The sequence below is a fragment of the Metallosphaera sedula DSM 5348 genome (assembly GCF_000016605.1).
In the GTDB taxonomy this organism is placed as follows: domain Archaea; phylum Thermoproteota; class Thermoprotei_A; order Sulfolobales; family Sulfolobaceae; genus Metallosphaera; species Metallosphaera sedula.
On sequence record NC_009440.1, the window covers coordinates 676,956 to 732,718 of the forward strand.

The window sequence follows — 55,763 nt, forward strand, 5'->3', positions numbered from 1 at the left end:
CTTTCTGTAATATCTTAACCACAGGCTACTCAGGGTAATCAATGGAAGTACCAGCAACAGGAGGAATTCAGCTAACATCATCAACAAAAGTGTATCATTTACTAATATCATTAACCTAGACGCGTAGTTGTACAAAACTACACTCTCCTAGAAAAATTGATAGATAACACATCTTTAAATGGGCCTGATAGCTTTCATTACTATTCATGATTAATGTCGGAAAGTTTAAATAGTATAAATGTCTGAGTCTCATGGTTATCATGGCTGAATACGAGGTTATAGTAATAGGAGGAGGACCTGTAGGCCTTTTCGGGACCTTCTACAGCGGGCTCAGGGATATGAAAGTTTTACTTATAGATTCACAGGACGAGCTAGGAGGACAATTGGTCACCCTATATCCGGAGAAGATGGTTTACGACGTAGGCGGTTTTGCCGGGATACAGGCGTACGATCTGGCCCAGAGACTCATTGAACAGGCAAAAATGTTCGGTCCTGATATAAGAACACGTGAATGGGCAGATACCCTAGAAAAGACGCAGGACGGCATGTGGGTTGTTAAAACGGATAAGGGAGGAGAGTATAAGACTAAGACAGTGATGATTGCAGCAGGAATAGGGAAAATTACGCCTAGCAGATTAGGTGCTAAGGGAGAAGTAGAGTACGAGAACAAGGGAGTTTACTACACTGTCAGGAGGAAGAGCGAGTTCCAAGGTAAGAGGGTTCTCATTGTGGGAGGTGGTGACTCTGCGGTAGATTGGGCGCTAACTCTGGCACCCATAGCCAAGGAGGTCACGTTAATCCACAGAAGGGATCAGTTCAGGGCCCATGAGCGTAGCGTAAAGGAAATGTTTGAGGTGGCCAAGGTCTATACCTGGCACGAGCTCAAAGAAGTCAAGGGAGATGGCAATAGGGTCACTCAGGCGATAATATTTGACAATAGGACCAAGGAGGAGAAAACTCTCAACGTCGACGCAGTAATCATCAGTATAGGACATAAGGGAGATCTTGGGAACATGTTGAAGTGGGGCCTTAACATGAAGGGGAGGGACATAGTAGTTAATGGTAAAATGGAGACCAATTTGCCCGGAGTTTACGCGGTTGGAGATATAGCCTCAGTTGAGGGCATGCCAAAGTTGGCCCTAATAGCAGTTGGGTTCGGACAGGCAGCAATTGCGTCAAGCGTGGCGAAGAAGTACGTGGATCCTAACGCCTCAGTGTTCGCAGGCCACAGCTCCGAAATGGATAAGTTCAAGAAGTGATTTTCCCTCTAGATGAAATGCGTTAAAGTACCCAGGAGGCTCATGGGGAAAGTTAGGGTCAAGAGGGCCCCTGGGTACGAGGTACTATACGAAGGTGATTTTGCACTCATTCCTGTGTCAGAAGTAAGCGAAGGACTGGAAGTAGTTGAGTGCAATCCTCCTCTTAGGAGGGAAACCCCTAGACTTAACGAGATTGTCCCTGGAATTTCCTCCTTTTACATCGTGGGCGATATAATGGTAATTTCCCCCAAGAGGGAACTAACCCAGAAGGAGATAGAGAAGATAATGGTAACCTACAACAGAGTGAAAGCAATTTACCTGAGAAGGAAGGTCACGGGAGAACTAAGGGTGAATGAACTGGTTCACCTTGCGGGAGAGAAAAGGACGACCACCACCTTCAATGAGGGAGGATTGAAATACTTCGTGGATCTGGCAAAGGTTTATGTAAATCCTTCCTTGGCTACGGAGAGGCTTAAGATTGTGGACAGCATCCCCCAAGGTAGTAGGGTGTTGGACGCCTTCACTGGATATGGAGCTCTCGCGCTTCAGCTGGCGAGAAAACTAGGCTATGTCGTTGCAGGTGACCTTAACCTAGATGGGCTCATGATGGCGTCAAAGTCCGCAAAGTTGAACTCCAGTAAGCTAGTTCTAGATCTAGTTCACTTTGACGCCCACAACCTTCCTTTCAGGGATAAGGCCTTTGACCTTGCCATAGGTGATAATCCAACAATGATTGATGAGTTTGTGAACGAGCTTTGCAGGGTGTCAAGATCCGTGATCCTGTACAAGCTGGGAAGAATTCAGGAAGGATGGGAAAAGGTTAACGACTATTCTAAGGATCTCGTCATCATGAAGCGGGTCCTGAGATGCGACGAGTAGCACCTTTATTTCCCCCTGTCTCAGCCTGGGTATCAAGTCCCTTCGAAGGTCCCTCGCTGACTTGTTGGCCTTAATCAGAATGGTACCGTCGGAGATAAAGTCGGACTTCCTAACTATCATCTTTATATCCGAGCTGAAGGGTAAATCCCTAGACCCTCTCCCCATAACCATGTCCATGAAGCCATCCTTCATGATAACAAGGTAGCCATATCCCTCGTTTCTAAGAATATCCTTCACCTCGTTGGATAGATGAAGAGCTCCCTTATCTGAGTTAATACAGATAATACAATCCCCTCTCTTGGTAAGAAAGTTCTCTCTGGTTATCTCCAGGGTTGTCCTATGCTTGGCTAGAACATTTTCATGTCCGAAACAGGTAATCACGTCAGTGGCTATCATGTCTCCTCAGTATGAAGGTTCTTCCCCTTACCTCTACCAGTTCGCTCTCGGTTTCCCTTGCCACAATTTCAGGGATCTCCCCTCTATCGAGCGATTTATCAAGTAACTTCACCTTTACGGTACCATGATCCTTAAGGTGTCTCCTTATTTCCTCCTTGACTCCCTCCGTGAGTCCCCTTTTTCCTATCCTTATTTCTGCCCCTTCGGCGATTACGTCCTTCAAGTTTCTCCTTGTTTCTGGTGTCATATCTCCTTATCCAACCACACACTAGGCACGTTCTAATTAAAATCTTTGATCTTACTCTTCTTCTTTCCGTGACTCCAGGGATCAGCGGGGTTAAGCACTTCCTGCAGTATTTTCTCTTGAATTTCAGAGGTAATTTTACCCTGGCCTTCGATGTATACTGAACTGCGAGTTTCACATATTCCCTGGACAGGTCTAGGTTTCCCTCAAACGCTTCGCTGACAGCCATATCAATAAGTTTCATCGCCCTCTCTAGAACCGCTCCCCTTTTCAATGGGTTACACTATTTCGCAAACTATTTTTTATCTTTCCGTTATCCGGTGACATGGATATTATTCTCTTGGAGTCCTCACTCGAACTTGTACCGCCTGAGATTAGGGATCATCCCAGTGTTGTTAAGAACGCTGAGAGACAGGGAAAGGATCCATCTCACGTTCTCCTTGATGTTTCGCTTCACTATCACGCCATGCGGAATTTGCCCCACAAGGAGAAGAGAGGAAGGCCAGACATAGTTCATACAGCACTACTAGTTACGCTGACTGACCCTGACTTTAGGGGTAACCTTTACATTCATACCCTCGATTCCAAGGTGATCAGGGTGTCCAGGGAGATGAGACCTCCAAAGAACTACTCTCGTTTCGTCGGATTGATGGAACAGCTCCTAGTTTATGGCAAAGTTCCACTGAAGGATGAACCACTCATGGAAATCACCTCCCTTTCCCTTAGTGACCTCGTCCGTGATAGGGGTTTGATTCTCCTGGACGAACGAGGGACAAGGGTAGCGAGAACCGCACTTTGTGACCGTAACGAGTTCATAGGGATTGGAGCTTTTCCCCATGGAGATTTTAGCATAGAAACCAAGACGTTATCCAAGGGAAGCTTCTCCATTAGCCAGAACGTGTTGGAAACTCAGAACGTTCTCTGCAGATTAATTTCAGCCTGCATTCATGATTGAGATATCCTTGCCTTCGCATAAATTATTCCGCCGGGCGAAGGAGTAAGCTCGAGGATAGTGAAACCATAACTCTCCACTATCTTCTTGAAAACCATAGATGCGCAGAAGGTGGATTCAAGGCTGAAACCTGTTCCTGCTAACCTAAGTTCAAAGTCGTCATTCTCGAGCTTTCTTATTTTCAAGTCCTTTATGGGCAGTGCCGATTTGACACTCTCGTAGACGCTCATCAACTCCTCTAGGGTTGACGCCCTCGACTTCAGATACGATGCAACCTGTAATCCTGCCCCCTCACAGATGGACTGAAATCCTTTCTGATCCTTCTCATACGCCAGCCTAGCCAAGTTTTCAATATACCATGAGGTAACGGGGACGATATCTAGGTCTTTAAAGATCTTATATAGCTCAACTATGTCCTGCAGTTTCGTGGAGTCCTCTCCCATCTTTATCGTTTCCAGCATTGCCTTTAGTGCAAGGTTGGTTAGGGAGTAAATGGTATACCCTCTACTCTTTGCCTCCTTCTCTATCTCCTTGATCAGCTCACTATCCGCCGCTATATTTACTCTGCCCAACTATGTTCACAAATATGTACATAATGATACTTTATAAAATCTTTGTAATGTATTTTACTAATGCTATCTAGTTTAGACCTCTCTAGTGAGGTGTGAAGGCTATTATATCGAATATAATAAATAATATCAGAGCTATAATGAATCCTCCCAAATACCAGTTACCATCCTTAAAGAGTGCCTTTATCAAATCTAAAATCCCATTTATTTCATTCTTACTTTTTTCAGTCATATGACATACTTTGATGGACTCATTAAAAACTTTTCCTCATTATTTCTATAATAACACTATTAACCCTGTGAAACCTTAGCGGATTCTTAGGCTCTACAATCACGTGATGCTTACAACTCTCTATACCCGATCCACATGGTTGTCGGTAATATCATTAGCGAGGAGGGATAGTACGCTCTTGAGGGCGAATTTGTGAGGCATTTCAACACTTTTTTATATCATTGTCGCACTATTACTCACGATCAGGGATGAGTCTTTGACAAGTACCTCATAAGTAGGCAGGAACTCAAGGTTCTCCTTAGGGAACTTAAGAAGTGGAGTGCACCTGCGACGGTTTTGCTCTCCCTATACATCCCGCCAGGTAGACCTGTAGCTGATGTAGTTAACATGTTGAGGCAAGAGGCATCAATCTCACAAAACATCAAGTTAAAGAGGACAAGGGATGCCGTGGAATCTGCGATAACAACCGCAATAGATAGGCTCGTGAGCATTAACAAGATCCCCGAAAATGGTTTAGTGCTTTTCTGCGGGGAGAACTTCGACACAGGGGGGTTCAAGTGCTACATGTTCTCTCCTCCAGAGAAGGTCACAGTCTACTTCTACCGAACAGACAAGCAGTTCCACACGGAGTTCCTCGAGGATATGGTAGAAGTATCGGAGGTATACGGCCTACTGATCGTGGAGAGGGATCAGGGAACCATAGGAGTCTTAAGGGGTTCAAGGATTGAGGTTCTAGAGGAGATGGAAGGTTATGTTCCAGGAAAACATATGATGGGTGGACAAAGCCAAAGAAGAATTGACAGGATTATTGAGGAGCTCTATCATGATTTCTTGAAGAGCTTTGGCGAAAAGGTAAACAACTATCTCCTGCCCTATCTCGAAAGCGGTAAATTAAAGGGAATTCTCCTGGGAGGTCCAGGATACGCGAAGAAGGACTTCTACGACTCTGACTACATTGACTACAGATTGAAGAAACTGATCTTGCTCCCCTTGATCGATATCGGATACCAAGGAGAGGCAGGGCTTAGGGAAATGGTAATGAAGTCTAAGGACGTTCTTAAGAACCAGAAATACATAGAGGTGGAGGACCTAATAGAGGAATTGAAGTATCATCTAGCCAAGGATGATGGGCTAGTGGTTTATGGGAAGGAGGAAATAAACAAGGCCTTGCAGATGGGTGCCATAGACAAGTTAATTATATTTGATGACGGGACCGAGGAGAACGAGAAAATGGTTCAGGAAGCCGAGAAGTACGGAACTAAGGTTTACCTAGTAGGAGATGAGATACCTGAGGCTGAGTGGGTAAGGAAAACCTTCAGTGGCATGGTGGGGAAGCTTAGGTTTAGGATCTGAATTGCTGATGGGTCAATCATCTCTTCGTAACTCGGGAAAAACTCAACAAGTATGAAAGTTAATTTTGCTTAATCTATCATTTTTCTTCTCTTCATCTCGGATAGTATTCTTTGTAATGGTATGGGTGGCGTGATGCCGTAGTTCTCCTTAAACCCGGACTCTATAACTTTACCGTCCACTGAACGCCTCTCATCTATTAGTTTCTTAACCAGGTTGATCTCATCCTCCCAGTAATTCCACGGATACATAAACCATGCCCAATCTGTAACAAGCTGAGCATAGAAATCAGGTTTGAACTTGGATGAGGTCTCGATGTGTTGAAGTGTAGCAGTTTTCATTTCTCTTGGCGAGAAGTTCTCGCTAACGTATTTACTTGTTAGGATAAGACTATCGCCTGTGTCCGTTATGTCGTCCACTATGAGTACCTTCTTGTCACTCAGATCAACCTTGTAGGGATACTTAATTCTGGCCTCAGGCGTGTGGGAAGCAGTCACGACCCAGTGCTCCACCTTAAGCGATAGTACATCGACCACGCCCAATGAATCTGCTAGCAGTCGAGCAGGGACTAGACCTCCCCTGGCCACGGCAATGATGACATCAGGAGAAAATTCGCCCTTAATCTTTTCACTAAGTATTTCGGAAAGCTTAACTATCTCCTCCCAAGTTACCACTTTTACTGGGATTTTAGGCAAGGTTTCAGGAACCCCCTACCCTTTTTGCTCAACTCCTTAATCAAGTTTACTACGCGGAACGGTAAGGTCTTTCATGCTGTGACTCATAGGTGTTGTATAACTTCACTCCACTCAACACAAATGCAACATCCTATAAAAGAGGTTTAAAATACTCAAAAGACGTTGTAGTTAGGAGAACGTTTACGTGTTGCCTTAAATCGTGAAGCACTTCCATTATCTCCTTCAAATATTCCTCAGGAATCGAAAACTCCATGAGGAACGTTGTTCCCTGTTCTAGGCCTAACCATGCGGTGTAACGAATAAAAGGGATAGTTTGCAAGTTTTCCTTTATATCTTTGTAGGGCGTTTTAACTAAGAGTACAAAGTCCCTCCTTCCATAGTCCACTATGAAGCCCTGTATCGTTCCTAGATTTAAAGACACCATCATCATGTCATTCAAGGTTTTGTAGCTTCTAAATCGAGAGAAGGGAAGAGGCTCTGCCTCTCCTTCATACTGAAACTCATAGACTAAGGGCTCCCATGTGGCATCAACAGTCATGTCCCATTGATCTTTCTCGTGGTTGTAAGCATAGGGGTTTCCAGAAAAGTTCTCGATCTTGGTGACTGGTACTCCCTCTCCACTGAGGGAAAGATAGGATTTCCCCTTCAGGCTCAGTCTAATGTGTCTGTCTATCTCTTGGTCAAAGGAAATTCTCATGAATCTGTTTGCTAAAACTGGAGTGAAATACAACTCCTTAACTGACTCCAGGTAGCTCAGGATAACCTCCTTTCTCTCCTTCAGTAGACTTTCAAGTAAATCAAGATTGGGGCCAAATCTCCTCATTGCCTTCACTAGTTCTGGAAACTTAAGCATCTCTGAATTTTACTCAGAAAGAGATTAAAACCTTATCATTGACTTAAACCTAGGCAGGGACATTTTGGTTTACAGATCATTGGATGACCGAATACGCCTTCGTGACTCGTTAAATACGAAAACGTTATTATTTGATTTCCAAGGATTAATCAGTAAGTGCGGGGGTGCCCGAGCTAGGCCAAAGGGGGTGGACTGAGGCTCCACTGGAGTAGTCCTGCGCGGGTTCAAATCCCGCCCCCCGCATTCCTTAAAATAGATTTATGGCTAACCTGGAGGGCTCATGTATGAAATTGGGCGTAGGTGACAAGGAGTACGAAGCCTTCCTTGACATCACGTTTCATAACTGTCTAAAGGTTTTCTAAATGAGACTTACCATGGGAAAAACAAAGAATGTTGAAAAGGTGTAAATTCTCAAGATCCCCAGGTAGATAAAACGTATAAAAATCATTTACTTTGTTGCGTACTTCCTTGTCCAGACTGGGGTTGAGAAGGGGTTTGTTTTGGATACAGATATACCTTGTTTCCGAAAACTACGTTATTGGGAATGATCGCAATTGTATTGTCGTTCTTTGTTATATAAGTGAAAAGAGTTGTGATCTCCTCCACAACTCCTTCATCTCCTGTTACGCTGATATGATCCTTTATTTTGAAGGGCCTCGACAAAAGGAGGAACAGTCCTGCTACCGCTTGTCCCAAAACCTGTTGGGATGCAAAGCCCACAACTATTCCTATGAATCCGCCCAGCGCTACACCGCTGGCTCCACCAGCGACCGCCCCAGCTATTGCAGCCACAAGCGCACCAATTCCCACAAGTCTGAAAACGCTTCGCATAGATGCCGAGGTGGAATGGTCGTACTTTAGTCTCAAATTCCAGTAAACAACTGATATAAATCCCTGGATAATTAAGTATCCAAAAGCTAGCGATAACAAAATGTTAACGTAGGGCTGATAGCTGGAAATAGACTGGTTTGAGACAGTAATGTAGGGCAACTGAAGTTTTATAGACTCCAGGAATGGAAAAAGAATGTTGTTTACTATAGCTTCCACAATCACAAAAAGTATGATATAGAGAACCAGTTTCCCCGTGCTCTCGGCGATCTTCTTCCTTATTTCATTCACGGATGTAATGTTTTCCTCTTTCATTGTACAACCCTCCAAATCTATTACTTAATCTGAGAGAAAATAACAGAGGACTCTTATAAATCTACATTATAAATCTACATATGATCGTGATGTTAAGAATCCATGGACTCAGCGGTCTTGACAACGTGATGAATTATCCTTAAATAAAATACACAAATACTAATAATCATTCCTCTTGTTCTTCGTTGCTCATCAGTTGGAAACCCCGAGAATTTATAATTACTGAAAATGAAGTTTACTCGAAATGAGAAATCCTGTCCTTGGAGGTCTTCTCCTTGCTTTAGGGGTAATGCAGTTCTGGATTTTGATGTTAATCGCGGAGGAGTTGTACCCTGGATATAACCTAAACAATAATTACATTAGTGATCTAGGTGTTGGGAAAACCGCATTAATCTTCAATTCTTCAATTATTTTGCTAGGAATAATGGTTATAGCTAGCGGAATTCTCATGTCAAGGAGATCGTTCACCCCTCTCCTAGTGGTAGGAGGACTAGGAATGATGGGGGTAGGTCTATTCCCCGAAACCACAGGAACACCACATCTAGTGTCCGCTTTAATAGCCTTCCTCTTCTCAGGTTTAGCCTCTTTCCCAGCCTTCCGTCTTACCAAAACCCCTGTGAGATATTCCTACCCTGTGTTGGGTCTCATTTCCCTGGCCAGCCTATTCCTCTTTATCTCGCATAACTATCTAGGTTTAGGACCAGGTGGAATGGAGAGAATGATTGTACTCCCTGATATAATATGGTCTATTTCATTTGGTTCTTCGGTGGTGAAGAATGAGGCTTAGGCAACCCCCGAGGATAAAGGTCCTTGAGGCATTGGGAGCTATAGCTGATCAGAGGGTTAGGAAGGTAGACAATCACTACGAAGTTATCTCATCTGAAGGGGACAGAAAATATACCGTTTCCGTCGAGGGGAACAACGTTTCAAGTGATGACAATGGGACAAGGTTCAGGAACTACGTGGGTTACCCCATCATCGCAGTATTAATGTTAGAGGGAAGACTTCCCTATGACGAGGAACTGGCAAAGGCGTTAGCGGGTATACCGTGGAGGAAGCTCAATGAGGAGATGAAGGATTACTCTAAGGTAGAAGAGATAGTGTTGAAGAGGGCAGAGGAGAAAGGAGTAAAAAGGGAGAGAATAGAAGATTTCGTGAACAGGGTGATGGAGAACGTTAGAAGACTTGGACTCAACAAAGTTACCTGAACCCCTACAGAGGATAGATGAAGATGTCATTAGAGAGATTGAATTCTCAATATAACGCCTTCATTACCCTGCATGAGATGAGGGGCAGGGACGGACCACTCACCGGCTTAACCTTTGGAGTAAAGGACGTGATTGAGACCTCAGGAGTTAGGACCACGGCAGGTTCAAGGATACTCTTGGACAACGTTCCCAAGAGGAATGCCCTCATCGTGGATAGGATCCTGAGTATGGGTGGGACAATCCTGGGAAAGACCAATACCCACGAGTTTGCTGTCGGGGCCACCAACACCTCATCCGTGGCCGGTCCGGCTAGGAATCCCAGGGACAGGGATAGGATAAGTGGCGGTTCAAGCGGAGGTTCCGCGGTAGCGGTTGCACTTAACATGGTGGATGTGGGAGTAGGGACTGACACGGGTGGTTCAGTTAGGATTCCTGCCTCTCTCTGCGGAGTTATAGGTTTCAAGCCGTCATATGGTCTTTTCCCCATGAGTGGTGTCATTCCCTTCAGTTGGTCCCTGGACACCCTGGGCTTCCTGACAAGGGACCATGAGACCCTGTGGAGGGTTCTAGTGGCCCTGACCCCAGCGGAAGGAAAGAAGGCTTATGTTCGTTCTCCTAGAACCAGACCTAGGGTGGGAGTTTTCCTCTTCGACGACTCCACCAAAGATCTCCTAGAGAAAGCGATGGAATATTTCCCCCAGGCTAGACCTGTCAACCTTCCAAACATGATAAGGTACGGAAGGTGGGCTAGGAGGGTAATAGCTACCAGTGAAGGGGCGTCATATCACCTGACTTGGCTCAGGAGCAAGGAGGAGATGTACTTCCCTGATGTGAGGGATATCCTGAAATCTGGTCTGAGCATTAGTGCAGTGGACTACGTGAACGCATTAAGACTAAGGAAACTTATTCTAGAGGAATACATGAGCGTCTTCAAGGACGTGGACGTCATACTCTCCCCGACAACGAGGATTCCTGCTCCCAAGATATCAGAGGTACAGGGAAGGGAGAAGGAATTTAGGGAGGACTTAGTGGCCAATACGGAGCTATTTAACTTGGTCGGTGCCCCTTCCATCAGCATTCCCTTTTTTGAGAGAGATGGGTTACCCCTTGGTCTCATGATAAGTGGTGAGCCATACAAAGATGGTGTTGTTTTAGAGGTAGCGAGGCAGATTTTACCCAATTGACTTCCTGATGACTGCCATTTCCCTCGCATATTGTTTGACTTCGTTATATTTCTTCTCCTTGAGTGATAGCATAAGAAGTTGTGATAGTAGAGCGTGCTTCTTGGTCTCATAACTTCTAGGTCCTATCTTTACCCCCATGCTCTCCAGGTATTTGATGTCCTCCTCTAGCTTCTTTGAGATTTCCGCGTCTAGATACCCGTACGACACAAGGGTTGAGAGCCCTTCAGGGTTAATGAACTCTGAGGCCTTCTGCAGGTCATTCTTTAGGAACTTGTAGTTCTCCTCCAGTATATTCCACTGCATCTCGTTTAGTTTGCCGAGTGAAGAGATGCCAATGACCTCTGGGGGGAGGCCAACGCTGTACAGGGAGCCCACAAAGGTGATCGCTCTTGGCAACATCACCTTTCCTGTACTCCTTGCGTATCCAAACAGACTAATGTGGAGTTTCCTTGCCCTTCTCCTAGGCAGATGAAGGGCTACCGTGTTGATCAGGTTGGCCAAGCTCTCTATCACGGGTTGATAGGATAGTGTGTAGGTTTCTATGATGTCCCTGGTAACCTTCTTTTCCTCCTCACCTAGGATCCTTGGTTCCTTGACCTCCTCCCTGTTTATGTGGGAAATTGCCCCCTTCACCTGTTCCTCGCTGTAGTCATACTTGAAGGCAGACTGAATGGTAAACGTGTAAACCCCCTCGTACTCTTCCATTACTCTCTGATAGTTCTCGGGGCTTAGGTGGCCTCTAAAGGGTAAAGAACCTACTCCTATGATGGGAAAGATTGGAATTCCCAACTCCTCAGCAAGCTTCCCAGCCTCGCTTAAGGCGTACTTTGCCAGAAGTACCGCTGTCAGCATGCCGTAATTCATGGCAGGATCCGATCTGGCAATGAACAGCCTCATGTATGACGGCTTAATTGCACGATAGTACCCCTCAATAATGTTCCTTGTGTTAAGGAGTGAGTCCTTATCCTCTATGAGAGGTATAACCTCTATCCTCTTGGGATAGATCTCCCCCACTAGATCCCTCACGTAAACTCCGTCCTGAAGTTCGATGTTTTCTTCCATGGCCACTGCACGTTCGTAATACCTGGCCACAGATATGATGTCACTTGCGTTAGTGGTGAAGGGAAGAATAACCTCAAACACCGGGACTACTTTCCTGCCGTAAAATCTCTCGGCAACGTCAAAGGTAATGGGTATGCTCTCCATGGTCTCTGCGAAAACCTTCCTCTCTGCCCCCTCTATTTTGGGGTTAGGTAACCTATACGTGAGGAAAATGTCCTCACCCAGGATGTTGTTTTTAAAGTACTCGTCAAATGAGGAAAACAACTTCCTAACCACGTGGGTGTCTACATCCTTGCCCTCAGCGTCCCACATGACCTCGTGCACGTTGAGCCTGGAGAACGCGTAATATGCCTCTATTACTTCTGCCTCTCCCTCAATAACATCGCCTTTAGCCCATTCTGGGACGGTTGCGTTATCTGGATGCTGGGTAGACATGGTTCTAGGTATGGGTCGCATTTCTTGAGAAATACTTACCAACGCTTTTAAGGTTTTACAGTGAAGACTGAATACATGGTGGATGTAGGTCAGCCCGCACCCGATTTTGAGGCTGAGGGTTCAACGGGAAAGGTTAGTCTATCCAGTCTAAGAGGAAAGAAGGTAGTACTCTACTTCTATCCCAAGTCATTTACGCCTGGATGTACAAGGGAGATACAAAGGTTCGTGGAACTCTACGACGAGTTTATAAAGGCTGGAGCTGAGGTCATAGGAGTCAGTGTCGACTCTGTGAGTACTCAGAAAAGGTTTAGCGAGAAGTATGGTGCAAAGTTCCCAGTCGTTTCCGATCACGAGAAAAAGATTTCATCGTCCTATGGTGTCCTCAACGAAAAGGGCACGAGCGCACAAAGGGTCACCTTTGTGATAGACGCCCAAGGCGTGATTAGGGCGGTTCTCAGGAATTTGAAAAAAGCGGAGGATCACGCTGATAGGGCACTTGAAGAAGTAAAGAAAATATGAGTTCTTGACAAGTTAGAACGCGGCGCCCACACTGACTCTTTTTGTGATTTCCAAGACAGGGGTCCTGCTAAACTGTGGACTCTTCCCTCAAGTTTTTTTGGGCATTCAACTAGAAATAACCCTTCTGTACGGCCTCTCCTTAAAGGCTGTAATCGGGTCATTTAGTACCTTGGGAATTCTAGATACTACGTCAGACGCTGTCAGGTGTGCCCCTAGTTCCCTATAGGCTAGGGTGCCAGAGAGACTATTCACAAGCGCTCCTAATCCAGCTGAAATGTAGGGTGAATACCCCTGTGCCATAAAGGTCGCAATGATCCCCGTAAGTGTGTCCCCTGTTCCTCCTGCAGTCATTCCAGGATTTCCAGCCTTGTTAAGCCTAAAGGAATACCCATCACTTATGATGTCTAGATAACCCTTCAGGAGCACAACGCAGTTACAGGTTCTAGCCTTCTCCACGACCTGGTTAATCCTTTCTCTTTCGTTCTCCTTCTGTTCCTCGCCAAAGAAGATCTTAAATTCCCCTGGATGAGGGGTAATGACCACGTTCTTTGAAAGCTTTGAACCCTTCATTATCTTCAGGCCATCAGCGTCTAGCACGAGGGGTTTCCCAAGTCTCATTACCATTTCCACGAATGTTGGGGTTGCCTTGACAGTCTCCTCCTCTAGGCCCAGGCCAGGCCCGAAAACCACAGCGTTGGCCTTCTCCACCCACGGTCCTAGCTCCTTGATGTTACTCTCGTTAAAGTTCCTCCCAGAGAGCTTAACCGCAATTAGATCCGGAGAGTAGCTGGAGATAGCCTCCGCCGTTCTCTCGGGAGAGGCCACGTATACCAGGTCTGCCCCAGTCCTCAAGCTAGCTAACGCCGATAGGGCTGGCGCACCCGAAAAGGTTGAGCTTCCCCCCACAATTAGAACCCTCCCTCCTACACCTTTTCTGCTTCTCATGTCTCTTTGCTTAAGCGTCAGAAGATCTCCCGGTCCCATGTAAATTGATGCCTCTGGAGGAATGCCTATCTTCTTAACCACGTACTTAAAGTTGTACTTCAAAAGTCCTGGTTTCACGTCGTGGAATGTAACCACGAGATCTGGCGAGACAAACTCTCCTAGGGCCTCTCCAGTATCTGGATCTATCCCCGAGGGAACATCTATTGCCACCTTGAAGCCCTTGGACGCATTGAAAAGCGAGATGGCATGATTAAATGGATATCTCACCTTTCCCCTCACTCCCGTCCCCAGCATGGCATCTACGAGCACATCCGCCTTTAGTGGGGAATCTAGGTCGTCTATCCTTAATACCCTCACAGAGAAGTCCATTTCTTCCAGAGCCCCATAGTTCACTAGAGCGTCCCTGTGCTTGATTTCGCCCATGGTAATCACTGTCACGTTGGCTCCCCTATCGGCCAGATGTCTCGCCGTAACCAGCCCATCACCACCCTTCCCACCGTGGCCCACAAACACAATGACGCTCAGGGAACTTGTCCCCATCTCCCTCTCTATCTCGTCTGCGACCGATCTGCCAGCGTTTTCCATGAGTTGTAGTGTGGAAACGCCAAACGCCTCGGAGTTAATCTCCAGGACTCTCATCTGAGAAGAGGTGATCATGTGAGCATGACTCCCTTAAGGATAATATTTTTTCAGGTTCGAGTTACTTCATCATGAATCAAAATTGGAGTCACTCATCATCTAAGTTTAAATAGTTCAACATCAAATTAAGTCAGCTTGTTAAAATCTTTATCTTTCCTGTGGATTTTTAACCTTATTACTGATTTTATGGGATATGTATTATAATGGTCAATAATCAAAGTTTATTAGCTTGTGCGAATCCGTGTATATAGTGATCCATATGACTCTGGGAAAGGAAACCGAAATGGGTCTAAAGGAACTTTTCAAGGCAAATGCTGAGGATTATATGCTCCTCAGCTTCCTAGCTGACAAGTTGGAGGCTGCAGGCAAGAAGGAGGAGGCTAAGGTTCTCAGGGAAAAGGCGAGGGTAGAGTTTGGACACGCTAGAGGGATATTCGAGAAGCTCTACATGCATGCCGGCAATTCCATGCTCAACGAGTTCACCAGGGAAGAGGCAGAGGAACACGTCAGCGAGTACAACAACGTAGCCATGAAGGCTAAGGCAGAGGGCCACATGGACGTAGAGGCCATGCTGTGCGCCTACGCTGAGCAAGAGAAGGACATCGCAGAGGCAACAAAGAGAGTCTCGGCCATGCTCAACGAGTTCACCAGGGAAGAGGCAGAGGAACACGTCAGCGAGTACAACAACGTAGCCATGAAGGCTAAGGCAGAGGGCCACATGGACGTAGAGGCCATGCTGTGCGCCTACGCTGAGCAAGAGAAGGACATCGCAGAGGCAACAAAGAGAGTCTCGGCCATGCTCAACGAGTTCACCAGGGAAGAGGCAGAGGAACACGTCAGCGAGTACAACAACGTAGCCATGAAGGCTAAGGCAGAGGGCCACATGGACGTAGAGGCCATGCTGTGCGCCTACGCTGAGCAAGAGAAGGACATCGCAGAGGCAACAAAGAGAGTCTCCAAGGCACTTTAAATCTATTTTATTTTTCCTTCTGTATTACCCTTTAGTTGCCGAAATCGTTTTTATCCTTCCGAGTTCTTTATCTAGTAATGGTTATTGGCTACGTTATAGGTGAGGCCACTCCTCAGGAAGCCCTAATGCTTGCTGAAAAGCCCGTGAGAGCGGGTAGATATGTGGTCTTGGAGTACGACGGGGTGAAGGTCCTAGGTCTGGTCACCTCTGTGACCAGGGGAAGCCCCCTCCTCGATCTAACCCTAAACGATATCAAGATTGTTCAGAAATTGAAGAACTTGGATACATCTATTCCTCAGTTCGTTAAGGCGAAGATAAAGCTCCTTCACGACATGATGTCAGGTACCATACCAGACCTTCCGCCAGGTCCTGGAACTCCAGTCCGTTTCGCCGAGGAAGATGAGCTCAGGGATATCTTCTCCGATGGTGATGTAATGATAGGTTCTGTTATAGGAATGAATATTCCCGTGAAGATAAGAGTTAACTCCCTTTCGAGGCACTTGGCTATCCTCGCTGCCACAGGTAGCGGAAAGTCGAATACTGTCGCGGTTCTTTCCCAGTCCCTTGCGTCCATTGGTGGCTCAGTTGTCATTTTTGATTACCATGGTGAGTATTACGGCTCCGATATAAAGCCTCTAAATAATATTGAGCCTAAGCTAAATCCTTTACATCTAAAACCCAAGGAGTTTGCAACACTTTTAGAAATTAGACCCAATGCCACTATACAGTATAGATTTTTAAGGAATGCTTTCGTGTCCTACATTGACGGGTTGAGGGAGAGACTGAAGGAAGGGAATGTGGACTACAACATGCTTAACTCGGAGTTTGTAAGTGAGCTCGAGAGAGAGATAGACGAACAACTTAAGGACGAGAAGCAAAGGTCTCAAAGAGAAGCCGCGGACGAGGTGAAGAACAAGCTTGAGGAGTTCGTTGATAGGTACGGGGACGTGATTGACCTGACAGTTCCTGACATCACCACTAGGATAAGGCCCTCTTCAGTTAACGTGGTGGACATAAGTCACATGGATGAGGACGCGATGGATGCCGTTGTGTCCCACTACTTGAGAAGACTCCTCGATTCAAGGAAGGAGTTTAGACATAAGGGGACGGGTCTAGGTTTTCCAGTTGTTGCGGTAATAGAAGAGGCACATGTTTTCCTGTCAAAGAACCAGGACACCCTCACGAAATATCACGCCTCAAAGATCGCCAGGGAGGGCAGGAAGTTCGGGGTCAGTATGGTTATAGTGAGCCAGAGACCTAAGGGGCTAGATGAGACCATTCTAAGTCAAATGACTAACAAGATCATTCTGAGGATGGTAGAGCCCACGGATAAGAAGTACGTGCTTGAGGCCAGCGACAACCTTACAGAGGATCTCGTTGAACAGTTATCCTCGCTAGGTGTTGGGGAGGCCATAATGATAGGCAACTTGGTTAAGTTGCCTGCATTTGTAAGGATTTCAAGGTTCACAGGTAGGCTAGGTGGATCGGACCCCGACATTAGGGGTGAGTGGAGCCACTTCCTTAACGCTAGGAATGTTGACGCCGAGTTTGGGTGAGATCTTTGATTCTCCATATCTCCGACACTCACTTGGGTAGTAGAAGATATAACAGGGACTCAAGGGAGCAGGACGTTTATGACGTCTTCTCCCAGTTAATTGACCTCGCAATAAGGGAGCACGTGAGAGCTATTGTTCATTCTGGAGACCTCTTCGATGTGTACAAGCCCGGGAATAAATCCCTCAAGTTCTTTGTGGATAAGGTGAAACTCCTAAGGGATAAGGGCATAGATTTCATTAACATACCGGGAGACCACGATACGCCTAAGGTGAGAGACGAAATATACACCCAAAGATTGCTGGGCGAGTCCCTAGGCTTGATCGAGATGTTAATGGGGGATCAGGATCCAAGGTTCGTGGAAATAGATGACGGTGGGATAAGGATAAGAGTGTATGGAATTAGGAGCATGAGCACCGTCTTCAGGGACAACCTTCTGAATCTCCTTGGCTCGCTTAAGCCGGAGGGAGAGAGAAATGTCCTCATGCTCCATCAGGGCTTCAGGGAAATGTTGCCCTATGACAATGCCTGGCAACTGGAGATAGGTTCCCTTCCCAAGGGTTTTCAATACTACGCTTGTGGCCACCTCCATTCGAGAGACGTAAGGGTGCTACCTTGGGGTGGGATACTTGCGGTAGCCGGTTCCCCTGAGATAATAAGGGAGGAGGAAATTGAGGGCTGGAGGAAAAACGGTAAGGGAGGATATCTGGTAGACCTGAGCAAAAGGGAAGCTGAAATACATCCACTTAACGTTGATGTGAGGCCCCAGGAGGTAGTTAGGATAGACACTGCGAGCGTGGACCAGGACATAGATAACATAAGGAAAAAACTGAGTGGGGGTAGGAAGCCAATCCTTCACGTTATTTTGGAGGGTGACTCCTCCAAGAGGAGTTACGCCATGAAGAGGTTGAGCCAACTCTCTGAGATTGCAGAATTTTACAGGATTTACAAGGACGAGACAACAGATTCGCAGTTAAGGGAAGTGAAGGCCAGTAACAATGGCACAATCTCGGAGCTAATAGCGGAGTACCTGAGAAAACAGGGTTACAATGACGAGGAAGTTAAGCTCATCCTTGAGGTCATAGGCAAGTATGATTCAGATGAGGCTGATGAAATCCTCAAGAAGTTCGCGGAGATGGAAAGATGAGACTTGACAGGGTCTACTTGAAAGATTTCCTCAGCCACGAAAAAACCACCGTTTCCTTTAAGGGAGACATTAACGTCATAGTGGGACAGAACGGTGCCGGAAAAAGCTCAATCATTGAGGCAATTACCTTTGCCCTCTTTAGGGAAGGGAAGGGTAAACAGGAGGAGATGATAAAGAAGGGAAAGACTAATGCTGAGTTGGAGCTCGTTCTCAGGGACAACAACCTTGAGGTAAGGGTTCTCAGGAAAATACCTCCTGGTGATCAGCTCTATGTCAACGGTAAGCTTACGGCCAGGGGCACCAAGGAGGTGACAAAGAAGATCGAGGAACTGGGTCTCAACAGCAAGGTGGTCACCTCGACCATGATAGTTAGACAGGGCGAGATAGAGACGATCTTTGACACGTTGACGGATGTGCTCAAGAGGGTAATGATGATAGACAACCTGGAGAAACTCACCGAATCTGGAGGAAAGATCAAGCAACTCATGGACAAATATGACCAGGAGGTCAGATCCCACGAGATTTACCTTGAGAATCTCAGGAGGCTTCAGGAGGAAAAGTCAAGCCTCGAAAGGGAAATCTCCTCCCTGACCGAGAGGATGGAAAAGACGAGGGAGGAACTGCAGAAACTGGAGAGCGAGGAAGCCAAACTAAAGGACAAGATAAAGGATCTAGAGGAGAAACAGAGGGAATATGACGTCCTACTCTCAGAGAAGAGGCTGGCAGAGGACGAATTGCAAAGGGTAATGGCGGAGCTCAGGAATTTAGAGGGACTTGAGCGTAGGATCTCCAATCTCGAGGAGAAGGAGAAGGAGTTAGAGAAAATAGTTTCTCTGAGTGATACCATCCTTGACCTTGAGGGCAAGAGGGCCAGGTTAACGGATAGGAAGAATGAGTTTGAAAGGGTAAAGAGACAGTTCGAGAAAAAGAGCAAGGAGTTTGAGCAGAAGAGAAAGCTAGAGCCTAGACACGAAGAGTATCAGAGGGTTGTATCAAGGCTTAAGGAACTAGAGGAATACCATGAGAGATTCACCAGTCTGTACTCAACTCTCAGGAACTTAATGGAACGTAAAAATAAAATCGAACAGGAGGTGAGGATGCTTCCAAGGATTGCGGTGGAGGAGATTCAGACGAGGCTTGACTCGGTCTCTAAGGAGCTAGACGAAGCGGCCTCACTTCAAAAGGAAAGAAAGGTGGAGTATGATCAGATAAGGAAAAGCCTAGACGCTCTCCTTTCAGCTACAGAGGGGAAGTGTCCAGTATGCGGTGGCCCATTGGACGAACCCCATAGACAGGAGCTTACTCAGAAATACAGGCAACGTCTGACGGAGTTGAGCAAGGAGCTCAAGGACCTGGAGGGTAAGTTGGAAAGTCTCAAAAGGGACAAGTCACGTCTGGAGGATGAACATAAGAGGGCCATAAGGGTGGACGCGGAGAGAAGGGGTAAGGAGAATGATCTGGAGGGCCTATCTAGCGATATAGCACGGCTGGAATCAGAGCTCAAGCAATTGAAGGAACTCGAGGAGGAATTCAGGGCCATGCAAAGGAGGAAGGACGAACTTGAGAACGACGAAAGGAGTTACCTCCAGGTACAGGGGGTCAGCGAGGCTGAAGTGATGGAGCTAGAGGATCAGATGGCTACCTATTCCCACGACATTTCCACACTGGAGGAGGAGATTGATCAGCTAGAGGGGAGAGTGGGAAACCTCACGAAGCAGGACGTGGAAAGCGCTAAGGGTCAGCTGGAAAAAGTGCGCAGGGAACTATCTGAGCTACAGAGGAAAAGGGGGGAGAAGACGAACCTTGAATCCAGAATGGTGGAACTGAAGAGGAGCGTTGACGAGCTTTCCAGGAGGATTCAGCTCCTTGGGTTCAGGAGACAAGATCTAGAACAGATGAGGCGAGACCTCGAGGTGTTAAGTAAACAGCTCAGGGAAGTTCACGGAGATCTTGGAAACCTCGAGGGTAAACTTAACCAGGTTAAGGGGAGGCATCAGGAGGTTGAGAACGAGATTGCTCAACTCCAGGAGAAGGTCAAGGAGGTGGAGAAGAGTAGGAGGGCTAAGGAGCGCCTTGAGAAGTTAAGAAAGGTACTTTCCGAGGGAATGCTTCAGTCATACCTAATTTCTACGCTCAAGGGAAGGATAGAGAATAATCTCAACGACATAGTTTCCATGTTTGATATCTCATATACGAGGATACTCGTAAACATGACCCAGACCAAGACCCTCAGTGGAAAGGTTGAGCTCACGGCCCTGAATCAGTCCGGCCAGCAACTCTCCATAGGGATGTTGAGCGGAGGCGAGAAGATCGCAGTTGCCCTAGCCCTTAGACTAGCCATAGCTAGAGCCCTTACGGGGGAGATAGGTTTCATGATATTGGACGAGCCCACGGTTCATCTAGATTCCATGAGAAGGGCCGAACTGCTCTCGGTGATAAGGGAGTCCATGAACGTTGTACCCCAGATTATAGTTGTAACCCACGACGATGAGGTGTTAAGGATAGCGGATTACGTAATAAGGGTGGAGAAAGTGGGGGAGAGTAGCAGGGTGAAGGAGGAGATCGCACAGTGATAGAGCTCGTCTATCAGGAACTGATAACTAAACGTTCAGAACTCGTGAGTAAGCTGAATATTGTTCAAGGAGATCTCGATAAAAAACTGGAATCTTTAGTTAAAAACAACTGGGAAGAGTTCACCCCCTCCTCTACGATAAAGAAGAGAATAGTTGCAGTAGATGGTGGAGAATTTGTAAAAGAGCTGAGAACTGGGATAGTGTTTGTGTTAAATGCCGAGGCATTGATAACGGAGGGAGTTCAAATACTGGACACAGATCAGGAGGTCAAGGCTGGGGTCTTTAGACCCGGGAATAGGGCGAAGGAGAGGGTTGGTGAGCTCATGGCGATAATGGAGCTGAAGCTGGCACTTCAAAATGGGAGTAGGGGAGATTGGATCTTGATGGACGGTAGCCTAAAGAAGAAGCTCGGAGAGGTGAGGGCACAGGATAGCAACTTTGATTTCAGGGAAGGCGAGATCACTTCCTTGAGTCAGGAGGACGAGGACATAATGTTACTTCACATGATATATGAAAAACAGGTTTACCTTTCTGAATTGCTCAAGAGGTACGGTTCCAGAACAGTGTGGATCTCAAAGGTAAGCAGGACTAGGGATCTCTTTCACCATGAGCTATCAGATATCACCCTTCTGGAGACCTTCACTAGTTCTCCTGGTTTCTCCACCGTCAGGTGTAGGTCCCTGTTAAGGGAGGAGATCCAGGAAAGCGATCTGAGAAGGCCTCTAGATGGAATTGAGATGTGCAGTTTCTACGCTAGGCTCGATTACAATGAGAATGTACTGAGGATAGATGTGATTGGAAGGCCCACTACCGAGTTTATCAAGGGCCTACTTAACGATCTGTACTCGGTTTCGGTGAAGGGTTATCCTTATCCCCTGGTCAGGGTCCATTATGACGTTAAGGTTTCAGGGAATGATAGGAGGAGGATCATTGAGATGTTAAACCTTAGGAAGAGAAGGAGCGTTGGATGGTGGCCCGGCCAATTTTATTGAGCCTGGCCCTAGGGATTGCTAGGCAGGTCCTCTCCCTTAACGTTAAAAAGAGGCTAGTTAAAATATGTGCAGGTAGGATCACTCCTGTGAGGGTGCCTATCAAGGCAACCGTGAGCAGGAGGCCGACACTCCACGTTTACCGTTTTTATCGAGGACCTTAGAACTAGAGACTGGACTCTAAATATTTCTCCAATCGCGTTTTTACTGCTATTCCTTTATGCCTTCAACGCACATGAAAGCGCCTTCACCATCATCGGTGGGAAGCTCTGGAACCTCCTTGTCGGTAGGTCCATATCTTAGTACCGAGACTGTACGTCTTACCTTGAAATACTTACCCACCAAGTTCAAGAAGTCACGTCCTGAGATGAATCGGGCCTTGGAATAATATTTATGGCCCCTTTTTCCCAGATTGGAGTAGAACTCGCCCCAACTGGAATCAGCCCTTACAATGCAACCCACGAACCTATTCCTCGAAACCCTCCTGGCCTCAGCCATGAACTCATCTAATCTTTCAATGAAACAGATAGTAACTGAAGAGAAAACGCATGGAAATGCATTATCCCTGAATGGAAGATAGTGGGCATCTCCTTGTACCCTATCGCCCTCCACTGACTGAAGCATGAATTCAGAGATATCCAGTGACACTGTGTCCCCTTGAATCACCTCATGAAATATGGACGGCCCTGAACCTATGTCTAAGCAATTCTGGAGTTTCAGTTCCTCCACGGCTCTCCGTTCGTTCTCGTATATGATGTGATGCGTGTGATACCAACCCACGTAACCCTTGGGATCATCAAATATGGTCAAGGCTATCTTGATATCTAATAAGTGCCTTTATTATATTAATCTTGGACTCAATTTCGTCAAGGGTACTCAAAAGCTCCTGCCTCCTTCTTCTCAGAACTAGGGAGGAATAGAGCATCTCTCCAATCTTGCTCTCAAGGTTCGAGATTTCGCGTTCAATTCCATTTTTGATAGAGATGTACTCCCTTAACAGTTGCAGAAGTGAGGTATTGACTGAGCCCTCGATGTTGGATCCATAGTAGGGACAAAGATAACACAGAATTGGGTGGGGCGAAACGTTATCGCCCACACTCCAGACTTGTAATACCCAGTCCTTTGTTTTAACCAGCTTACAGTATTTACCGTCAAACTGATTACATCTGTTTCTTTTTATTTCGCCATCTCGTACTGTCCTTTCATAGTTGGGTATTTTCGAGGAAAGGTAAATGTCTATTATGAGTCCTCTGAAATTATCCATGACTATATAAACATTAACCCGGAACTAAATTAATCTTCACTAATTCCTAAAAGGCCGGTTAAGTGGTTCGTGACGTCCCTGAAAACCAGTGGATTCTCTACATCCACCATTAGCAGATTAGGCGTTAGGCGATCAAGTACCGCATATTCAGCCAGAGAGTTAGATCCTCGAGTCTACCAGTAGTTTGGCAAGAATGAGCTGACCAGCTCAGACAGGATTTTAAGCTAGAGACAAACCATCATATATTATGGGAATAGTACGTGAATTCGCGGTTCTGAGGCCTTTCGATACGCTCCTCTATGCCTCAAAGCTCATGGTATTAGAGCATGTCCCAAAGTCAATAGTTATAGACGAAAGAGGAGTCCCTGTGGGCACCATAACCCAAAAGGACATAGTGAAGTTCGTATATCAAATGGGCGAGGATAGGCCCATGGAAAACGTTATGTTGTCAGAGGTAATGCGGAAAGATGTTATCTGTGTCAGTCCTAACATAGACCCCTTTGATGCTGCTCAAATAATGATTGATAAGAAACAGCCCCTCCTCGCAGTTTGCGATGATCATGAAAAGGCCCTGGGAATTATTATAAAGAGTGACCTTAGCAACTTCTACGCCTCTCAGGTTAGGGGCCTACAAAAGGTTAAGGATTACATGAGCTCACCTGTGGTGACCATAGACCCCCTAGCAAAGTTGTCGGAGGCAGTAGAGAAGATGGTGGAGAGCAATCTTAGCAGACTGGTGGTCTTTACCCCAGGCAAGGTATTGGGAGTGGTAACTACCACAGATCTTCTCTACATGGCTGCGGCGTTAAAATATAGGGATCTTAAGATAGAGGTGAGGGATGTTATGAGCCCTAACGTAATAGTAGTTAACGGTAATGAGGACATGGCCAACGCAGCTAAGTTAATGGCCTCAAGGAAAATAAAGGGTATTCCTGTCATGGATAAGGACGGTAAATTGGGAGGTATAGTTACCACTACTGACGTTGTTAGAGCCATGATGGATCAGAGCGTTAAAAAGTACTTATACGAGGTGAAAATGTATACGTCATCCTTCTGACTCTTGGGAGAGCATAGGCGTTTACGTCCTTCCCGTGTTAATGGTACAATACCTCTTTTAGATACTTTTCTGTATTTTCGCTCAATTGTATTTAGCTTGAAATAATTTTGCATCGTCAAGTGAATGTTATGTGTGCATGGAATAGCCGGAAGTTAAACCACTAACTATAAAACTTCGTTCATAGCTACGCTTACGACCGCTTTAGTCCTCTTCCTCTCCTGGATAAGCTTAATTTTAATTACTCCGACTTAGTAATGACTATATAATGGAAATCGATATAGCTGAAATGCTGAGGAAAAGGGGTTTAAAGGTAACCCCCCAAAGGATAGCTGTCATAAAGACAATGATAAGGGGTGGGCATTTTAGTGGGGAACAGATTTTCAGCGAACTGAAAAAGACTGAACCCAGTATTAGCCTTTCCACCGTCTATAATGCCCTTGAGACTTTGGAGAAAGCTGGAATCATAAGATCCTTTGAGGCTGGAGGGAAAACATGGTACGAAATGCGAATGGAACCTCACGTTAACGTGTTCTGCGAGGATCTGGGCGACATAGTGGACGTGGATTTAGATCTAGGATCACTCGAGAAGAACCTTGAAGAAAAGGGCATTCAACCGAAAAATTTGAGCGTGATAGTCTATGCTGAGTGCTCTAAAATGAAGAAAGTATAGAGATTAGTTCGTTGTAAAACTTTTTCGAGTCCGCCTTCAGTACCACACTAGCGTTTTCTCGGCCTTTGGTGTACCAGTCTACAAGCATCGCTCCTCTGGAGATAGAGCACAGTTCCACGTCCACCTTGAACTTCCTCTCCTCAAGGATGGCCGAACTATCGTACGCTAGATATGTGGTCAAGGAGTCAGGATGAACGCTACCCTTGTTTCCCTGCTTCATGGAAAACTCCAGGAGCGTTTTATTCACGTTTACGAAAAACTCTGAGAGCTTGGTATTCATGGACTTAATTCTGCTCCAATGACTAGTGTCGAGGGTTCCATACTCCTCAGTTGTCTCCCACGGCACTATTGTGATATCAAACCCTGCATCTAACACTATCTTAGCTGCCTCTGGATCTACCCAGAAGTTGAACTCTGCAATCGGCGTTGTGTTTCCCCTGGTGAATGCTCCACCCATTATCCAGACCTTTTTTATCCATTTCACTATCGAGGGTTCCCTCAAGTAGGCCAAGGCCAGGTTCGTCAAGGGGGATATCGCAAGCATCTCTAGCTCCCCTTGATTTTCTCTGGACAATCTGACAATTGCGTCAACTGCCTTCTCCTTCTCTGGCCTCTTCTTAGGCTCAGGAATTTTCCAACCTCCCATGCCATTTTCCCCGTGGACCTCTTCAACGGTTCTCCACTTGTTTAGTATTGGTCTATCCTGCCCTAAGTAAACCGGGACATCCTCCTTGCCAATATACTCCAGCGTGTATAACGCATTCCTAACCTGATGATCGTACTTAACGTTCCCAGCTACTATTGTTACCCCAAGGAGATCAAATAGTCGCGATGCTAATAAAATGGCGATAGTGTCATCTGATGCCGTGTCCGAATCAACTATTACCTTACGTGCCATGACATAAATAACGTCACCAGGTTAAAATAGATGTACATCAAGTCATGATCCTTGAGGAATCCAATTTTAACCTTCAGAATTCTTCAATGTCATATTAAACTGGATGAAAACTTTGAGATAATTTTTTTAAAGTATGAAAACAGCTTTCGTATGATGAGAGTTAGAATTAGCAATATAGGTGGGATAACTAGCCCTCTCGATATAGACCTGAGCAAAGGAGTCAACGTTTACACGGCTCCTAACGCTTACGGGAAGACCTCACTATCTAGGGCCTTAGTCTCGATGTTAACCACAGAGGTCAAGCCAGAGGATCTTCTTAACGTCTTCGCAGACTCAGGTTATATTGAGGTTAGGTACAACGACAAGGAATATTATAGGAGAATTAAGAGGGTAAAAAACAAGCTCGCTGAAAACGCCAAACTGATTATGGATGATAAGAGGGCTCTTCTTCTGTCTTACTTCTCCCCAGAGAACAAATTGCTTAATCAGATCCTTGGGGGACAGGAGCAGATTGAATGGTTCATCTCTTCCACATCTGAGATAGAGAAGGTGAAGCAACTTAAGATGAACGTGGATGAGAGGCTGAAGATCCTTAAGGAGGAACATGAGGAGCTAAAGAGCAAGTACAAGGACGCCGTTACAATCCAGGCTGAGATAAGGAGCATTGAAAATGAGATAGAGACCCTAAAGAAGGAGACCGAGAGCGATAGGCTCATTAACAGCACAACGCAATCTATCTCAGTCACGAGGCAGAATAAGTTAGCTGAACTAAACTCGAAGATAGAGCAGAAAAAGAAGGAGCTTCTAGATCTTCAAACTAAACATACTAGGCTAGAGTTGGATATCCAACAAAAGGAGAGCATGATAACCCCTGAGATAAAGAAGATCTTTGAAGATCAGTTGAACGAGATAAACCAAGAGCTACAGAGAAAATCTGCCCTAAGAAACGAGACTGAAATAGGTATAAGGGTTCTCGAAAGGGTGATGGACGAAATCAAGGACGCTGAGAAGAACCACCTCGACACATGTTATGTCTGCGGTAGCCACGTGGATCCCGAGATATGGAGGACCAGGATTGACGTAATTTCAGAACAGTTGAGGATGAGACAAAATTCCTTCGAAAGCGTAAAGAAAGAAATAGACGAGTTAACCAGGAAGAAGGATGAAATAACGAGGAAGTTGGCAGAGTTTGAGAACATAAGGAATGAGGTTGTGAAGCTCAAGACAAAGAAACAGGAGCTACTCAATAGGATGGAGATGGTGAAGGAGCAGATTGGAGAATTGGAGAGGCAAAAGAGGGAAATGGAGGATAGATTTAACAAGAACTCAGAAGTTATCAGAGTTACAGGTCCAGAGAATGCAGTCACCAAGAGAATAAACGAGCTAATGAACAAGAAGAGTCAGCTAGAGTATGAACTAGCAAACCTCGGAATTCCAGCCTCTACTCTAAACAAGATCAAGGAAAAGGAGAAGGAGATAGAGGAACTAGAGGCGCAATCGCAAGAACTACAACGTGAATATATCAGGAGGTTGTCAGTGGCGAAGGAGGAGTTTACGAAGATTGCTAACTCTTTAATGAGGGAACTAGAGTTCAACCTAGAGGCAGAGATTACGCCAGACTTCCAGTTAGTCGTGAAGAGGAATGGGACTCTGATGGATCTTAGAAAGCTCTCGTCATCAGAGAGAACATCCTTAGCCCTTATCCTAGTGGTCACGGCGATAAAGTCGTACTTTAAGACGCCGTTCTTCATAGTAGACGAATCCTTCATGACCTTCGATCAGAGACGTTTCCAGAAACTGGTGAACTACCTGTCAGGTCTCACGGACTACATCATCATTACCAGAAGCGATGAAAACGTCTCTCTGGTCAAGGAGGAGAAGGCTGAGACTGAGGTTCCTCCATCTCAGTGAAGCAAAGCCATTTATCGTCCTAGATCTTCTAAGAGCTTTAAGTTTCTCTATGTCTATTTTAATTCTTATTCTCTGGTGTGTGAAGTATTTGATTACTTAACGCTAGTTCCACGATCAGTTCTGATTAAGAGAATAACGTTAATTTTCGGATACTCCACGCACTACTTACTCTCTGCTTAAATGGAAAGAAAACTTTTCCAAGGTAGTTCAAGGGAATACGAAAGGGCTAAGTAATATAAAAAGGTTTATGGGCTCCAGGGTATCTCTAACTTCTTCATTAACATTTTGTTAAGATCGGTTCTGACAGCGTCGTTAACCTGCTCTGGGACGTTGGCTATCGGGGTAAACCATCCAACCGAAGTTGACATTCCAAGTTCCTCAGCCCTATCCTTTAACCACATGGCCACAGCTAGGGCTGCCATGGTAGGTTTAAAAATTACTATTGAAGGTCCTATCGATGAGCTCGATATCTTTACTGCATGTCTCGAGATGGTCTTCCATCTAGTTTTTGTTATTATTCTAACCAGTTCCTTTGCTCGGTCTTTTTCTCCTATAGCATAAAATATTATCATATGTAGAAAACAGCTAAAACCGTCTTAAAAAATTAGCTAGACCCTGTACCGCAATTACAGTATCCGTATTCGTCAATTTCCAGACCACAGACCGGGCATACAACTCCGGTCCCTTTAACCTCAGTCCATTCCTTTCCGTATTGTAAAAAATGGGAATCCGCTAACGCCCTAGCTAAATCTCTTATGGAGACTATCCCCATTATCTTTCCATCTTTCCCTATGATGGGAAGATGCCTGAAACCGTTTTCAAGCATGATGTTTAAGGCCTCCTCTACCGTTGTGTCTTCAGTGACTCCCTTAACTGACTCGGTCATGTAGTCCTTAACCTTAGCGTCGAGACGTTTATCAGCCAACGCTCTTACCATGTCTCTCTCGGTTATGATTCCCACAACTTGATTTTTCTCGTTAACAACCATCATGGACCCCATGTTATGGTTCTTCATTTCCATTGCGGCTGCGGTAATATTATCGGATTCCTTAACCACATGGACAACCTTTGTAGCTATTTCAGAAACTTTTCTGCTCATACTTTTGATGTGGGTTTAGATTCATAAAAACCTTTTTGTTGATATCAAATAATTTAGTCAATACCATGAGGTATTATTCGTTTGAACGTGTGAAAACAAATGATCCTTGAGGCCTTGATTACCACTTGTAAATAACAGGATGCGAAAAGACCTTAACTAAGGTTAGGGCTCCATATCTCATCCAATAATGAACTGGTGAGCCTTTATTTTACCTTTCTCCAGGATAATGTATGCTGCGTGTAAGATACCTTCATTGTGCTCACTACCTGGGTTAAGAACCAGCGACCTCCCTAACTTATCGAATCCCCTAGACTCGTGAATGTGGCCATGGAGACCCAGAAGGGGTTGCTCCTCTTCGATAACCTTCCTCACCGAGACCGAGCCCACGTGTGACATGACCACCTCCCCTCCCTTTATAACAGGCTTCAGGTCAGGGGTCAGCAAGGGAGCACTATCAAGGTTCGTGTTGTAGGGAGGTGCATGAATGTTGAAAATGGCCTTCTCCATGTCAGATATTTTCTTTGTCTCTTGCTTTAGAACTTCGTAAATTTTCTCCTCTGACATCTCCCTCGGTGTGTTCCAGGGAGTTGGGTTCACGTAACCAAAGGAAATCATCTCATGCTCACCAAGGTGAATAACCTCTCCCTCACATTTCCTCATAACCTTGCTTTCAGCAATTACATCGAACAAGTAGAGAGGGTCATCGTTACCAAGATTTACATAAAGCGGGATATCCACGTCCTTCAACTTCTCCTCTGCGATTCTGGACCAATTTCTTACTACCTCTATCATTGATGTTTTGAAAGCCTCATCTACCTTGCGCTTGTCGTCTTTCATCTCTTGAAGATCTTTCCTGTCCACTATTACGTAATAGTTTCCCTGTTTCCTGATCTCATCTGTTATCTCCTTTAGTCCCTCTCTTCCCACTATCTTGTCATCTATCATGTATTTGCCTTCCCCGATGTCGACTATAGGGGTCAGGGACTTCCCTGCTATATCTCCGCCTATGATAAGGTAGTTCACCTTGTAAATTTTACCAGCATTCAAGAATTTCTTGAAAATTACATCAGATCCGTGAATGTCAGTGGTGTAAAGGATTTTGATTTGATTGGACGTCTCTTGTGTATTGTTTCTCTTAAACAGGCCCACGTACATCATTCCGGTGGACAGGATTTAAAATTATCCTACAATTCACTGAAAATACTGGTCACAAAATTAACTGGGTTTAATATTCCAGAAAATGGTTATAATGTCAATATTATTTATAACTCATGTAGTTTATAACCAAAACGAGAGACAAGATATGGTTGATCACAATGATGAGGGACTACTGCATGTTGTTTAATCTTTTTAATTTCTACGCGATAGTGATCTGCAAATGACGATTATAATATTTATAAGGCATGGACAGAGCACATCCAACGTTGGCAAAATACTGTCCCATGACGTCAATAACTTTCCTTTGACCGATGAGGGGAGAGAGCAAGCCAAGAAAACAGCCCAGGAGCTTAAACGCGTGAGGATAGACGCCATCTTCACTAGTCCAATTCTAAGAGCTTATCAGACTGCAAGTATCATAGGCGACGAGCTTGGTATTATCCCAGTCATCGATGAGAGGTTGAGGGAAAGGTGGTTGGGAGAGTTAAATAACAAGAGATTCGATCCGAACGATCATTGGAAGCTGAAAATAATCAGGGGACAACTGGAGGTGAAGAACCTAGAGCCCTGGGATTCGCTAAAGAGAAGGATGGTCGAGTTCGTGACATCCTTGAAAAACGAGGAGGTCGTGGTGGCAGTGAGTCATTACGACCCAATCAGGGCGGTAATAGGACATATACTGGACCTAGACGATATATCAGCTCATGGTATTTCCATACCAAACGCTAGCATGACAGTTATCGAGTTCTCCTCCTCTCCTAAGATCCTATCCATAGGTTCCCCTGTACTTTCCCCTTCTTTGTTATCTAAGCTCGATAGATATATTATTAGAGCTTAGGATACTGGTTAGAGTTTCCCTCTTACTTCTTGGTATACTATCTAAAACTGCGGTTCGAGGTCTCGTAATATTACGTTCTATTGACTGTACTATTACGTTCGATGATAATTCTGATATATAATGCTTAGAAATAATATGAGAGATGCAGTCACTCTGAGCTACAGTTGAAGCAAGCTTAGAATAATGTGGCCCGCCATATATTAGGGTTGTGTTCTGACAGTCCGTTTCCTCCATCCTCTCTATACCCTTTAGAACAGCCTCAACTAGCTTCCCAACCAGTTTTTCATTGTTCCACATCTCTGGGTCGCTCCCTATTTCAACGAACGTGATGGGCTTAGGTATTTCAGTTGGGCCGTGATGCGTGGCCTCAATGATCTTTTCTATGTTGGCATCTATACGGGTCATGGAGCGAAAAATTGAAGTTAATAACCTGGCGTTGGCTATTGCTAAGCTCTCCGGTTTGCCTCCCATAGCGCTCTTACCGGGATTACCAGGATGATGAATGGTGAAGGCTGGAGTCCTAGTGGAGCTCTCATGTCTGCAGATCATCACGATTGAGTCCCCCTTAGAATAGGAGAATTCCGTTACGTCCTCATCAATCTCCTCGAAACTATATCCCAACCTCTTTACCGTTTGGCCCACCGGATCCTTCGAGGAAATGATCACACTAACATCCATCGAGATCATAACTCCTGCCTTGTAATAACCCTACCGCGGTTACTAGTACCTCTCCACCAGGTTTTTCACCCTTTCAGCCAAAACAGGAGCTAGAGCCCAGCCAAATCTGTGACCTGTGACTACAATCGCATTATCATAAATTCTCTTGACAAGCGGAGATTCAGGAGTTATTGCCCTAAATCCCACCCTGATCTCCAATGGTTCTACTGGTTTTCCCGTGTACCTCCTAAATACCTCAATGGTCCTCTCAACCTGTTCTCTATCCACACTAGGGTTAGAGGAAGAATAAGAGTCACCGTTCAGTAGGGCATACGAGTCCTCTACACCAAGCCTGTCCTCTAGCATGACGATGTTTCTTATTCCCAAAGGTGATGATTTCACAAGGTGTCCCTTATAGCTCGAGATGCTAAGCCCCCTTAGAATGCCTTCGGGGTCGTTACCTATGGCGAAAACGTAGAGGTCTCCCTTTACCAAGCCCTCATCAGTCTTTAGCCCAGTTAGAGTGCTATCCTCAACTAGAAGAGATGTCACTCTAGCTCTTTTTACATTCTTGCTAAGCTTCCTAATCAAGTCCTCTCCATCTAGGTGAAGTCCCTTTCCCAAAATCTCGCTTTCATAGGGTAAATTAGGCTCCATCTCTGCAGTCTCCCTCCGAGTTAACACCTTATCTCCCTTTGGTGGAATCCTGATGATCTCCTTCCATTGGGCTTTCACTCCGAGCTCCTCCGCAATCTTTACATATTCCTTGGCTGACTCTTCGCATTCCTTCCTTAATTCCCCGCAGAGTGGTGGCATCACGTTCCACAGACTAGCCAGTGAGTTTTTAGACGGGACGTCTCTGTCCAGAAGCGTTACGTCACCCCCTAGGGTACGAGCCACTAGGAGGCCCGTGATACCCCCTCCTATCACAACTATTCTTTGCATAAGATTTTGTTTCTTTCTTCAATATAAACTTTTTAAACTCGATTTCATTAAAGTGAATTATGAGCGTAGAAAACGACCCTGAACTTGAAGCGTTAATACGGAAAAAGATTAAACAGATGATGAAGCAAGGAAAGGACATGGAAAAAGAACAAAGGGAATTAATTGCCCATCTAGACTCAAGGAATTTTGACGAGTTCATAAGGAAAAACAAGGTGGCGGTTGTAGATTTCTGGGCTGAATGGTGCGCCCCCTGTCTTATACTAGCCCCCATAATAGAGGAACTGGCGATGGATTACCCACAGGTGGGCTTTGGCAAGCTGAACTCCGACGAGAACCAGGACATTGCAGGCAGGTACGGAGTCATGAGTCTACCCACAGTAATATTCTTTAAGAACGGGGAACCAGTGGACGAAGTGATAGGTGCAGTTCCCAGGGAGGAACTGGAGATCAGGCTTAAGTCATTGCTAGGCGATTGAAATGAAAGCGTTATTGCTGGGCGTGGATGGGCTAAGCTACACTAGCTTCATGAAGTGCAATCCCAGGTTTCTCCTCACATTGTTTAGCAGTACCTTTAGGGGAGTGATAGTTAATAGGAGGCCACAACATCCTGCCTCCTCGTGGTTATCGGTATTGGAAATGAAGGAGGTGCCTCTGACCGGTTTCACTTCTGTCTCTGCTAAGCCTTCCCTTGTTCAGGAAACTGGCTCCATCCCAATTAACCTACCAATATCTAATCCAACCTACGGCGAGCTAAGTCTAAAATACGGGGAATTATCCCTACAAGAAGAAATAAACAAGGTTACAGAGGGGATCCTGAACTCCCTGGATGACGGACCAGTGATAGCTGGCGTGAGCGGATTGGATGTGCTTCTTCACAGGGGAGGAGAAAAGTGTCAGGCCTATTCGGCGGTGGATTCGATGCTAAGAAAGTTAGTCAATGCTGTGGACGAATTCATCCTTTTCTCTCCCTTTGGTGAGCCCAAATCGGGAAACGAAAACGATCATGAGGATTACGGAATATACCTAGGAACAGTTCAGAGACCATCGGAACATGATACCGTGAAGTTACCAGAAATTGGCTACCTATTCCTGAAGCTAGTTAAGGGATAGGCTAAGAGCGTAGGGCCTTATTTTCTTGTGATTTAGCGTGATTACAACAAGAGAACAGGTGCCTCTCCCCGCTCTACCTTTCACTCTCCATGTAAAATGGGTATAACGCAAGTATCACGGCATCCTTGTAAAGTCTCTTTCTGTCCACGATCTTCGTAAGCATACCAACCGCTCCCTCCCCATGCTTGGTGTTGGTCTTCCCATAAACTATGTCCGTGGCTTCACCGAGCTCCTTTCCCCTTATCACAAGCTTTGCAAGTTCGTTGGATAGGGTGAATGCTGGAGAGTAAGAGAAATTCTCCTTCTCCCTGTTAACAACATATATAGCCGCGAAGGCCACAATCCTTTCTCTCTCCCAACAAACACCCCCCTCTATTCCTACTCCCACATCACAGCCCTCCTGAATTAACGCGTTAATGGCCCTATTTCTCGCCCCAACAAGAGTTTCATTGCACCAAGGCTGTTCACTGACGTTGGAGCTCACCTGAACTCCCTTAATCTCCCACTCCTTCCCTATCTCCTTGATTGCATCCTTTACAGCCTCAAGTTTAACTGGGTTTGTTGAACCCACGCAAACCAACATTTTTATCTGCCAGGTGAAATGACTTGGTATGGTAACAATAAAGATTGGTGCCCTGGCGGATTCTGGGGACCTGTACCCCTTCATTCCCATGATGGAGGGTTGGGTTAAGGAAGACGGGATAAACCTGGAGTTTCAGGTAATACCCACAGTTCAAGACGTCAATATGAGCGTGCTCACCAAGGTTGTGGACGTTTCGGTCCCCTCAGCTGCAATGTATCCGTATATTCAGGACGACTACTTCATTTTAGGCAACGCAGTGGCCACGGCTATTGACGGGATCACGGGTATGCCAGTCCTCTCCACTAGCGAAATGAGACTTGATGACCTAAAGAAGTCCACACTCATAGTCCACGGGCCTAACACCTCTGCCTTTACCCTCTATAGGCTTCTGGTTGGCAAATACGGTAAACTGGTAATAATTCCAAGGGTTCTTGACGAGATCAAGGAGCTGGGGAAAAGCGGTGATGTGTTGGTAGCGGTCCACGAGATAAAGATGATGTACGCCATGAGGAAACTGGGCATAAAGCCCTACGTCATTACAAGCATGTGGGATATGTGGTCTAAGATTTCTGGGGGAGCTCCAATGCCCATGGGGACGGTGGTAGTATCAAAGGAGCTGGGTAAGGAAATGGCCCTCAAGTTCAAGGAATTATATGAGAGGAGCAAGAAGTTCGCGGAGAAGAACCTTGACAAGGTGATTCCTAGGGACGTAGAGATAATGAGTGAGGCTCAGGGAGTAAACATGGACAGAGAGATCGTGGAGAAGACCATATGGGCCGACATTCAGGAGTACAACGTGCCTCAGGAAAAGGCTATGGAAGGCTTAAACAAGTTCTACAGCCTAACTCACGAGAGAGGCCTTCTACCCCTGGTCAAGAGCATAGACGTAATCTAATCTTTAACTGGATTGTTTGGCCTAAAAACTTCCCTCACTTTAACTTTTCGTCCAACCATTGTTCCCATTTAGTCCCGTTTTCATCCATACCGCTCACTACTTCATAACCCATTGACATCCACCCCACAATACCGCCTATCATGTAAATTGCCTTCTTCTTATAGAGATGTGGCATCCCGTAAGTAGCGTATCTAGCCCTGTTCCCGTGTTCGCATATCACTGCAACTTCCTTATCACTAAAGTACTCCTGCAGGACTTCGAGGTAATCCATGGGAATGAGCAGGGATCCTGGAATGTGGTGCTCCACATACTCCTGTGGCGTCCTTATATCCAGCACTAGTATGTTGCTCCTTTTCCACAGCTTTCTAACCATTGAGGGAGGCATATCAATTATGTTCTTATAGAACGGGGTTGAGTACTGCTCTATTATCTGCATAGGTTAACTTCGTTAAAAGAGGTTTAAATATTTACTTTCTACTCAATTCTAAAATGGAGCTTTTAAAAAATACTCGAAATTATATTAAATGTTTTTATTTAAAGAATTCATATTAAAGGCAACTTTTTAAAACGTGGAAACCACACTACAATTTAGTGTTGAAGTTTGGCTGATCTATTTGAAAGGTTCAGGAACAATTTGAACAAGTACAAAAGGATGGGTTTGAATCCCTTGTCCTTGGCTACAGGATGTGCAGTTAAGGTTGACTTGATCGATACCGTGTATCCCGCTCTCGAGAAACTCAAGGATAAACTCAGGGAGAACAACATTGAGGTAATGCCAAGGGAGGATACGGACATTTTCGTTAGCAGGGAATCTGAGGTAATAAAGAGGGTAATAAATGGAGGGGAGTTTGACGCTGACAGGGCTGTCAGTCTAATCCAGGTAAACCAGGAGACGGCAGGAAATCCCGAGAAATTTGCGAACTTCCTCCTCAAGATCTACACTAGCGTGAAGACAAGAAGGAGACTCGTGGTAGGAAAGGGTCATTCCATCGTGACCACCAACCCAAAGGCCGAGGTTGGGGTTCTGGACCTCATAAAACTGGATGGAAAGGCACTTAACTCGTACACGTTGGCTAATAACGACACCATTCAGATAGTAGATCCCCTCGACGATCCAGGTTCACAGATGCAGGTAGATGTGGGAATCTCAAACTCATTGAACGACCTCTTCACTAAGGGAGCCTTCCAGGAACTACGTATGATACCGGTGGCGGATGCCCCTGATCCGGAACTCAAGGAGACCCTGATGAGGAATTTCGAGTCCTTCAGCAAGAGGTACGGTGTGGAGTTGTTGCAGGACATTCAACCGCAGACAGGGACCTTGATGATAGGGGCAACCGTAATAGGTAAGTCTGACCACGAGTTACCAGTGTTTTACAGCAGGGTAGATGAAAACATGGAGATCCTAGTTACCAGGCCCGTGGGGGAGTTAACCCCCATCAACGTTCACATGTGGTTACTCACGGTGCCAGAGCTCCTTGAAACCCTGGAGGAGAGGGGGATCACGTTGCAAAGGGTGGAGGAGGCCAAGAAGAGGGCCCTGGATTACATGACGAAGCCGAATTTCGCCACGGCGAAGGTGATATACGAACATCTTCCAGAATTTGGAAAGGAGTTTGACCCTAAGGCCCACATTGCCATGACCACGGATGTCACAGGTCCAGGGATCTTCGTGATAAAGGAGTTCGCTGACAAGGCCTCTGTGGACGTGGAGCTATACAACGTGCCAGTTATTGACAGGGAAATTAACGAGTTTGCAACGGAGAACTTCATCATCCCCAACTCCACGGCAGGGACCAACGGAGCCATTGTCATGTTCGCGTCCAGGAAAGTTATAGACGACGTTGCTCAGTCCCTGAGCAGGGCCGGACTGGAGCCCAGCGTGATAGGAAGGGTAATTGGGAAGGGAAACGGAACGGTTTACGTGAAGAGGGAAGTGTGCAAGTTAATACACAGGGAAAACATTCTCAAGTACTTTAAGGTAAAAGATCCTCAGGCCTGACAGGGAGTCTCGTCAGTTTTTTGCCTGTAGCCTTCTCTATGGCTCTAAGCAACGCAGGCGGAGTGCCTATTGTGGCTCCCTCTCCAATTCCCTTGGAGGGCAGGAGTGCCTCAGATTTACCTGTCTCCAAGTACTCCCATTTCACATTGAAGCTCTCCACGGCGGTGGGAATCGCGTAATCGGAGAAATTGCCTGTGAGCAGTGAACCATTCTCGCTGTAGACTATTTCCTCCAGGACAGTTTCCCCGAAACCTTGAATTACCCCTCCCCTTACCTGACCCTCGGCTAGCATGGGGTTGACCACTTTTCCTATGTCGTCGAGTGCATAGTAATCTAGAACACGCGGTCTCCCGTCCACTATCTCCACCATGACCACATGGCTACCGTAAGGGTACGTGTAATTATTTAGCCCGAAATAGGCAGTGGCCTCCAACCCCGGTTCCTCCCTGTACCTCCAAACACCACCCAGGCTTGACATGGACTTGGACGCTATCTCCTTCAGGGTCATGAACTTGCCCGTCTTCACGTTGGTAACCTTACCCTGCTCATACCTAAGCTCCTCCACGTCGCTCTTCATGAACTGGGCGGCTAGTCTCACTGCCTTCTCCTTCAACTTCCTAGAGGCCATTATTGCAGCGTTTCCAGCCAGCGTCAAGCTCCTGCTACCGTAAGTGCCGTAGGCCTCCCCTATCATGGAAGTGTCTCCCCACCTCACGTCTACGTCCTCCAGGTTAACTCCTAGTTCATCTGCAACTATCTGCGCTATGCCTGTGGCGGTTCCCTGACCGTGTGGTGCAGCCCCTATTATTACGATGATTTTCCCATCTCCCCTTACCCTTATGGAGGCGCTCTCCCAGGGACCAAAGTTGTTCTGCTCCAGGTAGAAGTCGAATCCTACCCCAACTCTCCTCCCCGTCCTCTGAAGATCCCTTGCCCTGCTCTCCATTTCTCTGAATACCTTTTCAGCCCTCTCCAGGAGCTGTAGATAATCACCCGAGTCGTACTGGAGACCGAACGGGTTCTTATAGGGAAGTTCCCTAAGGAGGTTCCTTTTCCTCATCTCGATGGGATCCATGCCGATCTCGTCGGCTAGGGCATCCATTATTCTCTCTATTACAAATGATGCTTCAGGTCTACCTGCACCCCTATACTGATCCAAGGGAGTCTTGTTCGTCCTAACCCCGTAAACGTTGACGAGCACATCCCTCACGGAGTAAGGTCCAGGAAGCATGGTAGCAGCTATGTCAGCGAGATATGTTCCATGACTAGCTGCGCCAAGGTCTATATAGAGGTCGTCCACGATTCCCGTCAATGTGCCATCCTTTCTGGCTCCAGCCTTCACCCTGTGAATTTGACCTCTTCCGTGGTAAGTGGATCTGATGTCTTCGCTTCTAGTCGATATCCATTTAACTGACCTTCTGGTTCTGAGGGAAGCGTAGACCGTTATGTAATCTTCAGGGTAAGGGAATAGCTTAGATCCAAAGGCACCGCCGACATCGGGCTGAATAACCCTTATGTCCTGTACGTCCTTGCCGAAGGCCTCTAGCAGGTACCTTCTCATGAAGTGGGGTGACTGGGTGGGGGCATAGACCGTGAGCAGGTTTGGGGTGTAGGTAACCAGGAGACCCCTGGTCTCCATGGCAGCTGGGTAAATCCTTGATATTTCCAGCTGAAGTTCCACAACCCTATCAGATCCATCAAGGGCTCTTTGGGGATTGCCTGAGGAGTAGGTCTTGGTATAAACAAGGTTCTTCTCCCCTTCCACCGCCGATACGCTCTCCTTGACAGCCTCCAGCGGGTCCGTCACTGCAGGTATTTCCTCGAAATCAACCTGAACTCTCTCTAGCGCGTCATACGCCGTGTACCTATCCGTGGCGAGGACACATGCAAGGGGTTGCCCCTCATAAAGGATTTCAGTGGAGGCCATAGGAAAGTTTCTAGGTCTGTTCTCGACTTTTATGTTAAGACCGGAAAAGGCATCAACCACGCCTGGCATCTTGAGGGCGTCCGAAACGTCAACCCTTTTCAGTTTCGCGTGTGCTACATTGCTCCTCAGTATGGCGAGAAATAGTGTATCAGGCAGATCCAAATCATCTATGTATTGACCCTTTCCAGTGATTAACCTTGGATCCTCAATCCTTCTTATCCTAGATCCCACAAGTGTCATGGGTTAGTCATGAGCAGAGATCGTATTTAACCTTAGTAGATCCCCACCGTATAAGATGAGGATATGTAAGCTATAATGAGACTAGGTTTCCATGCATACTTGAACAGAGAAATTCTCACTGATAACTTAGAATCTGGTCCCTTGGGGAAATCCTCTTCCTCCCCCTAAACCCCTCTTCCACGTAATGCCAGTACATGATATCCTCCTCGTCGGCCTTCCAGCAAAGGTACGCAGGCCTGTCGTTAATCACCGCAGGAAAGTCCACCAGTCCCATCTCCACGTCCCTAACGATTATTCCCTTCTCGGTGAGTTCCTTCAAAATGGACTCAACCTCAATGGAGTAAAGTCTGATATACTCCTTCTTTCCATTGATTAGAGCGTCCTGTGCGTTGATCTCAGCGGTTTTCAGTTTCTTTAGCTTTTCCTTGACCCATGGAAGTAGTTCCCTAGCCGTCTGAAGGTCAAAATAGGAGTAACTCATAGGTTTAGGTGGTAGTTCGAAATTAAAAGGATGTAGAAACCTACCGCGAAATAGTTACATTCACTTCAATACGGGATCAGCTTGCCTGAGTCTTCATCCCTTCTGCCCTTGTAAGGTTCATCATTCCTCTCTTCTCTGCTACGCAGAAGATAAAAGGTTTAAAGAGATGACAGGATCTGAATTGAAGAAACTGGCAAGGGAACTCTCATCACTCTATCGTGGGGGTAAGGCACTCTTTGTAGTCCCGGGTTACGATAGGGCGTTTCTAGACTATCTCGAGCAGGAGATAGACTCCTCCAAGATAGTCTCAAGCTATTCCCCGGGAATTAAGGTGGGGATAACTACCTATCCGTTTCCTGCAGACCTGCATAAAATGGAGAATCTGGTCATTGTGTCCAATTTCGCCACTCCTAGCCTGATTAGGTCAGTGGACAAGGTGATTGTAAGAAAATCAGAGGAGTTAATGAGGGAGGGATACCTCTCCACCTTCAGGTATCTAAACTATGCCCTGGACTGCCCACCTCATAGGGTGTGTAGGGCGAGATTGAATTTTATTCTCTCCCTAGGAGACGTTGCGGTGATTCCAGCGAACTTGGAGGAGGCAAAGGTTCTCTCCCCTAGCGTGACCGTAGTTTCAGACTTGTTCCAAGTAAAGTCTACCCGGAAACTGGTGATAGCTAGACGGATGGGGGAACTGGAGTACCTACAGGTTAGGAGTGCCGTCCTTCACGGTGGAGAGCTTGTAGATTTGGGAGGAAATGGGGATAGGGAGAACTGGACTCAGGTGGCTTTGGGAGAGCTTGGCTATTACACCCCAAGGGTCACAGAGACCTTTGTGGGATCCGGCCACGACGATAGAGATATCCAGGTAAAACTCGTGGAACAGAGAACCGTTAAGCCCAGGGAGCAAGGTGTTAACGTAGAGATGGTGAATGGAAATTTTCTGTTTAACGGTAATCCAGTGGGGCGGTACTGGGTAAGAGGGGGTAGGTTTCACATGCAATTAAACTGTGGATCCCCTAGGGAAATATCGGAGGAATTCCCCTCCTTTACCGATTTTATTTCTCCTATGTCCACAGGGAAGTGCTCCCTCTTCTTTTCCTGCGTGAAACTCATTAAAGACTTGGAAAGGTGCAAGGAAATGTCCATGGAGGCCTACCTACTAGCCAGAAACTATGTTAATGACATCTCGAGGGTTAACTTTTCCCACACTGTTCAGGCCGAACTGAGGAAAGTTAACATGAAGTCCCTGATGAAGGGAGTGACCCTTGAGCTCAAGGTACTGGATCAGCGTATACAGGTGGAGGTGAGAGGTGAAGGTGATAAGCTTCTCGTTAGATGTCTCTCTTGCGAAAAGTTCAGGGAGACGTCGATCAGGATACGGTCAATCAGGGATAATTATAGGAAGCTAGAGAATGCGTTGAGGGATCTTCTCCTTAAGGAGATGGTGACAATCAGGCGTCGTGAGTATGTTCAAGAGTGAAGACCTTGTACAGTTGAGGTTAAAAGGGGTTATGGTAAAGTATTCACGCTTTAACCCACGTTAAAATCTTATTTCCTCCACTCCGAGCAGGTTAGACCTAGACACGAAAACGACACCACCCTTAAATCTGCTGAACCAACCCTTTACCTCCTCAATCGCCTCCGAGGAAAGATGGGCCTCTGGGTCCTCCACGATCAGGAGAGATCCTTCTGGAGCCATGTCAAGGGATAGCCTTAGGCTGAGTAGGCTGAGCAGTTCTGGGTCCACGTTGTAGAGAGGCTCACCATCGAGGAAGAGGCCCTCCTTCTCGTCGGTGGACAAAACTTTACCTCTCAATGAGGTGGAATATCCCTGCGGGAGAACTATGGAGTTGATGAACTCTGAAACCATTCCTAGCGTCTTGGGCACTCCAGATGCACTCTCGGTCTGAAGCACTAGAAACCTGTGGAAACCAGCTAAGATGCCATCCTTAGAGCCGGGCACGAAGAAGGGCTTAGGTCTCTCCAAATCGGAGAAGTAAAACGAATCTACCTCCACCATTCCCCTGATTCCAGGAGAAACATTTTCGGGTCTCTGAGCAAGGTTCACAGTCACCTTCATCTGCCCCCTGCTCAGCTTCCCGGAAACCGAGAACTTTCCCAGGTTCAGTTCAAAGTCCCCCTCAAGCCTTATCTTTCCGGGGTCGAGATGGGAGGTCATGATCGAGGCGAACTTGTTCTCAAAGTTTCTCCTCCAACCAGAAATCGGGTCAGACTCAGCAACTCCATACAACCTGGGCATCTGATTCAGGGTCTTCAGGACAAAATATAGGAGCCTTCCAACCATGTACATTCCGTTACCGGTGATAAGTATCCTTCTGTCAAGGGGAATTTCCCTTCCGTTTATCGTTACTTTAGTCTTCACGGGCACTCTTTTGGAGTATTGATTTTAACTTTTTTTAATAAAGAGGATCAGGTGAAACAACCCCTCATCACGGTTCAGGTAAGGTTGGGCTCCTCATCGAAGATGGATACTCGTCGTGCATTATAATGTTTTGGATAGTGACGCCCTCCTCTCCCTCGATTTTTGGGCCTCCTCTTGATGTGTACAGGATCTCCCTGTTGATTCCTCTCCTGTTGGTTCAGGTCGTGCACGGTGTCACCGTACACGTTTACATATATGGCGGTCAGGCCGACGCTCTGCTTTACACCAACGGTAGCATTATCTACGTTAACGGGAATCAAACGTTAAACGTACCCAATTCCACCCTAGAGGTGTACGTTGAGTCTCCCTTGCCCTACACGGTGTTCATTAATGGGGTTCAGACAGATAACCTCTCCCTATCTCCCTGGAGGCATGATGTGATCAATATCACGGTTAGACCGGTAATTTTCCAGTTTAATATCACGGTGAAGGGCCCAGGCACAGTGGTCGTGAAGTTTCCCAACTCAAGCCAGGTCAAGGTTAATGAATCCACCTCTCTCCAGGTTCAGGAAGGAACTCTCCTAACCATCACGGTCAATCCTAGGCCAGGTTACACGGTGGGGAACTGGAGTAACGGGTTTGTGGGAAATCAGGTATGGTACATGGTCTACAACAATACCAACATTACCGTGTACTTTGTGAAATCACCACCCACGGTTAGAAATTCTCCTGCGATTAGTTACTCTGGACTCGGTCTCCTCGCAGTTCTAGGTGGGGTCTACTGGTTTACTAGAAGAAAATAGTTCAGAGCTGAAGACTCTCCTCACCTATCCGGAGCCCGAATTCTCAACATCAGCAGTTTTTTGGAAACCCTCTTTAAAAGCTCAGAGTTTCATTAAGCCTATGAACAGGTTAAATGATAGTACCAGTGCCTTTCTGAGGGAATCGGCTGAACAAGAGATTGATTGGTTCCCATGGTCAGATGAGGCCTTTCAGAGGGCAAGGCAGGAGGATAAACCCGTTCTAGTTGACGTTGGAGCGGTTTGGTGCCACTGGTGTCACGTGATGGACAGGGAGACTTACTCCAGACATGATGTGGCTGAGATAGTGAACAAGCATTTCGTTGCAGTCAAGGTTGATCGAGATGAGATGCCTGAACTTGACAGGAAGTTACAGAGGGCCGTATCAAGTATCACGGGTGAATCCGGTTGGCCCCTCACGGTGTTCATGACCCCTGAGGGAGAGGTTTTCTTTGGAGGAACCTTCTTTCCGCCTGAGGACTCGTATGGTAGGGTTGGAATGAAGAGGCTTCTCCTGGAGATTGTGAGGCTGTGGACCCAGGATAGGGAGAGACTCAAGAGGTCTGCTCTCTCCCTGACAGACTACGTACCCTCAACCTCCTCTCCCCTGGAATTTGAGGTAGTAGACACTGCCTTCTCGTCTATCGTATCAACCTTTGATATTGAGCAGGGTGGTCTATCTGGGAACATGAAGTTTCCCCACCCCATGGTGGACCAGTTCCTTACCGCGTACTCCTTCTGGACAGGGGATCACGTGGGGATCAAGCTCTCCACCTTTACCTTGAAAAGGATGTTTCAGGGAGGTATCTTCGACCAGTTGGGAGGAGGGTTTCACAGGTACGCCGTGGATAGGGAATGGAACGTTCCCCACTTCGAGAAATTGCTAATAGATAACGCCGAGCTACTGGAGGACTATTTCGTGAATTACCTGGCCAGCAGGGATCCTCAACTTCGTGAGGCCCTGGACATGACCTCTGAGTTCGCACTCAGGGACATGTGGATAGGGGAAGGTTTCGCTTCCTCACTAGACGCTGACGTCGAGGGAAAGGAGGGCGGATTCTACACGTGGGACTGGGACGAGCTTCTCTCCCACTCCGGCGAGTGGAAGTCCTTGGTTGAGAAAACCTTCACCCTTGTTGGTGAGGGAGCTCTCGAGGGAGGGGTTATCAGAGCTAGGGATGACCTAGGTGAGATAGCCAAGATGATGGGGATGGAGATCGGGACTTTCCTAGGGAATCTACGCAAGGCGAGGGAAACCCTCAGGATCCACCGAGACTCCACCAGGAAGAGGCCCTTCAGGGACGAGAACCTCTACACCTATCCCAACTGTAGAATGGCTGACTCTCTCCTGGCTTCCTCTCTGCTTACCGGGAGGGGAAGAGATGAGGCCCTTAAGGTCTCATCCAAGCTCTCCGGGAGGGTGACCAGAAGGCTTCAAGGAGGAGGGGAGGGCCTCCTCGAGGATTACTCCTCCGCTCTTCTCCTGGCCTTGAGGGCATATGAGGTAACGGGGAACCTCAAGTTCAGGGACTTGAGCCTGGAGCTGGGGAGGGAGGTCCTAGGATTCATGACTCCGAGTGGCTTTGTGGAGAAAAAGGGGTCATCCGAGGTTCCCAACATGGACACCCCGAACGAGTCTCCAAACTCCCTGGCGTTGAGAGGACTTCTTTCTCTCTCCCTTGTGGACGATCAGATCAAGGTTCCAGAGAGCGTGATCTCCTCCATTCTCGGGGATTACATGCAAGGTCCCCCCTTCTACGCGGGCTCTATCCTCAGTGCGGGGGCCATTCTAAAGGGGATGGCACACATCGTCGTGGTCGACGCCGACGAAAGGGCTAAACTTCTGCACAGGGAGTCGATGCTGGTATATCACCCCTTTAAGGTCGTGGAACTCGTTAAGGAAGAGGATAGGGACTTAGTCGTTCCCCTCATAAGGTCCATGATAAATCAGGGGGAAGGAAGCAGGGCCTTTGTCTGTGTTGGTAACACCTGCAGTATGCCAGTGAAGGAGCCTGAAAAGATTAAATTGTTACTTAAATCCAAGCTTCCGCAATAATATACCATGAAATTCAAGGGAAAGACCTTTCTTCTTCTTGGGGTGAGCAAGGGATTAGGGTATGCCCTGGCCTACTTTCTAGCTAGGGAAGGGGCGACCGTGATTGTGTCATCTAGGAGTTCAGACAAGTTAAAGGAGATTGAGGGAACTCTCAGGAAGTATGGTAACGTGATCGCAATACCCGGTGAGGTCAAGTCCAGGGAATCTGTAGAGGAACTTAAATCCAAGGTGAAGAAGGTCACTGGGGCTCTGGACGGGCTAGCAGTAATGATTGGAGGTTATGAAGAGGACACAGTTGAAGACCTGAAGGGATTGGACACTATGATAAACAATCACCTCAGGTATCCCCTACTCGCGGTCTCCGTGCTACTGGATATGATGAGGAAGGGGAGTACTATCCTCCTGGTTTCAGCCCTGAGGGGCATTGACAGGCCGGCCTCGACTCAACTCTCCTACGCTTCAGCTAAGGCTGGACTTGCCAAGGCGGTCGAGGTCCTGGCACTGGAACTCCTGGATAGGGGTATAAGGGTAGTGGGGATAGCCCCTAGCTGGATCGATGGTGATTTTGTGCCCGAAAGGGATTGGAAAAAGCTAAGGAAATTGGGGGATGAGAAGGCACCACCAGAGGATTTTGCCCTAGTCGCTTCCTGGCTCATGAGTGATGACGCGGAGTGGGTTAACGGCGTTGTCATCCCCGTGGATGGGGGGACTAGGCTGAAGTGGGGATAGGATATGGGGGAGTGGATCAAGGAGACAAGCTTCAAGCTAGTCGCTTCTCAAGGTAACCTAGTACTCCAGTGTAACTGTCGTGGAAAGATCCTCGAGGTCCAGAAGGTCTCGACCAGGTTCAACATAAAGTACTTCACCAATGAGAGGAGAATCAGCTATGAGAATGGGAAACTGTTCGACTTTCACGGTCTCACCGTGTTAAAGGGGGAACAGGCCTCCTCACAGATTACGGAGATGTTAAGCTCCATGATCTCTGAAGTTGGGGAAGATTTATCCTCCGTTTCCAGGGAGGCAGGGATACCGGTGACCGTAGCCATTACCTCCATCGAGGATGTGGGCAAACTCTACCTCGATGAGAGGCGATATCTGGATTTCTCCACCACATACCTTGAGTATGACCTGGGCCGTGAATATCTTAAGGATAGGCCTGGTTTTGCCAGCGAGAGAAGGTTTAAGCTTACTATCCACGTCCAGGGTAGGGGTTTGAAAACCGTACACTGGCTTGAAAGCGGTAGAGGGGAGGTATACGCTAGCCCTGACAGCGTGAACTGGGGACAGGACATTGGGGAGTTCCGCAGGATCTTGGGGGAATTCAGGCCAACTTCTCGGGCTTTCCAGGAAATCAGGGAGTATATGAACGCCTTTGTCTCTCCCTGACCACAGGATTTTTACACCTCCCGGGAGTCTACAACAAGTGTTACTCCAGTTCCTCCTGGTGTTGCCTGCACTGGCAGATCTAGTCCTCCTTTTACAGATCTGGAGGGAAAACTCAATCTTCAAATTTGACGGTAAGTTCTGCGCTCCTGCATCCATCATTGTTCCCGTGAGGGGTCTCGACCCCGAACTAGAGAGGAACGTGGAATCGCTCAGGAACCAGGACTTTCCCTGTCCCTTCGAGATAATATACGTGGTGGATCCTGATCAACCATGGTTGGCTGAACGTCTGAGACGGCTTGGAGTGAAGGTCGTGATCACCAGTTTTACCTGTTCATGTAGCGGTAAAATAAGGGCACAACTCTCAGGGCTAAGGGAGTCCGCGAATGAAGTGGTGGTCTTCGCCGACTCCGACACGCTCTATCCTAGGAACTGGTTGAGGGAGATGGTGGGGAACCTTGACAGGCACATGGCTGTAACCACGTTTTCATGGCCCGCCCCCCTCAAAATAACGTGGAGAAACCTGATCAGGGCTGGCTTCTGGACATTGGGATTCGAGTCTCAGGCCTCTGGTGGGACCTTCCTCTGGGGAGGCTCCATGGCCTTCAGAAGAGATTTCTTTGATAGTGAGGTCCTGGAAGAGCTTTCGCGTGAATGGTGTGACGACTGCACCCTCACTAGGATAGTGAAAAAGCGAGGAGTAAGTATCGCCTTCGACGGTAAAGCCATCCCACTCAACATTTATGACGAGAGAGACCTATGGAAATGGTCCACAAGGCAGGTCGTCACGATCATCAAGTACTCTAGCAGAGGAGCCAAGGCCTTCCTGGTGATAGGTGCTCTCATGCTTGCCTTTCCAATCCTTTTCCTTGTCTTCTTGAACCCATTCTACCTGTCTCCTCTGCTTCTATGGATTCTGAAAAATTTCTCCAGAAGTAGAAATCTGGGGAAATATTCATATACCCCATCTGTCATGTCAATTTTAGGTGTATATTACGGGTGGATCAAGCTAATCCTTGACTACAGGAAAAGGACAGTCGTTTGGAGAGACAGGGTCTATAATCTTTAACAGGGTTTTACAATAGTTAGTATAATCTAAGACCGAGAGTTTTTTATACTTTCTTAGATTTAGAAGGCAAGTTATGAAACTAGCATGTGAGCTAGGATCTCAGGTAGTGGTTCCAGCGATAAGGACTGTAGTTGCACAGGAGATGTTATCTATGGGGATGCCTTACTCTAAAATTGCTGAGATTTTAGGCATCTCCACCACAACGATTTCAAAGTATAGGGCAAGAAACAACGACAGGTTAGTGGAGATGATAAGGAAAGATCCAGATTTGATGGAAGACATGAGAACGTTGTCCAGGATGGCTAGGGACGGAAGTGCATCATATCATCACGTTTGCGAGATGTGTCACCTTATTAGGAAGAGGTTTTTTATGTCCTCAGGGAAATGTCCCATGGATGATGAAGTTCTACCCCGTGATGGATAAGGTGACATGAGGACTAAACTGATAAAATCCACGTTTACACCATCTAGTTTGAATGATGAGGTCGAGCACTGCATGAATCGTGATGAACGGACCACCTCTGAGGTAAGACTCGAGCTTCACCTTAACCCCTTCTCGTTTCACGAGACCACATCTAGGTACAGGGTTGAGGAGGAGGACAACTGGTTGAGGCTAACAGGAAAAGAGGGTGAGTATCTAGCTCGAGAATTTGAGACCTACGCTGTTCTTCTTTACCCTATCTCTTGGATTCCCAGAGAGCTCATTCTATCCCTAGATCATAGGTTAACCTCGGTGGATAAGTTAAGGGACGTCCTGATGAAGCCGATGGATTGGAAGGACTTTGTCACATTCAGGATCAGGGAAGGTCAGATCACCTCCTCAGATCTTAAGCTAGAGAACTTCTTGGGAAGAGACCTTGTCAACAATGTCCTTGAGTCGGAGGGTCTAGAGTTCGTGGAATTCGACGAAGGCATTGAGTTAGCCTGTAAACTTGAGAGTTTCAGCTGGCCAAGCCTTAACTTAGCGTTCTGGAAGATTTCAATGGGGCTCAGCCTCTACTTTGAGCTTAAACGTTACCACGAAGATATCTCCCTCAGGCTAGCTCAGGAATATCTAAGCAGGTTTAATCCTCCTTCCTAGTTAGTATGCACGTTAATAGTAGTGTTCTTAACCGAAATAGCGAAATAATGAAGTAATCTTTTTTAACTCGTTTTTACCTTAAGTAATTTTAGAGTGTATTAAAATGGTCGCAATAAACCCCTCGGATATCGCCATTATAATTATAGTGGCGCTGGTACTGTTTGTGGGGAGCAGTAAGATTCCTGAGCTATTCAGATCCATGGGTAGAGCTCTCGGGGAGTTCAAAAAGGGGAGAATGGAAGCGGAAATGGAGATAAACCAGATGCAGACTCAGCAGAGCCAGCCTAATGTACAGCAGTCTCAAAAAACTACTTCTGCAGAGGATTTGGAAAAGCAGATTAGGGATCTTCAGAATCAGTTGGATCAACTAAAGAAACAGCAAGGTACAAAATAAATCTTTTTCTTGAATGAAAGTCAAACAGAGGGCCCAGGTATGATAGGTAGTATTAGTGATCTTTTGATAATGGTTGTTGTGGCAATCCTTCTTCTGGGAGGGGAGAAGGACTTATCCGGTACCGTAAAAAACCTGGGCCGAACTCTTTCTGAACTCAGGAAAAGACAGAACGATTTCAAGAATGAACTCATGAGGGAGCTTTCCGAGTCTGGGGACATTACACAGGAGGCAAAGCGGAGCCTATCTTTTAACAGCGATGTGACCCCTGCAGTGAGACCGTTGCCCAGAGCTACTCAATCGACGGTTCCAGACGACCCTAGGATAAGACAATTGGAGGAGCAGATCAAAAGATTGCAGGCGGAGCTAGAGAGGTTGAAGAAGGGTGACGGAAAGAACTAATGAACTTCCAAAGTCTCAGGAAAGACCCTTACTGGAACATCTTAATGAGCTTATTGTTAGGGCTAGAAGGGCACTAATATCCCTTGTTATAGCCTTCGTCATTTTCTTCTTTTTCGGGATAACTGAGGTATCCTTCGACGGCTTCAATTTTCCTATCCTCTATCCAAACCTGTTTAACAGCATCTCGTCACATTTTATTGAACTGTTTATCCACACGGAGCTTCCGCCTCAAATGAAGTTGTTAAACCTAAACCCCTTTGATACCCTATTCTCAGCTGCCTATGTTTCGTTCTTCCTCTCCCTCTTTATAGCCCTTCCGATCATTGTCCATGAAATATGGGGTTTCGTGTCTCCGGGACTTTATGAACATGAGAAGAGAATGGCTAAGATGATAGTACTGCCTGCATTTATCCTCTTTGCAGCCGGTTCCAGCTTCGCATACTTTGTGATTATTCCAGTTATGATGAAGTTCGTGCTTATATATACAACAACCCTCGGAGTGGAACCCACTCTAAGTTTGAGGGCTTTCATAAATACTGTTATGTCACTTATGTTAACGGTGGGGGTGGCGTTTGAATACCCCCTTGTCATGAGCATGCTTACTTTGGCTGGAGTAGTGAAGGCACAGAGCTGGAGGAAGAACTGGAGATATGGTGTGCTAGGCGCATTCATAATAGCGTGGTTTATCTCGCCGGGAACAACAGGAGGAGTGATTGAAACCACAATAGGAGTTACTCTATCCACCCTTTACTTTGTGGGAGTAGCTACCTCATACTTAGCTGAGAGGAAGAGGAAATCTTGGGGTATATAACTGTATACTAAACACGTGAAATATTCTCCTAAATTTTTCTCCTGTATATTTTTGAAGTCAAATTGTTTAAATGGTTAGTTTGACGAGTATTATTCATGGAGCTTTGGCTGGAGATCGCTCTAGTAGGAGTTTTCCTCTCCATGGATCTAATCTTGTTAGGAGATGGAATAAGGGAGAACTTAATCTCCCAAGAGGAACCTAGAAAAACCTAGGGAAAAAGCTTTATCTAAACTTGAGAAAGTGTCTTAGATGTCAAAGAAGAGGAGGGACGAGGAAGCCAAGGGACGCATTCTATTGCCTGTTAGCAAACGCCATGAAACCGAACTCAGGGAATTGATGAGGGTTCTCAGTGAGAGGGGATTCTTTCCTAAGGATGGAGATTGGAAATCATTTATAGACGAAGCCCTAGAGTCACTCGTTACGCAAATAAAATCTGCCCCTGACTTTACGTTCAAGGAAAGAACAGACATGTTCAGGGACTTTTACAGCGCTAGGATCATGGGGCTAGTCCCTTTACCTCTTAGTACTCTCCAAGGGGTTGTAGAGAGAAGTCCAGAGACGGCTGACGAGCTCATATCCATCTACTTCTCCCTCTACAAACACTCATTCATGTTCAATGGTTCAGGCTCGTTGAGGGATCACCTAGACTCCTTGAGAAGATTCTTCATTATTATAACCCCCCTTTCCACTCAGAACTTGATAGTTAAGGAAGATGGTACCTGTGGTTCCTTCACCATTTTCTCGTCCATGCTCGGTAAACAGATGGCGGAGAGAGTGTATTTACCCTTGTTAAAAAGGATACTAGACGAGATTGGAGCGCAGGTAAAGAACTTGAAAGGTGATAATATCACCATAGAGGCTCAGTTTTGTTTGCCAGGAAAGGGAGTCAAAACGTGATATGATATTCTTTCACACGTCTCAACAAATATAGGAGTTAAAGAAGGAAAGATTTAAAAATTTTGGATCCTATAAAATTCTTGTAGAATTCCATGGATGAAATTGATAAGAAGATCATGTACCTTCTTTTCAGGGATGGAAGGGTAAGTCAAAGAAGTCTAGCTGAGGAGCTAGACGTGACGCCACCTACCCTTAATTATAGGTTCAAAAAGCTGGAAGAGGATGGTATACTCAAGGGATTCACCCTATTTGTGAATCCCTCCTTCATGTCCAGGTATTATGGCTTTGTTGCCTTCATAAATCAAAGGGATTTCGACTCTGATTGGATTTTCCTTAAGTTCAAGTGCGTTGAATGGCTCAACGTCTACGGGGTGATGGGAAAGAGTTTGAGAGACTTAGACGAGAAGATTGAAGTAATGAGTAAGACATTGGGAGAGACCAGGCTCAAGTATATACCTGAACAGAGCCCCGAGGAGCTAAAGCCCTTAGATGCTTCAGTCCTTTCAGCTCTTTCCAAGAATCCTAGAGCTTCAGAGAGCGAAATAGCACAGGAACTTGGAATTCCGTCGAAGACAGTTTCCAAGAGGTTAAAAATAATGTCGAAGAAGGGCGTGTTCTCCGTTCTCCCGATCCTGGATATTCCCAAATCTGGGCTAATAATGTTTTCAATGTTCTCGAGGAATCTCAAGAAAATTACAGGAGTTCTAGAATCATGCACGATCTACAGGATCACTGATGGAAGGGCAGGGATAAACGTGTGTCTAGTGGAGAACATGCTACAGACTAGAAACTACGTAAATGCGGCAAGGTTGCAGGATCCAGACAGCGATGTGATGATAATATACGAATATCATGTCAATTCAACGCCATTACGAGTTTTAGATCAATAATTATTTTTGACTATTATAGAGTAAAATGTACTAACCTAAGGTACAAATGTTTAGGCTATATTTACAAAAGATATTTAGTGTTCCAAGTCTATTGTTTTATTATGAACTGGACAGAAACAAGTGAACTAAAGGATTTCGCCGAGAAGGTTCAGAAGGCTATATACATGACTAGCATCGTGGCCCTGAAACTTCAAGGTGAGGATAGGGATGACATGCTTGCCATAAGGAAAATGATGAGAGAGTTGAGAAGTAAACTAGGTAAAATCCAGAACTTTAGGGATGAAATGGAGGTGACTGAGATATTTGGAGCTATACTCCTGGGACTAGGAATAATGTACTCGCAGATACCTGATGAAAGTGTAAGGAATGACATCCTCAAAATCCAAGAATTTCTAGGTGAATGAATGAAGTGGACAAGGATTTTCTTGCGTTACTTGGTGAAGCTGGAGCTACAGGTCTTGCTAAGGGCATTTTTCTTGTGAGAAAGGAGGAAAGATTTAGGCACACGTATAAGGATGAACTATCCCACTGGAGATACTTCGCTTCTAGGAAAAGATCTTGGCTGGAGTTGCCAGTCTACTACCTTCTTCTCGTGGTAGGAATACTCACCGGAATGCTTGGCCTAGGAGTAACTAAACGTGTGGTGAACTACCTAGAAAGGGGAGCAATCAACTTTTACGTTAAAAATTATCCGAACGAGGATATTATTAAGGAAATAGTAGAACAGGAGAAGAGGCACTTTCTCTGAGGTCCTTGAAATGATAGTAAAACAGCTAGATGAGGATAAAGTCGAGGTCGTAGGAACGGTACCAGCAAGATGCTCCATTCGAGGGTTTAAGGCCAAGATCATCATCTCAGGTAATCATGTTGTCTCGGGGGAGTGTGAGTGCGGATCCTTTCCATGCTCCCACACTGCTAAACTCTATCTCATGTTTATGGCCAGAAAGAGGTCTAGATAGCGGTTGATCGGCATAAAGCATGTTGGATTGTTGCGAGTCGTTTAGGCTTATGTAGCTTGGAAAAGTCGATTTTAATTCATTTTCGTAGTGAACTATCGCAGGTTGTTCGCATACATGAGATGGCTGATTTCCGTCTGATAGGCAGATTTCGGCAGTAAGTAGATTTGCAGATGAGAAAATTTGGTATGAGATTAAGTTCTCTGCATGAAGTTGGTCAAGAACGTAAGTCCAATTCTTCATTTGAAGAAGTGCAGGATTATTTGTCGTTCCAACTTGGTAATATATACCAGCTACATCTATAAATGGTATACTTCCATTACCTAGTTGTTGCCATAATTGGTAAATGTTAGAGGGAACACCTTGAAGGGGTTGATGATTCCTATCTTGGAATTCATAAGCAAGAACGGAGATGTATTGGCTCTTGTAACTCAAGTTTTCAAGAGTGAAAGTGGGAACATTGGGGTAAATGTCTGTGGAGCTGGATTCCATATACCTCAGTCCGGAAACGTTGCCAAATCTATCCAAGGCTATGATGAAAGACCACATCTCCGCACCACAGTAAGGGCACCACTCTGCACCAACGAAAATAACAACTGGCTTACCCTGGTAAGTAAGTTCAGCATTCCCTTGCTTTACTGAATATACAAATGTACTATTGAATTGAACGAATCCGCTCTGATTCTGTGCCAGTTCGTAAAGCTCAAGGTTAACGGGAGCAGAAACATATGTACCAATACCATAGCTTGAAGATTGAACCTGCCGTAGATTGGTGATAGCTAGAACTGCAATAATGATAACAATTACAAGAATAAAAACAAGAAATTTCTTATTCACTATCTCACCCTATTAGAAAGGTAAAAAAGATTTATGATGGATACGGATAGACGTTCGGATCGCTGAAGTACAGTATCATGTTGCTTGGAACAGATATGACGTCGACTCCAGGCTTCCCCAGAGCTTCCCATATGGGGTTCCCTTGATTTGCTGTCATTACGGCACTATCATACGTGCCCATTGCCTTCTGAATGTTCTGATATGAGTTAAGGCATAGCCCTGTCGGATCGCTCTGATTTGACGGTACGATTGTCTGACATTGCCCAGTTAGTGGGTTGGGAAATATGTTGGGATTGAAGTCTAGTACCACTACAATGTACCACGGTATGGAAGAGTTAGTGGAGAACGTTACAACATGCTCGTGGGCAGGTGTTGGTAAAACTCCCTCAGGAAGTCCAAATACACCATTATTTATTCCTAGGTATTTCTCAACTACTGTGAATGCTGGTGAATATATGTAGGTCATGTGGTCAGCACATGCAGATTCGGTATCCGCAGCTCCGCATTGGGTTAAGATCGTGTAGCTTTGGTTATTGTACGTGAAGACTGGGAATCCTTGCGGATTAGCTCCTAGCTTCTGAACTCCGAAAATGGATAGTCCGGCAAAAGCCGGAACTACCACGTAGACTGGAGCTGCTCCTGGCGGTAATTGTGAGGAGTTAGGTGCTGCACCTACCTCACAACCCATGGCAACTTGATTAGCCTGCGTCTCATTGGGGAAGAACTGGGTCAGTGCAGGACTGCATGAGAACTGCGCAGTATAGTGGAACGATATTACCTGTCCATTCAAAAATGCTCCTGAAGAAGGTAATGGAGTAGGTACTTGAACCGTCCTGTTTACGTAGACCGTTTTATTTACGTAGACCGGTACAGTCTTATTTACATATACTGGTTGGGTCACATTGACGTATTTCGTTACTGGTGGCTTTGTAGCATAGAGTCCGAACCCTATAGCGGCCACTATAACCAAGATAATGGTTACGGCCGCGAATATCACATTTGAGACTGCTTTTTTGGAACTCATTAAACCACGTGAAAGATTTAGCCTATTAAGGATGGAGAAGAATTTTTTGAATACAACTGGATTGCCAGATCCATTAAAATGTTAGAAGTTTTCTAACAAATCTATTATATCATTTTTAATCGGCTCTTTAACTTTGAAGTATAATGTTCTCTTCATTTATTTTCAGTTTTTATAATGTGATAGATTTTTATTATTTTGATCTAGCCGTCTCCATTGTTCTGGCTGTACTTTATACTACTAGATTTAGAGACGGATGGATTCGCGGTGTATTCCCCCTAGTCTTTACCCTGGTTCCCTTTCTTCAAGATTTTCAAATCGAGTTTTGGATCGCGTTCTATCTATGTTTAGGTTATTACTTTCTGAGGTTATACATGAACGTCAATAAGACAACAGGAATCGATTTGGGAATAACAGGAGGGTTTTTGTTAACTGCCATATCTTGGACTCTGTACTCCTTTCTACCATATTGGCAATTGATGCTACCCCTCCTCTATGGGGTTTATTTTGTTACTGGAGGAAGAGTCATGACAAGGCTCAATTCCTCAGCCAAGGTTTCCTTGATTCTACTTTTGGAGGGCTTTGTATCCATTTTCCTTGCTTCATTGGTGATAATGGGACCAAGCTCTATATCTAACGTAGTCATAGGTCCCTGGGTAGGAATTAATATCCTGTGGAACTTGCTTCTTTCATTTGAGGCAATAGCTTCCTCACCATCCTTCATGGTTTTGATTGGGTTATGGCTTGGAGTTCCTCTAACCTGGAGAATAATCAAGACGAAAAGGACAGGGAATAAGGTGAGGCTTTCCCTCATGTTCACCTCGTACTGGATATATAGTATCTATTTGCCCTTCTTTTCACCCTTTCAGTCAATCTTCCCTAAAATACCCTACTCATGGTTCAATGGTTTTGGGACCTTTGGACCTGTAACACCATCTCTCTTCACCGGGATACTCGGCACCTATGCCGTAACTGCATTGCTCTCTTACCTCTTTGGCGGAAGACAGATCTGCTCCGTAACCTGCACTGCACCTTACATGTTACAGGGTTTTCATGACGGTCTTAAAACCTTCAATAGGACTTCCGCTCTAGGGAGGAAAACCCTCACGTCAAGGCTTTCTCCGGTGTTTAAGATTACCTCAATCCTGGTCTGGACGAATTTAATGATATTTGCCATACTCTCCTATCTGAACCAGGTTCATCTTACAAACTTTTACATTCTAGATAATGACCCTACAGTCTTCCTCACGT

At 46.0% G+C, this 55,763-nt stretch carries 62 protein-coding genes, 1 tRNA gene and 1 pseudogene (2 of these 64 cut by a window edge); 38 read left to right on the top strand and 26 right to left on the bottom strand.

Annotation, left to right across the window (positions count from 1 at the left end; translation table 11 throughout):
* A protein-coding gene (locus MSED_RS03780; protein ID WP_225938873.1) for a hypothetical protein crosses the window boundary here: on the bottom strand, positions 1-81 show its 5' portion. 267 nt of this gene lie to the left of the window's left edge; 81 of the gene's 348 nt are visible here — the first part of the coding sequence; its start codon is at positions 79-81; its stop codon lies beyond the left edge, outside the window.
* Between the two features lie 179 nt (positions 82-260).
* Between MSED_RS03780 and MSED_RS03785 the strand changes: the two genes are divergently transcribed.
* The gene (locus MSED_RS03785; RefSeq protein ID WP_048060262.1) at positions 261-1,259 is read left to right on the top strand and encodes an NAD(P)/FAD-dependent oxidoreductase; all 999 of its coding nucleotides are present in this window, start codon (positions 261-263) and stop codon (positions 1,257-1,259) included.
* Between the two features lie 12 nt (positions 1,260-1,271).
* Positions 1,272-2,138, top strand: a complete 867-nt coding sequence (locus MSED_RS03790; protein WP_012020706.1) for a class I SAM-dependent methyltransferase — start codon at positions 1,272-1,274, stop codon at positions 2,136-2,138.
* Here the strand turns inward: MSED_RS03790 and MSED_RS11950 are convergent.
* From MSED_RS11950 to MSED_RS11955, 3 genes are read right to left on the bottom strand one after another with little or no spacing between them, the layout of a single operon-like run.
* Entirely contained in the window at positions 2,025-2,534 is a 510-nt protein-coding gene (locus MSED_RS11950; RefSeq protein WP_012020707.1) for a DUF371 domain-containing protein, read from the bottom strand. The two genes, MSED_RS03790 and MSED_RS11950, sit on opposite strands and share 114 nt — an antisense overlap.
* Positions 2,521-2,781 (bottom strand): YhbY family RNA-binding protein, encoded by a 261-nt coding sequence (locus tag MSED_RS03795; RefSeq protein WP_048060005.1) that lies wholly within the window; start codon positions 2,779-2,781, stop codon positions 2,521-2,523. Before MSED_RS03795 ends, MSED_RS11950 begins: the two co-directional genes overlap by 14 nt.
* Entirely contained in the window at positions 2,666-3,022 is a 357-nt protein-coding gene (locus MSED_RS11955) for a ribonuclease P protein component 4 (RefSeq protein WP_080512787.1), read from the bottom strand. Before MSED_RS11955 ends, MSED_RS03795 begins: the two co-directional genes overlap by 116 nt.
* Positions 3,023-3,103: 81 nt before the next feature.
* On the opposite strand from MSED_RS11955, the gene MSED_RS03800 reads away from it, so the two are divergent.
* Positions 3,104-3,733 (top strand): 16S rRNA methyltransferase, encoded by a 630-nt coding sequence (locus tag MSED_RS03800; RefSeq protein ID WP_012020709.1) that lies wholly within the window; start codon positions 3,104-3,106, stop codon positions 3,731-3,733.
* Here MSED_RS03800 and MSED_RS03805 read toward each other — a convergent pair.
* Together MSED_RS03805 and MSED_RS12270 are read right to left on the bottom strand one after the other, a co-directional pair.
* Complete coding sequence (locus tag MSED_RS03805; protein WP_012020710.1) at positions 3,724-4,302, bottom strand: hypothetical protein; 579 nt, start codon at positions 4,300-4,302, stop codon at positions 3,724-3,726. The genes MSED_RS03800 and MSED_RS03805 overlap by 10 nt on opposite strands.
* An 82-nt stretch (positions 4,303-4,384) precedes the next feature.
* A complete protein-coding gene (locus MSED_RS12270) occupies positions 4,385-4,531 on the bottom strand; it encodes a hypothetical protein (protein WP_187146788.1) in 147 nt (48 codons plus the stop codon).
* Between the two features lie 270 nt (positions 4,532-4,801).
* Between MSED_RS12270 and prf1 the strand changes: the two genes are divergently transcribed.
* Entirely contained in the window at positions 4,802-5,884 is a 1,083-nt protein-coding gene (gene prf1 / locus MSED_RS03810; protein WP_048060006.1) for a peptide chain release factor aRF-1, read from the top strand.
* Between the two features lie 68 nt (positions 5,885-5,952).
* Here prf1 and MSED_RS03815 read toward each other — a convergent pair whose 3' ends face one another.
* Both MSED_RS03815 and MSED_RS03820 read right to left on the bottom strand, forming a co-directional pair.
* The gene (locus MSED_RS03815; protein ID WP_012020712.1) at positions 5,953-6,576 is read right to left on the bottom strand and encodes a phosphoribosyltransferase; all 624 of its coding nucleotides are present in this window, start codon (positions 6,574-6,576) and stop codon (positions 5,953-5,955) included.
* 130 nt (positions 6,577-6,706) lie between these two features.
* Positions 6,707-7,429: a hypothetical protein gene (locus tag MSED_RS03820; protein ID WP_012020713.1), complete on the bottom strand. Its 723-nt coding sequence runs from the start codon at positions 7,427-7,429 to the stop codon at positions 6,707-6,709.
* Positions 7,430-7,587: 158 nt separating this feature from the next.
* On the opposite strand from MSED_RS03820, the gene MSED_RS03825 reads away from it, so the two are divergent.
* Positions 7,588-7,672 (top strand) — tRNA-Leu (locus MSED_RS03825).
* Between the two features lie 201 nt (positions 7,673-7,873).
* Here MSED_RS03825 and MSED_RS03830 read toward each other — a convergent pair.
* Positions 7,874-8,572 carry a mechanosensitive ion channel domain-containing protein gene (locus tag MSED_RS03830; protein WP_012020714.1) on the bottom strand — a complete coding sequence of 233 codons (699 nt, stop codon included), beginning with the start codon at positions 8,570-8,572 and terminating at the stop codon, positions 7,874-7,876.
* A 244-nt stretch (positions 8,573-8,816) separates the two neighbouring features.
* On the opposite strand from MSED_RS03830, the gene MSED_RS03835 reads away from it, so the two are divergent.
* Genes MSED_RS03835 through MSED_RS03845 form a run of 3 tightly spaced genes read left to right on the top strand, consistent with a single transcriptional unit; the run spans position 8,817 to position 10,964 of the window.
* A complete protein-coding gene (locus MSED_RS03835) occupies positions 8,817-9,359 on the top strand; it encodes a DUF998 domain-containing protein (RefSeq protein WP_012020715.1) in 543 nt (180 codons plus the stop codon).
* A complete protein-coding gene (locus tag MSED_RS03840; RefSeq protein WP_012020716.1) occupies positions 9,349-9,780 on the top strand; it encodes a hypothetical protein in 432 nt (143 codons plus the stop codon). Before MSED_RS03835 ends, MSED_RS03840 begins: the two co-directional genes overlap by 11 nt.
* Positions 9,781-9,803: 23 nt before the next feature.
* The gene (locus tag MSED_RS03845) at positions 9,804-10,964 is read left to right on the top strand and encodes an amidase (protein WP_048060263.1); all 1,161 of its coding nucleotides are present in this window, start codon (positions 9,804-9,806) and stop codon (positions 10,962-10,964) included.
* Here the strand turns inward: MSED_RS03845 and ppcA are convergent.
* Positions 10,953-12,482 carry a phosphoenolpyruvate carboxylase gene (gene ppcA, locus MSED_RS03850; protein WP_012020718.1) on the bottom strand — a complete coding sequence of 510 codons (1,530 nt, stop codon included), beginning with the start codon at positions 12,480-12,482 and terminating at the stop codon, positions 10,953-10,955. The two genes, MSED_RS03845 and ppcA, sit on opposite strands and share 12 nt — an antisense overlap.
* Before the next feature lie 57 nt (positions 12,483-12,539).
* Here ppcA and MSED_RS03855 point away from each other — a divergent pair, with 57 nt between their 5' ends.
* Complete coding sequence (locus MSED_RS03855) at positions 12,540-12,980, top strand: peroxiredoxin (RefSeq protein WP_048060264.1); 441 nt, start codon at positions 12,540-12,542, stop codon at positions 12,978-12,980.
* Between the two features lie 105 nt (positions 12,981-13,085).
* Here MSED_RS03855 and MSED_RS03860 read toward each other — a convergent pair whose 3' ends face one another.
* Entirely contained in the window at positions 13,086-14,582 is a 1,497-nt protein-coding gene (locus MSED_RS03860; protein ID WP_012020720.1) for a bifunctional ADP-dependent NAD(P)H-hydrate dehydratase/NAD(P)H-hydrate epimerase, read from the bottom strand.
* Between the two features lie 241 nt (positions 14,583-14,823).
* Here MSED_RS03860 and MSED_RS03865 point away from each other — a divergent pair.
* The 5 genes and pseudogenes from MSED_RS03865 to nurA form a co-directional block, all read left to right on the top strand.
* Positions 14,824-15,366 (top strand): annotated as a pseudogene (locus tag MSED_RS03865) (rubrerythrin); the annotation flags it as partial.
* 245 nt (positions 15,367-15,611) lie between these two features.
* On the top strand, positions 15,612-17,090 hold the full coding sequence (herA, locus tag MSED_RS03870; RefSeq protein WP_012020722.1) for a DNA double-strand break repair helicase HerA: 1,479 nt from the start codon (positions 15,612-15,614) through the stop codon (positions 17,088-17,090).
* Positions 17,091-17,095: 5 nt separating this feature from the next.
* Positions 17,096-18,235: a DNA double-strand break repair protein Mre11 gene (mre11, locus tag MSED_RS03875; RefSeq protein ID WP_012020723.1), complete on the top strand. Its 1,140-nt coding sequence runs from the start codon at positions 17,096-17,098 to the stop codon at positions 18,233-18,235.
* The gene (locus tag MSED_RS03880) at positions 18,232-20,808 is read left to right on the top strand and encodes an AAA family ATPase (protein ID WP_012020724.1); all 2,577 of its coding nucleotides are present in this window, start codon (positions 18,232-18,234) and stop codon (positions 20,806-20,808) included. Before mre11 ends, MSED_RS03880 begins: the two co-directional genes overlap by 4 nt.
* Entirely contained in the window at positions 20,805-21,800 is a 996-nt protein-coding gene (gene nurA / locus MSED_RS03885; protein WP_012020725.1) for a DNA double-strand break repair nuclease NurA, read from the top strand. Before MSED_RS03880 ends, nurA begins: the two co-directional genes overlap by 4 nt.
* A 207-nt stretch (positions 21,801-22,007) precedes the next feature.
* On the opposite strand, the gene MSED_RS03895 is transcribed toward nurA, so the two are convergent.
* Together MSED_RS03895 and MSED_RS03900 are read right to left on the bottom strand one after the other, a co-directional pair.
* Entirely contained in the window at positions 22,008-22,607 is a 600-nt protein-coding gene (locus MSED_RS03895) for a class I SAM-dependent methyltransferase (protein WP_012020726.1), read from the bottom strand.
* Positions 22,594-23,061, bottom strand: coding sequence for a hypothetical protein (locus MSED_RS03900; protein WP_012020727.1), 468 nt, complete (start codon positions 23,059-23,061; stop codon positions 22,594-22,596). The genes MSED_RS03895 and MSED_RS03900 overlap by 14 nt, the downstream gene beginning before the upstream one ends.
* A gap of 247 nt (positions 23,062-23,308) precedes the next feature.
* Here MSED_RS03900 and MSED_RS03905 point away from each other — a divergent pair, with 247 nt between their 5' ends.
* Positions 23,309-24,118 (top strand): CBS domain-containing protein, encoded by an 810-nt coding sequence (locus tag MSED_RS03905; protein WP_012020728.1) that lies wholly within the window; start codon positions 23,309-23,311, stop codon positions 24,116-24,118.
* Positions 24,119-24,383: 265 nt separating this feature from the next.
* Entirely contained in the window at positions 24,384-24,788 is a 405-nt protein-coding gene (locus MSED_RS03910) for a Fur family transcriptional regulator (protein ID WP_012020729.1), read from the top strand.
* Here MSED_RS03910 and MSED_RS03915 read toward each other — a convergent pair.
* The gene (locus MSED_RS03915) at positions 24,769-25,686 is read right to left on the bottom strand and encodes a nucleoside hydrolase (RefSeq protein WP_012020730.1); all 918 of its coding nucleotides are present in this window, start codon (positions 25,684-25,686) and stop codon (positions 24,769-24,771) included. The two genes, MSED_RS03910 and MSED_RS03915, sit on opposite strands and share 20 nt — an antisense overlap.
* 153 nt (positions 25,687-25,839) lie before the next feature.
* Between MSED_RS03915 and MSED_RS03920 the strand changes: the two genes are divergently transcribed.
* Entirely contained in the window at positions 25,840-27,597 is a 1,758-nt protein-coding gene (locus tag MSED_RS03920; RefSeq protein WP_048060008.1) for an archaea-specific SMC-related protein, read from the top strand.
* 245 nt (positions 27,598-27,842) lie between these two features.
* Here the strand turns inward: MSED_RS03920 and MSED_RS03925 are convergent, their stop codons facing one another.
* From MSED_RS03925 to MSED_RS03935, 3 genes are all read right to left on the bottom strand, one after another.
* Entirely contained in the window at positions 27,843-28,169 is a 327-nt protein-coding gene (locus tag MSED_RS03925) for a hypothetical protein (protein WP_012020732.1), read from the bottom strand.
* A 32-nt stretch (positions 28,170-28,201) separates the two neighbouring features.
* On the bottom strand, positions 28,202-28,696 hold the full coding sequence (locus tag MSED_RS03930; RefSeq protein WP_012020733.1) for a CBS domain-containing protein: 495 nt from the start codon (positions 28,694-28,696) through the stop codon (positions 28,202-28,204).
* A gap of 177 nt (positions 28,697-28,873) precedes the next feature.
* Positions 28,874-29,854, bottom strand: a complete 981-nt coding sequence (locus MSED_RS03935; RefSeq protein WP_012020734.1) for a metallophosphoesterase family protein — start codon at positions 29,852-29,854, stop codon at positions 28,874-28,876.
* 220 nt (positions 29,855-30,074) lie between these two features.
* Here MSED_RS03935 and MSED_RS03940 point away from each other — a divergent pair, with 220 nt between their 5' ends.
* Complete coding sequence (locus MSED_RS03940; RefSeq protein ID WP_012020735.1) at positions 30,075-30,692, top strand: 2,3-diphosphoglycerate-dependent phosphoglycerate mutase; 618 nt, start codon at positions 30,075-30,077, stop codon at positions 30,690-30,692.
* On the opposite strand, the gene MSED_RS03945 is transcribed toward MSED_RS03940, so the two are convergent.
* Together MSED_RS03945 and MSED_RS03950 are read right to left on the bottom strand one after the other, a co-directional pair.
* Positions 30,657-31,370: a D-aminoacyl-tRNA deacylase gene (locus tag MSED_RS03945; protein ID WP_012020736.1), complete on the bottom strand. Its 714-nt coding sequence runs from the start codon at positions 31,368-31,370 to the stop codon at positions 30,657-30,659. The two genes, MSED_RS03940 and MSED_RS03945, sit on opposite strands and share 36 nt — an antisense overlap.
* Before the next feature lie 42 nt (positions 31,371-31,412).
* The gene (locus MSED_RS03950; protein WP_012020737.1) at positions 31,413-32,294 is read right to left on the bottom strand and encodes an NAD(P)/FAD-dependent oxidoreductase; all 882 of its coding nucleotides are present in this window, start codon (positions 32,292-32,294) and stop codon (positions 31,413-31,415) included.
* Between the two features lie 59 nt (positions 32,295-32,353).
* Between MSED_RS03950 and trxA the strand changes: the two genes are divergently transcribed.
* Positions 32,354-32,770 carry a thioredoxin gene (trxA, locus tag MSED_RS03955; RefSeq protein WP_012020738.1) on the top strand — a complete coding sequence of 139 codons (417 nt, stop codon included), beginning with the start codon at positions 32,354-32,356 and terminating at the stop codon, positions 32,768-32,770.
* A 1-nt stretch (position 32,771) separates the two neighbouring features.
* Complete coding sequence (locus tag MSED_RS03960) at positions 32,772-33,404, top strand: hypothetical protein (RefSeq protein WP_012020739.1); 633 nt, start codon at positions 32,772-32,774, stop codon at positions 33,402-33,404.
* 73 nt (positions 33,405-33,477) lie between these two features.
* On the opposite strand, the gene MSED_RS03965 is transcribed toward MSED_RS03960, so the two are convergent.
* Positions 33,478-33,987 carry a DUF84 family protein gene (locus MSED_RS03965; RefSeq protein ID WP_012020740.1) on the bottom strand — a complete coding sequence of 170 codons (510 nt, stop codon included), beginning with the start codon at positions 33,985-33,987 and terminating at the stop codon, positions 33,478-33,480.
* 28 nt (positions 33,988-34,015) lie between these two features.
* On the opposite strand from MSED_RS03965, the gene MSED_RS03970 reads away from it, so the two are divergent.
* Entirely contained in the window at positions 34,016-34,882 is an 867-nt protein-coding gene (locus MSED_RS03970) for a menaquinone biosynthesis family protein (RefSeq protein WP_012020741.1), read from the top strand.
* Between the two features lie 34 nt (positions 34,883-34,916).
* Here MSED_RS03970 and MSED_RS03975 read toward each other — a convergent pair whose 3' ends face one another.
* A complete protein-coding gene (locus MSED_RS03975) occupies positions 34,917-35,318 on the bottom strand; it encodes a rhodanese-like domain-containing protein (protein WP_012020742.1) in 402 nt (133 codons plus the stop codon).
* A 216-nt stretch (positions 35,319-35,534) separates the two neighbouring features.
* Here MSED_RS03975 and MSED_RS03980 point away from each other — a divergent pair, with 216 nt between their 5' ends.
* Complete coding sequence (locus MSED_RS03980; RefSeq protein ID WP_048060266.1) at positions 35,535-36,884, top strand: SelD-related putative sulfur metabolism protein; 1,350 nt, start codon at positions 35,535-35,537, stop codon at positions 36,882-36,884.
* On the opposite strand, the gene cutA is transcribed toward MSED_RS03980, so the two are convergent.
* Entirely contained in the window at positions 36,859-39,051 is a 2,193-nt protein-coding gene (cutA, locus tag MSED_RS03985) for a glyceraldehyde dehydrogenase subunit alpha (protein ID WP_012020744.1), read from the bottom strand. The genes MSED_RS03980 and cutA overlap by 26 nt on opposite strands.
* Before the next feature lie 115 nt (positions 39,052-39,166).
* Entirely contained in the window at positions 39,167-39,532 is a 366-nt protein-coding gene (locus MSED_RS03990; RefSeq protein ID WP_012020745.1) for a DUF2203 domain-containing protein, read from the bottom strand.
* A gap of 166 nt (positions 39,533-39,698) precedes the next feature.
* On the opposite strand from MSED_RS03990, the gene MSED_RS03995 reads away from it, so the two are divergent.
* Positions 39,699-41,015, top strand: coding sequence for a hypothetical protein (locus MSED_RS03995; protein WP_012020746.1), 1,317 nt, complete (start codon positions 39,699-39,701; stop codon positions 41,013-41,015).
* A 60-nt stretch (positions 41,016-41,075) separates the two neighbouring features.
* Here the strand turns inward: MSED_RS03995 and MSED_RS04000 are convergent, their stop codons facing one another.
* Positions 41,076-41,918, bottom strand: coding sequence for a hypothetical protein (locus MSED_RS04000; protein WP_230842403.1), 843 nt, complete (start codon positions 41,916-41,918; stop codon positions 41,076-41,078).
* A 125-nt stretch (positions 41,919-42,043) separates the two neighbouring features.
* On the opposite strand from MSED_RS04000, the gene MSED_RS04005 reads away from it, so the two are divergent.
* The 14 genes from MSED_RS04005 (at position 42,044) to MSED_RS04070 (ending at position 52,446) form a co-directional block, all read left to right on the top strand.
* Positions 42,044-42,721 (top strand): hypothetical protein, encoded by a 678-nt coding sequence (locus MSED_RS04005; RefSeq protein ID WP_012020748.1) that lies wholly within the window; start codon positions 42,044-42,046, stop codon positions 42,719-42,721.
* A gap of 100 nt (positions 42,722-42,821) precedes the next feature.
* Positions 42,822-44,774, top strand: coding sequence for a thioredoxin domain-containing protein (locus MSED_RS04010; RefSeq protein WP_012020749.1), 1,953 nt, complete (start codon positions 42,822-42,824; stop codon positions 44,772-44,774).
* A gap of 6 nt (positions 44,775-44,780) precedes the next feature.
* Positions 44,781-45,503 (top strand): SDR family NAD(P)-dependent oxidoreductase, encoded by a 723-nt coding sequence (locus tag MSED_RS04015; protein ID WP_012020750.1) that lies wholly within the window; start codon positions 44,781-44,783, stop codon positions 45,501-45,503.
* A gap of 3 nt (positions 45,504-45,506) precedes the next feature.
* Positions 45,507-46,160: a hypothetical protein gene (locus MSED_RS04020; protein ID WP_012020751.1), complete on the top strand. Its 654-nt coding sequence runs from the start codon at positions 45,507-45,509 to the stop codon at positions 46,158-46,160.
* Between the two features lie 37 nt (positions 46,161-46,197).
* Positions 46,198-47,226 (top strand): glycosyltransferase, encoded by a 1,029-nt coding sequence (locus MSED_RS04025; RefSeq protein ID WP_012020752.1) that lies wholly within the window; start codon positions 46,198-46,200, stop codon positions 47,224-47,226.
* 73 nt (positions 47,227-47,299) lie between these two features.
* Positions 47,300-47,650 carry a transcriptional regulator gene (locus MSED_RS04030; protein ID WP_012020753.1) on the top strand — a complete coding sequence of 117 codons (351 nt, stop codon included), beginning with the start codon at positions 47,300-47,302 and terminating at the stop codon, positions 47,648-47,650.
* 6 nt (positions 47,651-47,656) lie between these two features.
* Complete coding sequence (locus tag MSED_RS04035; protein WP_235579888.1) at positions 47,657-48,307, top strand: hypothetical protein; 651 nt, start codon at positions 47,657-47,659, stop codon at positions 48,305-48,307.
* Between the two features lie 103 nt (positions 48,308-48,410).
* Positions 48,411-48,701 carry a twin-arginine translocase TatA/TatE family subunit gene (locus tag MSED_RS04040; RefSeq protein WP_012020755.1) on the top strand — a complete coding sequence of 97 codons (291 nt, stop codon included), beginning with the start codon at positions 48,411-48,413 and terminating at the stop codon, positions 48,699-48,701.
* A gap of 39 nt (positions 48,702-48,740) precedes the next feature.
* Positions 48,741-49,100 (top strand): twin-arginine translocase TatA/TatE family subunit, encoded by a 360-nt coding sequence (locus tag MSED_RS04045; RefSeq protein ID WP_012020756.1) that lies wholly within the window; start codon positions 48,741-48,743, stop codon positions 49,098-49,100.
* Positions 49,084-49,911 (top strand): twin-arginine translocase subunit TatC, encoded by an 828-nt coding sequence (gene tatC, locus MSED_RS04050; protein WP_012020757.1) that lies wholly within the window; start codon positions 49,084-49,086, stop codon positions 49,909-49,911. Before MSED_RS04045 ends, tatC begins: the two co-directional genes overlap by 17 nt.
* Before the next feature lie 249 nt (positions 49,912-50,160).
* Positions 50,161-50,808, top strand: coding sequence for a hypothetical protein (locus tag MSED_RS04055; RefSeq protein WP_048060009.1), 648 nt, complete (start codon positions 50,161-50,163; stop codon positions 50,806-50,808).
* A 92-nt stretch (positions 50,809-50,900) separates the two neighbouring features.
* Complete coding sequence (locus tag MSED_RS04060) at positions 50,901-51,698, top strand: winged helix-turn-helix transcriptional regulator (protein WP_012020759.1); 798 nt, start codon at positions 50,901-50,903, stop codon at positions 51,696-51,698.
* Positions 51,699-51,799: 101 nt separating this feature from the next.
* Positions 51,800-52,102, top strand: coding sequence for a hypothetical protein (locus tag MSED_RS04065; RefSeq protein WP_012020760.1), 303 nt, complete (start codon positions 51,800-51,802; stop codon positions 52,100-52,102).
* Positions 52,099-52,446, top strand: coding sequence for a hypothetical protein (locus tag MSED_RS04070; protein ID WP_012020761.1), 348 nt, complete (start codon positions 52,099-52,101; stop codon positions 52,444-52,446). The genes MSED_RS04065 and MSED_RS04070 overlap by 4 nt, the downstream gene beginning before the upstream one ends.
* Positions 52,447-52,552: 106 nt before the next feature.
* Here the strand turns inward: MSED_RS04070 and MSED_RS04075 are convergent, their stop codons facing one another.
* Together MSED_RS04075 and MSED_RS04080 are read right to left on the bottom strand one after the other, a co-directional pair.
* Positions 52,553-53,491: a DUF929 domain-containing protein gene (locus MSED_RS04075; RefSeq protein WP_012020762.1), complete on the bottom strand. Its 939-nt coding sequence runs from the start codon at positions 53,489-53,491 to the stop codon at positions 52,553-52,555.
* A 31-nt stretch (positions 53,492-53,522) separates the two neighbouring features.
* Positions 53,523-54,515: a hypothetical protein gene (locus tag MSED_RS04080; protein WP_012020763.1), complete on the bottom strand. Its 993-nt coding sequence runs from the start codon at positions 54,513-54,515 to the stop codon at positions 53,523-53,525.
* Positions 54,516-54,937: 422 nt separating this feature from the next.
* On the opposite strand from MSED_RS04080, the gene MSED_RS04085 reads away from it, so the two are divergent.
* Positions 54,938-55,763, top strand: partial view of a 4Fe-4S binding protein gene (locus MSED_RS04085; RefSeq protein ID WP_235579889.1) — the 5' portion only. 365 nt of this gene lie beyond the right edge of the window; the window shows 826 of its 1,191 coding nt (coding positions 1-826); the start codon lies at positions 54,938-54,940; the stop codon falls past the right edge of the window.

What these genes read in the sequence shown, in the direction of transcription:
- ppcA (WP_012020718.1), bottom strand. Translation starts at nt 12,482, where the DNA reads ATGCGACCCATACCTAGAACCATGTCTACCCAGCATCCAGATAACGCA.
- MSED_RS03975 (WP_012020742.1), bottom strand. Translation starts at nt 35,318, where the DNA reads ATGCAGATAATAGAGCAGTACTCAACCCCGTTCTATAAGAACATAATT.
- cutA (WP_012020744.1), bottom strand. Translation starts at nt 39,051, where the DNA reads ATGACACTTGTGGGATCTAGGATAAGAAGGATTGAGGATCCAAGGTTA.
- MSED_RS04030 (WP_012020753.1), top strand. Translation starts at nt 47,300, where the DNA reads ATGAAACTAGCATGTGAGCTAGGATCTCAGGTAGTGGTTCCAGCGATA.
- MSED_RS03800 (WP_012020709.1), top strand. Translation starts at nt 3,104, where the DNA reads ATGGATATTATTCTCTTGGAGTCCTCACTCGAACTTGTACCGCCTGAG.
- MSED_RS03965 (WP_012020740.1), bottom strand. Translation starts at nt 33,987, where the DNA reads ATGTTGGTTTGCGTGGGTTCAACAAACCCAGTTAAACTTGAGGCTGTA.
- MSED_RS04035 (WP_235579888.1), top strand. Translation starts at nt 47,657, where the DNA reads ATGAGGACTAAACTGATAAAATCCACGTTTACACCATCTAGTTTGAAT.
- MSED_RS03880 (WP_012020724.1), top strand. Translation starts at nt 18,232, where the DNA reads ATGAGACTTGACAGGGTCTACTTGAAAGATTTCCTCAGCCACGAAAAA.
- MSED_RS04040 (WP_012020755.1), top strand. Translation starts at nt 48,411, where the DNA reads ATGGTCGCAATAAACCCCTCGGATATCGCCATTATAATTATAGTGGCG.
- MSED_RS03990 (WP_012020745.1), bottom strand. Translation starts at nt 39,532, where the DNA reads ATGAGTTACTCCTATTTTGACCTTCAGACGGCTAGGGAACTACTTCCA.
- MSED_RS03945 (WP_012020736.1), bottom strand. Translation starts at nt 31,370, where the DNA reads ATGGATGTTAGTGTGATCATTTCCTCGAAGGATCCGGTGGGCCAAACG.
- MSED_RS03935 (WP_012020734.1), bottom strand. Translation starts at nt 29,854, where the DNA reads ATGATGTACGTGGGCCTGTTTAAGAGAAACAATACACAAGAGACGTCC.
- MSED_RS11955 (WP_080512787.1), bottom strand. Translation starts at nt 3,022, where the DNA reads ATGAAACTTATTGATATGGCTGTCAGCGAAGCGTTTGAGGGAAACCTA.
- MSED_RS04060 (WP_012020759.1), top strand. Translation starts at nt 50,901, where the DNA reads ATGGATGAAATTGATAAGAAGATCATGTACCTTCTTTTCAGGGATGGA.
- MSED_RS03950 (WP_012020737.1), bottom strand. Translation starts at nt 32,294, where the DNA reads ATGCAAAGAATAGTTGTGATAGGAGGGGGTATCACGGGCCTCCTAGTG.
- MSED_RS03970 (WP_012020741.1), top strand. Translation starts at nt 34,016, where the DNA reads ATGGTAACAATAAAGATTGGTGCCCTGGCGGATTCTGGGGACCTGTAC.
- MSED_RS03915 (WP_012020730.1), bottom strand. Translation starts at nt 25,686, where the DNA reads ATGGCACGTAAGGTAATAGTTGATTCGGACACGGCATCAGATGACACT.
- MSED_RS03940 (WP_012020735.1), top strand. Translation starts at nt 30,075, where the DNA reads ATGACGATTATAATATTTATAAGGCATGGACAGAGCACATCCAACGTT.
- MSED_RS04020 (WP_012020751.1), top strand. Translation starts at nt 45,507, where the DNA reads ATGGGGGAGTGGATCAAGGAGACAAGCTTCAAGCTAGTCGCTTCTCAA.
- MSED_RS03930 (WP_012020733.1), bottom strand. Translation starts at nt 28,696, where the DNA reads ATGAGCAGAAAAGTTTCTGAAATAGCTACAAAGGTTGTCCATGTGGTT.
- MSED_RS03925 (WP_012020732.1), bottom strand. Translation starts at nt 28,169, where the DNA reads ATGATAATATTTTATGCTATAGGAGAAAAAGACCGAGCAAAGGAACTG.
- MSED_RS03980 (WP_048060266.1), top strand. Translation starts at nt 35,535, where the DNA reads ATGGGTTTGAATCCCTTGTCCTTGGCTACAGGATGTGCAGTTAAGGTT.
- MSED_RS03845 (WP_048060263.1), top strand. Translation starts at nt 9,804, where the DNA reads ATGTCATTAGAGAGATTGAATTCTCAATATAACGCCTTCATTACCCTG.
- MSED_RS11950 (WP_012020707.1), bottom strand. Translation starts at nt 2,534, where the DNA reads ATGATAGCCACTGACGTGATTACCTGTTTCGGACATGAAAATGTTCTA.
- MSED_RS04080 (WP_012020763.1), bottom strand. Translation starts at nt 54,515, where the DNA reads ATGAGTTCCAAAAAAGCAGTCTCAAATGTGATATTCGCGGCCGTAACC.
- MSED_RS04055 (WP_048060009.1), top strand. Translation starts at nt 50,161, where the DNA reads ATGTCAAAGAAGAGGAGGGACGAGGAAGCCAAGGGACGCATTCTATTG.
- MSED_RS04045 (WP_012020756.1), top strand. Translation starts at nt 48,741, where the DNA reads ATGATAGGTAGTATTAGTGATCTTTTGATAATGGTTGTTGTGGCAATC.
- MSED_RS04005 (WP_012020748.1), top strand. Translation starts at nt 42,044, where the DNA reads ATGTTTTGGATAGTGACGCCCTCCTCTCCCTCGATTTTTGGGCCTCCT.
- trxA (WP_012020738.1), top strand. Translation starts at nt 32,354, where the DNA reads ATGAGCGTAGAAAACGACCCTGAACTTGAAGCGTTAATACGGAAAAAG.
- MSED_RS03830 (WP_012020714.1), bottom strand. Translation starts at nt 8,572, where the DNA reads ATGAAAGAGGAAAACATTACATCCGTGAATGAAATAAGGAAGAAGATC.
- MSED_RS03840 (WP_012020716.1), top strand. Translation starts at nt 9,349, where the DNA reads ATGAGGCTTAGGCAACCCCCGAGGATAAAGGTCCTTGAGGCATTGGGA.
- MSED_RS03905 (WP_012020728.1), top strand. Translation starts at nt 23,309, where the DNA reads ATGGGAATAGTACGTGAATTCGCGGTTCTGAGGCCTTTCGATACGCTC.
- MSED_RS03920 (WP_048060008.1), top strand. Translation starts at nt 25,840, where the DNA reads ATGAGAGTTAGAATTAGCAATATAGGTGGGATAACTAGCCCTCTCGAT.
- MSED_RS03795 (WP_048060005.1), bottom strand. Translation starts at nt 2,781, where the DNA reads ATGACACCAGAAACAAGGAGAAACTTGAAGGACGTAATCGCCGAAGGG.
- MSED_RS03785 (WP_048060262.1), top strand. Translation starts at nt 261, where the DNA reads ATGGCTGAATACGAGGTTATAGTAATAGGAGGAGGACCTGTAGGCCTT.
- MSED_RS03960 (WP_012020739.1), top strand. Translation starts at nt 32,772, where the DNA reads ATGAAAGCGTTATTGCTGGGCGTGGATGGGCTAAGCTACACTAGCTTC.
- MSED_RS12270 (WP_187146788.1), bottom strand. Translation starts at nt 4,531, where the DNA reads ATGACTGAAAAAAGTAAGAATGAAATAAATGGGATTTTAGATTTGATA.
- MSED_RS03900 (WP_012020727.1), bottom strand. Translation starts at nt 23,061, where the DNA reads ATGGATAATTTCAGAGGACTCATAATAGACATTTACCTTTCCTCGAAA.
- MSED_RS03790 (WP_012020706.1), top strand. Translation starts at nt 1,272, where the DNA reads ATGAAATGCGTTAAAGTACCCAGGAGGCTCATGGGGAAAGTTAGGGTC.
- MSED_RS04010 (WP_012020749.1), top strand. Translation starts at nt 42,822, where the DNA reads ATGAACAGGTTAAATGATAGTACCAGTGCCTTTCTGAGGGAATCGGCT.
- MSED_RS04070 (WP_012020761.1), top strand. Translation starts at nt 52,099, where the DNA reads ATGAATGAAGTGGACAAGGATTTTCTTGCGTTACTTGGTGAAGCTGGA.
- MSED_RS04015 (WP_012020750.1), top strand. Translation starts at nt 44,781, where the DNA reads ATGAAATTCAAGGGAAAGACCTTTCTTCTTCTTGGGGTGAGCAAGGGA.
- MSED_RS04065 (WP_012020760.1), top strand. Translation starts at nt 51,800, where the DNA reads ATGAACTGGACAGAAACAAGTGAACTAAAGGATTTCGCCGAGAAGGTT.
- MSED_RS03910 (WP_012020729.1), top strand. Translation starts at nt 24,384, where the DNA reads ATGGAAATCGATATAGCTGAAATGCTGAGGAAAAGGGGTTTAAAGGTA.
- MSED_RS03860 (WP_012020720.1), bottom strand. Translation starts at nt 14,582, where the DNA reads ATGATCACCTCTTCTCAGATGAGAGTCCTGGAGATTAACTCCGAGGCG.
- MSED_RS03820 (WP_012020713.1), bottom strand. Translation starts at nt 7,429, where the DNA reads ATGCTTAAGTTTCCAGAACTAGTGAAGGCAATGAGGAGATTTGGCCCC.
- MSED_RS03995 (WP_012020746.1), top strand. Translation starts at nt 39,699, where the DNA reads ATGACAGGATCTGAATTGAAGAAACTGGCAAGGGAACTCTCATCACTC.
- MSED_RS03835 (WP_012020715.1), top strand. Translation starts at nt 8,817, where the DNA reads ATGAGAAATCCTGTCCTTGGAGGTCTTCTCCTTGCTTTAGGGGTAATG.
- herA (WP_012020722.1), top strand. Translation starts at nt 15,612, where the DNA reads ATGGTTATTGGCTACGTTATAGGTGAGGCCACTCCTCAGGAAGCCCTA.